The organism is Haloleucobacter albus (assembly GCF_052492075.1).
Genome location: NZ_JBQWAS010000026.1, coordinates 1 through 56,937, shown reverse-complemented (window position 1 = coordinate 56,937; position 56,937 = coordinate 1). Strand labels below are relative to the sequence as shown.

At 61.1% G+C, this 56,937-nt stretch carries 50 protein-coding genes, 3 tRNA genes, 1 other RNA gene and 2 pseudogenes (1 of these 56 only partly in view); 22 read left to right on the top strand and 34 right to left on the bottom strand.

What is annotated here, in order from left to right; genetic code table 11:
- The 5 genes from ACT6QH_RS08595 to ACT6QH_RS08575 form a co-directional block, all read left to right on the top strand.
- Nucleotides 1–265 carry the 3' portion of a 3-hydroxyacyl-CoA dehydrogenase/enoyl-CoA hydratase family protein gene (locus tag ACT6QH_RS08595; protein ID WP_444974406.1) on the top strand. 2,054 nt of this gene lie to the left of the window's left edge, so 265 of the gene's 2,319 nt are visible here — the last part of the coding sequence; the start codon falls outside the window, past its left edge; it ends in the stop codon at nt 263–265.
- A 3-nt stretch (nt 266–268) separates the two neighbouring features.
- Complete coding sequence (locus ACT6QH_RS08590) at nt 269–2,065, top strand: acyl-CoA dehydrogenase C-terminal domain-containing protein (protein WP_444974405.1); 1,797 nt, start codon at nt 269–271, stop codon at nt 2,063–2,065.
- A 28-nt stretch (nt 2,066–2,093) separates the two neighbouring features.
- Nucleotides 2,094–2,402 (top strand): SCP2 sterol-binding domain-containing protein, encoded by a 309-nt coding sequence (locus ACT6QH_RS08585; protein ID WP_444974404.1) that lies wholly within the window; start codon nt 2,094–2,096, stop codon nt 2,400–2,402.
- Between the two features lie 188 nt (nt 2,403–2,590).
- On the top strand, nt 2,591–3,895 hold the full coding sequence (locus ACT6QH_RS08580; RefSeq protein ID WP_444974403.1) for an OmpP1/FadL family transporter: 1,305 nt from the start codon (nt 2,591–2,593) through the stop codon (nt 3,893–3,895).
- A 3-nt stretch (nt 3,896–3,898) separates the two neighbouring features.
- On the top strand, nt 3,899–4,336 hold the full coding sequence (locus ACT6QH_RS08575) for a DUF2147 domain-containing protein (protein ID WP_444974402.1): 438 nt from the start codon (nt 3,899–3,901) through the stop codon (nt 4,334–4,336).
- A gap of 69 nt (nt 4,337–4,405) precedes the next feature.
- Here ACT6QH_RS08575 and ACT6QH_RS08570 read toward each other — a convergent pair whose 3' ends face one another.
- On the bottom strand, nt 4,406–5,107 hold the full coding sequence (locus tag ACT6QH_RS08570) for a VIT1/CCC1 transporter family protein (protein ID WP_444974401.1): 702 nt from the start codon (nt 5,105–5,107) through the stop codon (nt 4,406–4,408).
- An 85-nt stretch (nt 5,108–5,192) separates the two neighbouring features.
- The gene (locus ACT6QH_RS08565) at nt 5,193–6,164 is read right to left on the bottom strand and encodes a glutathione S-transferase family protein (protein ID WP_444974400.1); all 972 of its coding nucleotides are present in this window, start codon (nt 6,162–6,164) and stop codon (nt 5,193–5,195) included.
- A gap of 477 nt (nt 6,165–6,641) precedes the next feature.
- On the opposite strand from ACT6QH_RS08565, the gene ACT6QH_RS08560 reads away from it, so the two are divergent.
- Nucleotides 6,642–10,085: a pyruvate carboxylase gene (locus tag ACT6QH_RS08560; RefSeq protein ID WP_444974399.1), complete on the top strand. Its 3,444-nt coding sequence runs from the start codon at nt 6,642–6,644 to the stop codon at nt 10,083–10,085.
- Between the two features lie 81 nt (nt 10,086–10,166).
- Here the strand turns inward: ACT6QH_RS08560 and ACT6QH_RS08555 are convergent, their stop codons facing one another.
- From ACT6QH_RS08555 to ACT6QH_RS08545, 3 genes are all read right to left on the bottom strand, one after another.
- Complete coding sequence (locus ACT6QH_RS08555) at nt 10,167–10,589, bottom strand: PACE efflux transporter (RefSeq protein ID WP_444974398.1); 423 nt, start codon at nt 10,587–10,589, stop codon at nt 10,167–10,169.
- 89 nt (nt 10,590–10,678) lie between these two features.
- Nucleotides 10,679–11,266 carry a TetR/AcrR family transcriptional regulator gene (locus ACT6QH_RS08550; protein ID WP_444974397.1) on the bottom strand — a complete coding sequence of 196 codons (588 nt, stop codon included), beginning with the start codon at nt 11,264–11,266 and terminating at the stop codon, nt 10,679–10,681.
- 13 nt (nt 11,267–11,279) lie between these two features.
- Complete coding sequence (locus tag ACT6QH_RS08545) at nt 11,280–11,783, bottom strand: nuclear transport factor 2 family protein (protein ID WP_444974396.1); 504 nt, start codon at nt 11,781–11,783, stop codon at nt 11,280–11,282.
- A 492-nt stretch (nt 11,784–12,275) separates the two neighbouring features.
- Between ACT6QH_RS08545 and ACT6QH_RS08540 the strand changes: the two genes are divergently transcribed.
- Nucleotides 12,276–12,788 carry a GNAT family N-acetyltransferase gene (locus ACT6QH_RS08540; protein ID WP_444974395.1) on the top strand — a complete coding sequence of 171 codons (513 nt, stop codon included), beginning with the start codon at nt 12,276–12,278 and terminating at the stop codon, nt 12,786–12,788.
- Between the two features lie 316 nt (nt 12,789–13,104).
- Here ACT6QH_RS08540 and ACT6QH_RS08535 read toward each other — a convergent pair whose 3' ends face one another.
- Nucleotides 13,105–14,541 (bottom strand): class II 3-deoxy-7-phosphoheptulonate synthase, encoded by a 1,437-nt coding sequence (locus ACT6QH_RS08535; RefSeq protein WP_444974394.1) that lies wholly within the window; start codon nt 14,539–14,541, stop codon nt 13,105–13,107.
- A 322-nt stretch (nt 14,542–14,863) separates the two neighbouring features.
- Between ACT6QH_RS08535 and ACT6QH_RS08530 the strand changes: the two genes are divergently transcribed.
- Entirely contained in the window at nt 14,864–16,105 is a 1,242-nt protein-coding gene (locus ACT6QH_RS08530) for a multidrug effflux MFS transporter (protein WP_444974393.1), read from the top strand.
- 82 nt (nt 16,106–16,187) lie between these two features.
- Here the strand turns inward: ACT6QH_RS08530 and gor are convergent, their stop codons facing one another.
- On the bottom strand, nt 16,188–17,561 hold the full coding sequence (gor, locus tag ACT6QH_RS08525; protein WP_444974392.1) for a glutathione-disulfide reductase: 1,374 nt from the start codon (nt 17,559–17,561) through the stop codon (nt 16,188–16,190).
- 216 nt (nt 17,562–17,777) lie between these two features.
- Between gor and ACT6QH_RS08520 the strand changes: the two genes are divergently transcribed.
- A complete protein-coding gene (locus ACT6QH_RS08520) occupies nt 17,778–19,931 on the top strand; it encodes a glycosyltransferase family 2 protein (protein WP_444974391.1) in 2,154 nt (717 codons plus the stop codon).
- Nucleotides 19,932–20,020: 89 nt separating this feature from the next.
- Here ACT6QH_RS08520 and ACT6QH_RS08515 read toward each other — a convergent pair whose 3' ends face one another.
- From ACT6QH_RS08515 to ACT6QH_RS08505, 3 genes are all read right to left on the bottom strand, one after another.
- Complete coding sequence (locus ACT6QH_RS08515) at nt 20,021–20,566, bottom strand: DUF2059 domain-containing protein (protein WP_444974390.1); 546 nt, start codon at nt 20,564–20,566, stop codon at nt 20,021–20,023.
- Between the two features lie 23 nt (nt 20,567–20,589).
- Complete coding sequence (gene rpiA / locus ACT6QH_RS08510) at nt 20,590–21,294, bottom strand: ribose-5-phosphate isomerase RpiA (RefSeq protein WP_444974389.1); 705 nt, start codon at nt 21,292–21,294, stop codon at nt 20,590–20,592.
- Nucleotides 21,295–21,557: 263 nt separating this feature from the next.
- Entirely contained in the window at nt 21,558–22,058 is a 501-nt protein-coding gene (locus tag ACT6QH_RS08505) for a hypothetical protein (protein ID WP_444974388.1), read from the bottom strand.
- 134 nt (nt 22,059–22,192) lie between these two features.
- On the opposite strand from ACT6QH_RS08505, the gene gph reads away from it, so the two are divergent.
- Nucleotides 22,193–22,885 (top strand): phosphoglycolate phosphatase, encoded by a 693-nt coding sequence (gene gph, locus ACT6QH_RS08500; RefSeq protein WP_444974387.1) that lies wholly within the window; start codon nt 22,193–22,195, stop codon nt 22,883–22,885.
- Nucleotides 22,886–23,049: 164 nt separating this feature from the next.
- Nucleotides 23,050–23,124: transfer RNA gene (locus tag ACT6QH_RS08495), tRNA-Val, on the top strand.
- A 233-nt stretch (nt 23,125–23,357) separates the two neighbouring features.
- Here ACT6QH_RS08495 and ACT6QH_RS08490 read toward each other — a convergent pair.
- Entirely contained in the window at nt 23,358–24,527 is a 1,170-nt protein-coding gene (locus ACT6QH_RS08490) for a GGDEF domain-containing protein (protein WP_444974386.1), read from the bottom strand.
- Between the two features lie 685 nt (nt 24,528–25,212).
- Between ACT6QH_RS08490 and ACT6QH_RS08485 the strand changes: the two are divergent.
- A pseudogene (locus tag ACT6QH_RS08485) lies at nt 25,213–25,860 on the top strand (YceI family protein); the annotation flags it as partial.
- Nucleotides 25,861–25,991: 131 nt separating this feature from the next.
- On the opposite strand, the gene ACT6QH_RS08480 reads toward ACT6QH_RS08485, so the two are convergent.
- Nucleotides 25,992–26,537 carry a glutathione peroxidase gene (locus tag ACT6QH_RS08480; protein ID WP_444974385.1) on the bottom strand — a complete coding sequence of 182 codons (546 nt, stop codon included), beginning with the start codon at nt 26,535–26,537 and terminating at the stop codon, nt 25,992–25,994.
- 237 nt (nt 26,538–26,774) lie between these two features.
- Between ACT6QH_RS08480 and ACT6QH_RS08475 the strand changes: the two genes are divergently transcribed.
- A complete protein-coding gene (locus ACT6QH_RS08475; protein WP_444974384.1) occupies nt 26,775–28,127 on the top strand; it encodes a ferredoxin reductase family protein in 1,353 nt (450 codons plus the stop codon).
- A gap of 21 nt (nt 28,128–28,148) precedes the next feature.
- Here the strand turns inward: ACT6QH_RS08475 and ACT6QH_RS08470 are convergent, their stop codons facing one another.
- The 11 genes from ACT6QH_RS08470 to ffs all read right to left on the bottom strand — a co-directional run bounded on the left by ACT6QH_RS08470 (nt 28,149) and on the right by ffs (nt 39,333).
- Nucleotides 28,149–29,471 (bottom strand): sigma-54-dependent transcriptional regulator, encoded by a 1,323-nt coding sequence (locus ACT6QH_RS08470; protein WP_444974383.1) that lies wholly within the window; start codon nt 29,469–29,471, stop codon nt 28,149–28,151.
- A gap of 335 nt (nt 29,472–29,806) precedes the next feature.
- Complete coding sequence (locus tag ACT6QH_RS08465) at nt 29,807–30,796, bottom strand: LysR family transcriptional regulator (protein WP_444974382.1); 990 nt, start codon at nt 30,794–30,796, stop codon at nt 29,807–29,809.
- Between the two features lie 110 nt (nt 30,797–30,906).
- On the bottom strand, nt 30,907–32,220 hold the full coding sequence (locus ACT6QH_RS08460) for an MFS transporter (RefSeq protein WP_444974381.1): 1,314 nt from the start codon (nt 32,218–32,220) through the stop codon (nt 30,907–30,909).
- Nucleotides 32,221–32,456: 236 nt separating this feature from the next.
- Nucleotides 32,457–33,959, bottom strand: a complete 1,503-nt coding sequence (locus ACT6QH_RS08455) for an alpha/beta hydrolase (RefSeq protein WP_444974380.1) — start codon at nt 33,957–33,959, stop codon at nt 32,457–32,459.
- Between the two features lie 88 nt (nt 33,960–34,047).
- A complete protein-coding gene (proC, locus tag ACT6QH_RS08450) occupies nt 34,048–34,890 on the bottom strand; it encodes a pyrroline-5-carboxylate reductase (RefSeq protein WP_444974379.1) in 843 nt (280 codons plus the stop codon).
- Nucleotides 34,891–35,206: 316 nt separating this feature from the next.
- Nucleotides 35,207–35,707, bottom strand: coding sequence for a type III secretion system chaperone family protein (locus ACT6QH_RS08445; protein ID WP_444974378.1), 501 nt, complete (start codon nt 35,705–35,707; stop codon nt 35,207–35,209).
- A 276-nt stretch (nt 35,708–35,983) separates the two neighbouring features.
- Entirely contained in the window at nt 35,984–36,289 is a 306-nt protein-coding gene (locus ACT6QH_RS08440) for an accessory factor UbiK family protein (protein WP_444974377.1), read from the bottom strand.
- Nucleotides 36,290–36,471: 182 nt separating this feature from the next.
- Nucleotides 36,472–36,795, bottom strand: coding sequence for a YbaB/EbfC family nucleoid-associated protein (locus ACT6QH_RS08435; RefSeq protein ID WP_444974376.1), 324 nt, complete (start codon nt 36,793–36,795; stop codon nt 36,472–36,474).
- A 54-nt stretch (nt 36,796–36,849) separates the two neighbouring features.
- A complete protein-coding gene (locus tag ACT6QH_RS08430) occupies nt 36,850–38,835 on the bottom strand; it encodes a DNA polymerase III subunit gamma/tau (RefSeq protein ID WP_444974375.1) in 1,986 nt (661 codons plus the stop codon).
- Between the two features lie 89 nt (nt 38,836–38,924).
- Nucleotides 38,925–39,146: a hypothetical protein gene (locus tag ACT6QH_RS08425; RefSeq protein ID WP_444974374.1), complete on the bottom strand. Its 222-nt coding sequence runs from the start codon at nt 39,144–39,146 to the stop codon at nt 38,925–38,927.
- A gap of 89 nt (nt 39,147–39,235) precedes the next feature.
- An RNA gene (gene ffs / locus ACT6QH_RS08420) (signal recognition particle sRNA small type) lies at nt 39,236–39,333 on the bottom strand.
- Between the two features lie 193 nt (nt 39,334–39,526).
- Between ffs and ACT6QH_RS08415 the strand changes: the two genes are divergently transcribed.
- Entirely contained in the window at nt 39,527–41,896 is a 2,370-nt protein-coding gene (locus ACT6QH_RS08415) for a Tex family protein (protein WP_444974373.1), read from the top strand.
- A 247-nt stretch (nt 41,897–42,143) separates the two neighbouring features.
- Complete coding sequence (gene sugE, locus ACT6QH_RS08410; RefSeq protein ID WP_444974372.1) at nt 42,144–42,461, top strand: quaternary ammonium compound efflux SMR transporter SugE; 318 nt, start codon at nt 42,144–42,146, stop codon at nt 42,459–42,461.
- 120 nt (nt 42,462–42,581) lie between these two features.
- Here the strand turns inward: sugE and ACT6QH_RS08405 are convergent, their stop codons facing one another.
- Nucleotides 42,582–42,887: a hypothetical protein gene (locus tag ACT6QH_RS08405; protein ID WP_444974371.1), complete on the bottom strand. Its 306-nt coding sequence runs from the start codon at nt 42,885–42,887 to the stop codon at nt 42,582–42,584.
- A gap of 270 nt (nt 42,888–43,157) precedes the next feature.
- Here ACT6QH_RS08405 and ACT6QH_RS08400 point away from each other — a divergent pair, with 270 nt between their 5' ends.
- From ACT6QH_RS08400 to ACT6QH_RS08385, 4 genes are all read left to right on the top strand, one after another.
- Entirely contained in the window at nt 43,158–43,736 is a 579-nt protein-coding gene (locus tag ACT6QH_RS08400) for a cob(I)yrinic acid a,c-diamide adenosyltransferase (protein ID WP_444974370.1), read from the top strand.
- 610 nt (nt 43,737–44,346) lie between these two features.
- Nucleotides 44,347–45,096 (top strand): electron transfer flavoprotein subunit beta/FixA family protein, encoded by a 750-nt coding sequence (locus ACT6QH_RS08395; RefSeq protein ID WP_444974369.1) that lies wholly within the window; start codon nt 44,347–44,349, stop codon nt 45,094–45,096.
- Nucleotides 45,096–46,040 carry an electron transfer flavoprotein subunit alpha/FixB family protein gene (locus ACT6QH_RS08390; RefSeq protein WP_444974368.1) on the top strand — a complete coding sequence of 315 codons (945 nt, stop codon included), beginning with the start codon at nt 45,096–45,098 and terminating at the stop codon, nt 46,038–46,040. Before ACT6QH_RS08395 ends, ACT6QH_RS08390 begins: the two co-directional genes overlap by 1 nt.
- An 85-nt stretch (nt 46,041–46,125) precedes the next feature.
- A complete protein-coding gene (locus tag ACT6QH_RS08385; protein WP_444974367.1) occupies nt 46,126–47,007 on the top strand; it encodes a 3-hydroxybutyryl-CoA dehydrogenase in 882 nt (293 codons plus the stop codon).
- Between the two features lie 173 nt (nt 47,008–47,180).
- Here the strand turns inward: ACT6QH_RS08385 and scpC are convergent, their stop codons facing one another.
- The 9 genes and pseudogenes from scpC to ACT6QH_RS08340 form a co-directional block, all read right to left on the bottom strand.
- Nucleotides 47,181–48,695 (bottom strand): succinyl-CoA:acetate CoA-transferase ScpC, encoded by a 1,515-nt coding sequence (gene scpC / locus ACT6QH_RS08380; RefSeq protein ID WP_444974366.1) that lies wholly within the window; start codon nt 48,693–48,695, stop codon nt 47,181–47,183.
- Between the two features lie 87 nt (nt 48,696–48,782).
- On the bottom strand, nt 48,783–49,268 hold the full coding sequence (locus tag ACT6QH_RS08375) for a DUF429 domain-containing protein (RefSeq protein ID WP_444974365.1): 486 nt from the start codon (nt 49,266–49,268) through the stop codon (nt 48,783–48,785).
- Between the two features lie 74 nt (nt 49,269–49,342).
- Nucleotides 49,343–49,570 (bottom strand): annotated as a pseudogene (locus ACT6QH_RS08370) (DUF429 domain-containing protein); the annotation flags it as partial.
- Between the two features lie 71 nt (nt 49,571–49,641).
- The gene (locus ACT6QH_RS08365; protein ID WP_444974364.1) at nt 49,642–50,700 is read right to left on the bottom strand and encodes an extensin-like domain-containing protein; all 1,059 of its coding nucleotides are present in this window, start codon (nt 50,698–50,700) and stop codon (nt 49,642–49,644) included.
- Between the two features lie 116 nt (nt 50,701–50,816).
- Entirely contained in the window at nt 50,817–51,086 is a 270-nt protein-coding gene (locus tag ACT6QH_RS08360; protein ID WP_444974363.1) for a hypothetical protein, read from the bottom strand.
- A 302-nt stretch (nt 51,087–51,388) separates the two neighbouring features.
- Nucleotides 51,389–51,949: a hypothetical protein gene (locus ACT6QH_RS08355; RefSeq protein ID WP_444974362.1), complete on the bottom strand. Its 561-nt coding sequence runs from the start codon at nt 51,947–51,949 to the stop codon at nt 51,389–51,391.
- 387 nt (nt 51,950–52,336) lie between these two features.
- Nucleotides 52,337–52,609 (bottom strand): YMGG-like glycine zipper-containing protein, encoded by a 273-nt coding sequence (locus ACT6QH_RS08350; RefSeq protein WP_444974361.1) that lies wholly within the window; start codon nt 52,607–52,609, stop codon nt 52,337–52,339.
- Between the two features lie 351 nt (nt 52,610–52,960).
- Nucleotides 52,961–54,076 carry a GGDEF domain-containing protein gene (locus tag ACT6QH_RS08345; protein WP_444974360.1) on the bottom strand — a complete coding sequence of 372 codons (1,116 nt, stop codon included), beginning with the start codon at nt 54,074–54,076 and terminating at the stop codon, nt 52,961–52,963.
- A 188-nt stretch (nt 54,077–54,264) separates the two neighbouring features.
- Nucleotides 54,265–54,339 (bottom strand) — tRNA-Glu (locus ACT6QH_RS08340).
- Between the two features lie 250 nt (nt 54,340–54,589).
- Between ACT6QH_RS08340 and ACT6QH_RS08335 the strand changes: the two genes are divergently transcribed.
- The 3 genes from ACT6QH_RS08335 to ACT6QH_RS08325 all read left to right on the top strand — a co-directional run bounded on the left by ACT6QH_RS08335 (nt 54,590) and on the right by ACT6QH_RS08325 (nt 55,922).
- A complete protein-coding gene (locus tag ACT6QH_RS08335; protein ID WP_444974359.1) occupies nt 54,590–55,168 on the top strand; it encodes a cold-shock protein in 579 nt (192 codons plus the stop codon).
- Between the two features lie 31 nt (nt 55,169–55,199).
- Complete coding sequence (locus ACT6QH_RS08330) at nt 55,200–55,763, top strand: DUF192 domain-containing protein (RefSeq protein WP_444974358.1); 564 nt, start codon at nt 55,200–55,202, stop codon at nt 55,761–55,763.
- Between the two features lie 82 nt (nt 55,764–55,845).
- A tRNA-Pro gene (locus tag ACT6QH_RS08325) sits at nt 55,846–55,922 on the top strand.
- Between the two features lie 859 nt (nt 55,923–56,781).
- On the opposite strand, the gene ACT6QH_RS08320 is transcribed toward ACT6QH_RS08325, so the two are convergent.
- The coding region (locus ACT6QH_RS08320) for a 4-hydroxy-2-oxovalerate aldolase family protein (RefSeq protein WP_507237480.1) at nt 56,782–56,937 on the bottom strand (156 nt) is incomplete at its 5' end.

Below are 56,937 nucleotides of genomic sequence, written 5' to 3'. Positions count from 1 at the left end.
TTTGCCCGGCAGCAGCGGCCGCATCGCCATGCAGATGGCGGCGGAAGGCTTCGCCCGGCGCGGCATCGCCACCCCGCATGATCTGGTGGTGGCCGGCGAACTCGCCACCGTACTTTCGGGCGGCGACACCGACATCATCGACACCATCAGCGAAGACCAGATTCTGGAGCTGGAACAGGAGAGCTTCATGCGTCTGGTGCACACTACGGCAACCCTCGACCGTTTCGAGAGCGTGCTCGAAACCGGCAAGCCGGTGAGGAACTGAGCCATGCAGGTTTATCAGGCGCCCCTGCGCGATATGCGCTTCATTCTCAACGATGTCATCAACGCAGCCGAATACACCTCCATGCCCGGCTTCGAGGATGTGACGCCGGATCTGACCGACGCCATTCTGGAGGAGGCTGCCCGGTTCGTGACCGAGCGCCTGCTACCCCTCAATGCCAGTGGCGATGAGGAAGGCTGCGTGCTGGAAAATGGCCAGGTCCGCACACCTAAAGGCTTCAAGGAGGCCTATGCCGCCTTTGCCGAAGGCGGGTGGACCGCAATGGGCAGCGACCCCAATTATGGCGGACAGGGCCTGCCGGCGGTGCTGGGCAAATATGTGGAAGAGATGATCTGTTCCACCAACCTGTCTTTCGGGCTCTATCCCGGCCTCAGCCATGGCGCCTATCAGGCCATTATCGGCCATGCCAGTGATGAGCTGAAGGAACGCTATCTGCCACGCCTGATCGACGGCACATGGTCTGGCACCATGTGCCTCACCGAGGCGCATTGCGGAACCGATCTGGGCCTGCTGCGCACCCGCGCCGTGCCGCAGGAAGATGGTTCCTACAAGATCTCCGGCTCGAAGATCTTCATCTCCGCCGGGGAGCATGATCTGACGGAGAACATCATCCATCTGGTGCTGGCGCGCCTGCCGGATGCACCGAAGGGCGTGAAGGGCATCAGCCTGTTTCTGGTGCCCAAATTCCTGCCGCAGGAAGATGGCACGCCGGGCGAGCGCAATGGCGTGGTGTGCAGCGCACTTGAGCACAAGATGGGCATCAAGGCCTCCGCCACCTGCCAGCTCTCCTTCGATGACGCCACCGGCTGGCTGGTGGGTGAGCCCCACAAGGGCATGCGCGCCATGTTCACCATGATGAACAGCGAGCGTCTCTCGGTGGGCATTCAGGGGCTGGGCGCGGGCGAGGCAGCCTATCAGGCGGCCGTGGCTTATGCGCGTGAGCGTCTTCAGGGGCGCTCCCTCTCCGGCGTCAAGGCGCCGGATCTGCCGGCCGACCCCATCATCGTGCATCCCGATGTGCGCCGCATGCTGATGACCATGCGAGCCTACAATGAAGGTTGCCGGGCGCTGGGCTCATGGGTGGCCAAGACGCTGGATGTCTCCAAGCACCACCCTGACCCGGAAGAGCGCAAGAAGGCGGAAGATTTCACCGCCCTCATGACCCCCATCGTGAAAGCCCTGTTTACGGATCTGGGCTTTGAAAACGCCAATCTGTGCGTGCAGACCTATGGCGGGCATGGCTTCATCCGCGATCATGGCGTGGAACAGTATGTGCGCGACAGCCGCATCGCCATGATTTACGAAGGCACCAATGGCGTGCAGGCGCTGGATCTGGTGGGCCGCAAGATGCCGGCGCATGTGGGCCGTTATCTGCGTGCATTCTTCCACCCGGCCCTGGCCGAGATTGATGCCGCACTGGATAGCGATGATGACCTGATCGTGGATCTGGCCCAGCCGCTCTCCAAGGCGTTTGGCGGCCTGCAACTTTCCACCGCCACCATTGCGCAGAAGGGCCTGAAGGACCCCGAGGAGGCCGGCGCGGCCGCCACGGAATATCTGCGCCTGTTCGGCCTGGTGGCGCTGGGGGTGATGTGGCTGAAAATGGCGCGCATCGCCGGCGAGAAACTGGAAGCCGGCACGGATGATGCCGCTTTCTATGAAGCCAAGCGCGTCACCGCCCGCTTCTATATGGAACGCATTCTGCCGCAGGCCGCCGGCCTGTTCGCCGCCATCCGCTCTGGCAAGGGCGCAATGATGGCGCTGGAAGACATGCAGTTCTGACCCCTTATCCCCGGTTCGGAGGAAATCCATGGCCACTCTCGAAAGCCTTGTCGAAGCCATTGAAGAGCGCAGCGCAGCCTTGGGCACGCTGGGCTACAAGGTGCGCTTTGATATTGCGGAAGGCGGCAGCATTCTGGTGGATGCCACTGGCCCGCAGGCCGTCATCACCACCGATGGCGGTGAGGCCGATACGGTTCTCAAGATGAAATCCGACAATCTGAAGAAATTGATCGAAGGGCGCTTGAACCCGATGATCGCTTTTTCCACCGGCCGTCTGAAGGTGCAGGGCTCGCAGGGCGTGGCGCTGAAGCTTGCAGGCTTGCTGGACAAAAACTGAACCCGGCCTTCGAGCCACCGGCCTGCACGGTGGCACGCATGAGGCCACAGACAAGAACAGCCCCCCGCAGGCCCTGCGCCTGCGGGGGGTGAAAAGCTGAAACAACAGTGCACGCACAGAACGGCACCAATGCCGCACGCGGAACCACAACGCAAACAACGATGTATTTCAGGGACATGACGGAGGAAATGATGCGGAAGGGCGTGAAAACCACGGCACTCATATTGACCGCAGCAGGTGCAAGCCTCATCGCCACAGCCGGGGCGCAGGCTGGCTCCTTCGCCTTGCGCGAGCAGAGCACCAAGGGCCTGGGGCTGGCGAACGCCGGTGTCACGGCCGGTTCTGGCGGGGTCGGCTCCATGTACTGGAACCCGGCGACGATGACACAGTTTTCCGGGCTACAGGCCCAGCTGAATGTCGCCGGCATCTTCCCCAGCGCAGATGTCACCCCCACCACCGGCACCAGCCCCATTCTGCTGATGCTGGGTGGCGCGGGAAACACCGGAGACATCGCCGCCGATGCCGCCCTGCCCTCCACCTATGTCAGCTATCAGCTGAACGAAAAGGTGTGGCTGGGTCTGGCCATCAATACGCCGTTCGGCCTTTCCACAGAGCTGCCCTATAATTATGCGGGGCAGATTTATGCTCGCAAATCCAAGGTGTTCAGCATTGATGTGAACCCCACCGTCGCCTACAAGGTGAATGACTGGCTCTCGCTGGGTGTGGGTTTGCAGGTGATGTATTTCCACACCAAGCTCTCTCAGGCCACCTCCCCCTTTCCCCTGGCCCCCTCCGCGGAACTGAAGGGCGACAGCTGGGGTGTGGGTGCAACGGCCGGCCTGACATTCACCCCGTTTGAAGGTACGCAAATCGGCGTTGGCTATCGCTCTGCTGTCCAGCAAAGCCTGAATGGCGAGCTGACTCTGGGGGCTCCCGTCAACCGCCTGCCGGTGGGCATCCATGGCGTGAACGCCAATCTGATCCTTCCAGAACAGGTTTCCATCGGCCTGCAACAGGTTCTGACGGATCAGATCACCCTGAACGCCAATTTTGAATGGACCAACTGGAGCCGGCTGGGCCATGTCGCCGTCACGGGCCGGTCCGGTCTCACCAACGGCATTCCGCTGACAGAACTGCCGTTTGAATATAATGACGGCTACTATCTCGCTCTGGGTGCCGAATACCGGATGAACGACCAGTTCACCTTCCGGGGTGGCTTTGGCTATGAGTGGTCGCCCATTGATATCTATAATCGCGATTTGCGCGTGCCGGATGCCAACCGCATCACCCTGGCTGCGGGCATGAGCTACCAGTGGAACGAGAATCTCAGCTTCGATCTGGCCTACGCCTATCTCTTCACCACCGGCAATGGCGATGTGTCTCTCACGCCCGGCAACCCGCATTATGTCACTGGCCTGCCGTTTGTGGGTTCGGTCTCTTCCGATGTGCAGCTGGTTTCTGCTGGCCTCACCTACAAGTTTGACGGATTCTGAGCCATGCGGAACAGAACCTCTCTTCACAAGACGGGCCTGGCCGGTCTGGCTCTAGCCGTCGCGCTGCTCGCCAATGGCGGAGCCGCCCGTGCAGACAGCACGCTCTCCGGCCTGTGGTATACGCAGAGCGGTGAAACCCAGGTGCGCTTCGCCCCCTGCGGCAAGGCGGTGTGCGGCACCATTGCCTGGCTGAAAACGCCGCGCAACGACACCAACAACCCGGATGCCGCCAAGCGCAACCGTTCTCTGGTGGGCCAAAGGCTTGTCTATGGGCTCACCTCCTCCGGCACGGGGCGCTGGAGCGGCAAGCTCTACAATTTCGAGAATGGGAAAACCTATTCCGGCACCCTTCAAATGAAAGGCCAGAACAAGCTGGAGCTTTCCGGCTGTGTGATGGGCGGCCTTCTGTGCCGCAGCCAGACATGGAGCCGGGCGCGCTGATAACGCCCGGTTCCTGCATGCTTGCAACAGGCAGCCGCCCCCACCGGGCGGCTGTTTTGCTCCCAGCAGCTAAACGGCGACGCCAACCAGAGCGCCAATGCCGGCCGTCACGCCCATGGCCACAGCGCCCCAGAAAACCACGCGCACAACAGGCTTCAGCATGGCCGCACCACCGGCCACGGCCCCCAGCGCCCCCAGAACACCCAGAAGCACAAGCGTGACGACCACAATCGTCACGGCCTGAATATCATGCGGCGCGAAAGCCGCCGTCAGCACCGGCACAATGGCGCCCACCGTGAAAGACAAAGCCGAGGCGACACTGGCCTGAATGGGGCGCGCCATCACTTCTGGAGAAATGCCCAGCTCATCACGGGCATGGGCGCCCAGTGCATCCTTCTCCATCAACTGCCGGGCCACCTGATGCGCCAGATCGGGCGAGAGGCCGCGCGACACATAAATTTCTGTCAGCTCACGGGTTTCATGATCCGGGTCTTGCGCCAGCTCGGCCTTTTCGCGCTCCAGATCCGCCCGCTCAGTATCCGCCTGGGAGCTGACGGAAACAAACTCGCCCGCAGCCATCGACATGGCGCCAGCCACCAGGCCGGCAAAACCGGCCACCAGAACCTGATCCGCCGAATCTGCTGCCGAAGCCACACCAACCATCAGGGAGGCCGTAGAAATGATGCCATCATTGGCCCCAAGGACTGCGGCCCGAAGCCAGCCAATCCGCTCAACCATATGCTGTTCTGAATGCCCGCGTGTATGTGCCATATCCGCCTCCACTCCTTCAGTCGCCCCTGTTTAATTAGAAGAACTGAAGGGTAAATGACGCATTGCACACCATTTTCCGTTCTGCTCAGCCGGGGCCGAAACGCCCCCTGTCATGCGGCGCGTCCAGATCCTGCACCGGGCCCAGCGGCACAATGCCTGTGGGGTTGATGGTGGTGTGGCTCTCATAATAATGGCGCTTGATGTGGCTGAAACTCACCGTCCTCTTCACGCCTTCCATCTGATAAATGGCGCGCAAATAATTGGATAGGTTGGGATAATCCGCTATCCGGCGCAGATTGCATTTGAAGTGCCCGACATAGACCGCATCAAACCGCACCAGCGTGGTGAACAGGCGGATATCGGCTTCCGTGAAGACGGAGCCGGCCAGCCATGCCTGACGGGCCAGCAGCCTTTCCAGCTCATCCAGCCGGTTGAAGAGGGCGCGCACAGCCTCCTCATACACCGGCTGGGCGGTGGCGAAACCGGCCTTGTAAACACCATTGTTCACATCATCATAAACAAGGGCGTTGATGTGATCGACATCCTCCCGCACATCCGGCGGGTAGAAATCCGTCGTCACGGAGGTGAAGGCGGAAAAGGCTGAATTCAGCATTCTCAGGATTTCAGCCGATTCATTGTTCACGATGGTGCCGCGCACCTTGTCCCACAACACTGGCACGGTCACTCGCCCGCTATAGGCCGGATCTGCCGCCAGATAGATTTCATACAGGCGGCGCTTGCCCATCAGCGGCTCCGGCGTGGCGAACACCCAGCCCTCATGCGCCATGAGCGGGTCCACCACGGTGGTGGAGATGACCCCTTCAAGGCGCTTCAGCGCCCGCATCACCAGTACGCGATGCGCCCAGGGGCAGGCCAGAGACACATAAAGATGATACCGCCCGGCCTCAGCCGCAAAGCCGCCCTCACCCATGGGGCCCGGCCGGCCATCCGTCGTGATGAAATTGCGAAAGCGCGAGGCCTGACGCTGAAAACGGCCGCCCGTGGCGACCGTATCATACCAGCGATCCTGCCATATTCCATCAACGAGCAATCCCATGTCTCTCCCCCGCCGTTCCTCCTTCAACATGCCCCAGGATGAGATGTGAGACCACTGGCATGGAGGCAAACAGCATTTGCACCCATGCAGCCACGACCCCATGCCGTCATGAGAAGAGTTGATGCTCACCAGCAGCACATAATTTAGACAAAAGTCGTATAATTTTGCCATTTAGAGGCACCTATATACCTCCCGCCACTTTTCCCTTCTGATGCGAAGGTATAGATTGCCGGCCATTCTGCGCATCCTGCGGGTGCCATACGCCCTTTCACCCTCCCTGAAGACCTGTCCGTTTCGGCCTCGTTCAAAGGGGGTTGCCTCTTTGTGTGCGACAGTTGAAATTATCGAGATTCGCTGATTTATCGAAATTTACTCAAGGTTCTTCGCATTTTCACCCATTCCCCCGCCCGGCAACGCTGGTGAATAGTCCGCCCCCAACCCGCGAGCCCCACCCTTCCAACGGAAACGCAATCAGTTATGACACAACAGATCAAGCGCCTCATGGTCGCCAACCGTTCGGAAATCGCCATTCGCGTGTTTCGTGCGGCAACAGAACTGGGCATCGAAACCGTCGCCATCTATGCCGAGGAGGATCGCCTCTCCCTGCATCGCTTCAAGGCCGATCAGGCTTTTGTGGTCGGGGCCGGCAAGGGGCCCCTTCAGGCTTATCTCTCCATTCCCGATATCATCGCCACGGCGGTCGAGGCCGGTGTGGACGCGATTCATCCCGGCTATGGCTTCCTTTCAGAAAACCCGGAATTTGCCGAAGCCTGCGCGGCTGCCGGCATCCGCTTCATCGGCCCCTCCCCCGATACAATGCGCCAGCTCGGCTCCAAGGTGGAGGCCCGCAATCTGGCCATTTCGGTGGGCGTGCCGGTGATGCCCGCCACCGATCCGCTGCCCGATGACCCGGAGGAGATCCGCCGCCTGGCCGCGAAGATCGGCTATCCGGTGATGCTGAAGGCCAGTTGGGGTGGCGGCGGGCGCGGCATGCGCCCCATCACCGGCGAGGAGCAGCTTCTCGATGCCGTTTCCGCAGCCCGGCGCGAGGCCGGTGCGGCCTTCGGCAAGGATGAGGTCTATCTCGAAAAGCTGGTGCAGCGCGCCCGCCATGTGGAAGTGCAGATTCTGGGCGACATGCACGGCAATCTCGTCCATCTGTTCGAGCGGGACTGCACCATCCAGCGCCGCCATCAGAAGGTGGTGGAACGCGCCCCCGCCCCCTATCTGGATGATGCCGCCCGCGCCCGCCTTGCAGAAGCCGCGCTGCGCATCGGCAAGGCCACCCATTATGTCGGGGCTGGCACCGTGGAATTCCTCATGGATTCCGACACAGGCGATTTCTACTTCATTGAGGTAAACCCGCGCATTCAGGTGGAGCACACCGTGACCGAGGAGGTGACGGGGCTCGATATTGTGAAGGCGCAAATCCGCATCGCTGAAGGCGGCCATATCGGCGATGTGGCCGAAACCGGCATTCCCCCGCAAGAGGATATTCACCTTCAGGGCCATGCCCTGCAATGCCGCATCACGACGGAAGACCCAGAGCGCGGCTTTGCGCCGGATTATGGCCGCCTCACCGCCTATCGCGGGGCTACGGGTTTCGGTATCCGGGTGGATGGCGGCACGGCCTATTCAGGCGCGGTCGTCACCCCCTTCTATGACGCCATGCTGGAAAAGGTGACAGCCTGGGCGGCCACACCGGAAGAGGCCATCGCCCGCATGGATCGCGCCCTGCGCGAATATCGCATCCGCGGCGTCACCACCAATTTGCCCTTCCTTGAAGCGGTGTTGAGCCATCCCGGCTTCCGCGCCATGAGCTACACTACCCGCTTCATCGACGAAACGCCCGAGCTGTTCGATCTGCCCCGGCGCAGGGACAGGGCGACCCGGCTGCTCACCTCCATTTCCGAAGTCACCATCAATGGGCACCCGGAAATGAAGGGCCGCATGGCGGTGCCCACCCTCCCCCACATGCCCAGGGCCCCGCGCTTTGCGGATGCTCCCGCAGACGGCACCCGGCAGCTTCTCGACAGGCTGGGGCCAGCCGGTTTCGCCCGCTGGGTGCGCGAGCAGAAGCAGATCCTCATCACCGACACCACGCTGCGCGACGCCCACCAGTCACTTCTCGCCACCCGCATGCGCAGTGCGGATCTGGTACCGGCTGCCGCCGCCTATGCCAGCGGCCTGCCGCAGCTTCTCTCGCTGGAATGCTGGGGCGGGGCCACATTCGATGTGGCCATGCGCTTCCTGAATGAAGACCCGTGGGAGCGCCTCGCCGCATTCCGCCAGAGCGCGCCGAACATTCTGCTGCAAATGCTGCTGCGCGGCGCCAATGGCGTAGGCTACACCAATTATCCCGACAATGTGGTGCGCTTCTTCATCGCCCGCGCGGCCGAGGCCGGGGTGGACCTGTTCCGCATTTTCGATTGCCTCAACTGGGTGGAAAACACCCGCGTGGCCATTGATGCCGTTTGCGAAGCCGGCAAAATCGCCGAAGGGGCCATCTGCTATACCGGCGATATCAATGACCCCGACCGGGCGAAATATTCGCTGAACTATTATACCGGCCTTGCGCGCGAGCTGGAGGCTGCCGGCTGCCACATGCTGGCCATCAAGGACATGGCCGGCCTGCTGCGCCCGCCAGCCGCCCGCGCGCTGGTAAAGGCCCTGCGGGATGTGACGGATCTGCCCATTCATCTGCACATGCACGACACTTCCGGCATTGGCGGGGCGACGCTGATCGCCGCCATCGAGGCCGGTGTGGATGCGGTTGATGCGGCCACCGACGCCATGTCCGGCACCACCTCCCAGCCTTGCCTCGGCTCCATTGTGGAGGCCCTGCGCCATACCGATCGCGACAGCGGGCTGAATGCGGAGGCCATCCGCCAGATCAGCTTCTACTGGGAAGGTGTGCGCGCGCTCTATGCCCCGTTTGAAAGTGATCTGCGCGCGGGTGCCTCGGAGGTCTATCTGCATGAGATGCCGGGCGGGCAGTTCACCAATCTGAAGGAACAGGCCCGCGCCTTGGGGCTAGATGAGCGCTGGCATGAAGTCGCCCGTGCCTACCGGCAGGCCAATGACCTGTTCGGCGATATCGTCAAGGTCACGCCCTCGTCCAAGGTGGTGGGTGATATGGCGCTGATGATGGTGGCGCAGAACCTGACCCCAGCCGATGTGATGAACCCGGACCATGACATCGCCTTCCCCGCCTCGGTTGTGGAGATGTTGCGGGGCGATCTGGGCCAGCCTGCCGGTGGCTGGCCGCAGGCGCTGAGCCGCCGGGTGCTGAAGGATGAAACACCCAGCACCGCCCGCCCCGGCGCCCTGCTGGGGGAGGCGGATCTGGCCGCCGCCCGCAAGCAGGCCGAGCAGGATGCCGGCCGAGAGATCAGCGACAATGAGCTGGCCTCCTGGCTGATGTATCCCAAGGTGTTCGCCACCTTCGCGCGTACAGTGGAAGAAAGCGGTCCCGTCACCGCCCTGCCCACCGCAGCCTTCTTCAACGGCATGAAGCCGGGGGAGGAAATCGTGGTGGAGCTGGAGCCGGGCAAGGCGCTCATCATCCGCCTTCAGGCGATCAGCGAGCCGGATGGGCAAGGGCAGGTCAAGCTGTTCTTCGAACTGAACGGCCAGCCCCGCGTCATCCGCATCGCCGACAAGAGCCGTGCTGTCGCCGGGGCCCGTCGCAAGGCGGAAGATGGCAATACCAGCCACATCGCCGCGCCCATGGCCGGGGCCATCTCGTCCATCGCCCTGCGCACCGGACAGAAGGTGACCGCCGGCGAGCCCCTGCTGACCATGGAAGCCATGAAGATGGAAACCACGCTCAACGCGCCGCGGGCTGGCGTGGTGCGCGAAATCCTCGTGAAGGTGCGCGACAATGTGGAGGCGAAGGATCTGCTGATCGTTCTTGAATGAGGCTTCGCCCGACCTTGCAGATAACAGAAAAGGCCGGTTCCCCGAACCGGCCTTTTTCATATCCACACGCATGCGGAAGGTTCAGGGCCGTGCGGAGGCCGGCAGCCCGAAAACAGCATCAAAGCCCCAATTGAAGAAGAAGGTATAAGCCAGAAAGAACAGGGTGAGGCCGAAATCATAAATCAGCGCATCCAGCAGCGAAATTTCCAGCCACCACGCAAACAGCGGCACCAGCATCACCACCAGCCCGGCCTCGAACAGGCCGGCATGGGCCATACGCCGCTTCACGCTGCGTCCGCGCACACTCTGGCGCGCCTCCCATGCCTCGAACAGCGTATTGAAAATGAAATTCCACGCCACGGCGACCAGCGAACTGGCCATGGCGATGACACCCGTATGCCCGGCAGACTGGCCTGTAACCCCGGCCAGCGCCAGGCTGACGAACAGGATGGCCAGCGCCTCATAAATGATAAGATAGACCACCCGGCGCGTGATGGCAGACATGGTTTTCCCTTCAGGATGGCTCACCCCGGACACGCGCCACCATGAGCCTGATTTTCACGGCTTTTTCCAGCCCCTGAGACAAAACAGCCTCAATCCGCCTGCGACAAGGCTGCTTCCAGTTGCCGTTGCAGATGCGCCACCATGCGCATGAACAATGCCGTTTCACCTCGCGCCCGCGCCAGAACAAGCGCCCCCTGGATGCCGGAGACCGTCACCTCTGCCAGCTCTTGCGCCAGCCTGTTTGCCACACCGGCACGCATCAGGACACTGGCGAGCGTCTCTATCCAGCGGGTGAAATAGCCATTAATGGCAACGGAAAACCTGTCTCGCGTTTCATCCAGCGCGAACACGCCCACAAGGCACACCCGTCCGCCATCCTGAAAATAGGCGCAGACCTGCCGCCACATGGTTTCAAGCGCCGGGCCGGGCAGCTCCTGCTCCAACGGCGTGAAGATGTGTGTTTCAAACCAGCCATGAATATGGTCCAGAACGGCCGCCGCCATCTCCTCCTTCCCCTTGGGAAAGAAATTATAGAGGCTGCCCTTGGAGAGCCCCGTGCGCGCCGTGATACGACTGAAGCTGGCCCCCTCATAACCCAGTTCGCGAAACACTTCCGCGATGAGGGGAACGGTGTCGGCCTTCTCATAAATCGTGCGCACGCGGGGCCCTGCCTTCATTCAGAAATATCGTTCACAGGCCAAGATCCGAAAGGCCGGGGTGGTTATCCGGCCTCCGGCCCAGCGGCCAGTGGAATTTGCGCTCTGCCTCCGTGATCGGCAGATCATTGATGGAGGCAAAGCGGCGCTGCATCAGCCCTGCACCTGAGAATTCCCAATTCTCATTGCCATAGGAGCGGAACCACTGGCCTGCCGCATCGCGCCACTCATAGGCAAAGCGCACGGCGATGCGATTGTCGCGGAAGGCCCACAATTCCTTGATGAGGCGATACTCCTGCTCCTTCTGCCATTTGCGGGTGAGAAATTCCACAATCTGCGCCCGCCCGACAGGAAAGTCCGCACGGTTTCGCCAGCGGCTGTCCGGCGTGTAGGCCAAGGAAACGCGCTCAGGCTCCCGGCTGTTCCAGGCATCCTCGGCCGCCCGGACCTTGGCTATGGCGGTTTCTTCGGTGAAAGGCGGAACCAGGGAGGGGGCCACAGAAGGGGTCACGGAAGGCTCTTGTGAGGGCGTGGGCATGTCTGTCTCCATATATAGACCGATCAGTTTTTATTAAACCGATCAGTTTATTCTGACAACAGCCATTTGCAATCATGCGGCTTTTCACCGCTGACAAGCACTGATCCAGGTTTGGACATACAGGCTGCATCATCCTCCACGCCCGCCCTCTGCCACCAACATGCTGGACCCGCCTGTGTCGCCATGCTATCGCCCGGAGGAAGTGGAGAAATTCAGCCATGGCCATGCTGTTGCAGCGACGACGACAGAAGGCATCGCGCACCGCATCGCCAGATGCCATGCCTGATGTCAGGCGCCCCCTCGTGCGCGCCTGAACCTGCCGGAAGAAGAGGTCAGGCGCACGCACCATCTCCCTCCTGCGGGGCGCATCGGCACCGGCCATTGCAACGGTGCCACCTCACTACGCTTTCCGTTCCCATCCTTTTCCGGTCCTCATCCCGCCATGCCACGCCATGGGGAATATCCGACCGGCCTACCCTTGACTGTATGTCCATGACTGACCTGCCTCTCTCCATCAGCACAGAACATCCCGATGATGATCCGGCTATTGAGCGCCTGCATGCGCGCACCTTCGGCCCCGGACGTTATTCGCGCACGGCCTTCCGTATTCGCGAGAACACGCCGCATGAGCGCAGCCTCTCCTTCAAGGCGCGGGTGGGCACCATGCTGGTGGGCTCGGTGCGGCTCACACGCGTACGCATTGGCAATGTTCCGGCCCTGCTGCTGGGCCCGCTGACGGTAGAGCCGCCCTTCCAGTCTGTCGGTATTGGCGCACAACTCATGGAAACCGCGCTGGATGCCGCACGCGGTGCGGGTCATCAGCTGGTGGTTCTGGTGGGCGATGAGCCTTTCTATGGTCGCTTTGGCTTCAGGCAGGTGCCCTTCGGACGCATCACCCTACCCGGCCCGGTCGATCCGGCGCGCATTCTTGTGGCGGAACTGATGCCCGGTGCAATGGAGAATATTTCCGGCATGGTGCTTGGCGAAGGCGATATTCGCGATTGATGCCAACCAGGGCGCAAGGCTGAGCCCGCACCGGAGCCCACCTCCATGGGCTCAATCCCGGAAGGCGGCATAAAGCGCGCCTCATGGTGGCGTCTTCTTTTCCGGCAGCCCTCTCGCGCTCCAACCCTCGCGCATTCCCCGCGGCCGGATATGGTGGCCCGCAAGGCGAAATGTCTGAAACCGCCAGCCGCATGGCCTGCGACACCCCATAGCTGCAAACCCTCACGCCCTGCGCGCACCTCCGCCCCGGTACGAAATAAAAAACGCCCCCGGCTTTCACCGGAGGCGTTCTGTTTTTCAGGCGTTCAAGCGCAGATCACTCGGCAGCTACCGGCTGGGCCCGCACGCGCGACTGACGCTCCCGCTTGAGCAACTCGGCCACCAGAAAGGCGGTTTCGATGGACTGCTCGGCATTCAGGCGCGGGTCACACTGGGTGTGGTACCGGTCCCGCAGGCCCTCATCCGTGATGGCACGTGCGCCGCCGGTGCATTCCGTCACATCCTTGCCGGTCATCTCCAGATGCACACCGCCGGGGATGGTGCCCTCAGCCGCATGGACATCGAAGAAGGCCCGGATTTCCTTCTGCACCTGATCGAAGGGACGGGTCTTGTAGCCGGAAGCCGCCTTGATGGTGTTGCCATGCATGGGATCGCAGGACCACACCACGGTACGCCCTTCCTTCTGCACCGCCCGCACCAGCGCCGGCAGATGCTCACCCACCTTGTCAGCGCCGAAACGCGCAATCAGGGTGATGCGCCCGGCCTCATTGTCCGGCTGGAGAATATCCAGCAGACGGATCAGGCCATCGGGCGAGAGCGAGGGGCCGCACTTAATGCCGATGGGGTTATGAATGCCGCGGAAGAATTCCACATGGGCATGGTCGGGCTGGCGGGTACGATCCCCGATCCACAGCATGTGGCCGGAAGTGTCGTACCAGTCACCCGATGTGGAATCCACCCGCGTCAGGGCCTGCTCATAACCCAGCAGCAGCGCTTCATGGCTGGTGAAGAAATCCGTAGAGCTGAGATCGGGGTTGCTCTTCGGATCAATTCCGCAAGCACGCATGAAGTCCAGCGCCTCGGTGATGCGGTTCGCCAGTTCCTGATACCGGGAAGACTGGGGCGAATCCTTCACGAAGCCCAGCATCCAGCTATGCGCCTTGCCGAGATTGGCATAGCCGCCAGTTGCGAAGGCGCGCAGCAGGTTCAGCGTGGCGGCGGACTGGCGATAAGCCTCAATCTGCCGGCGCGGATCAGGCACGCGGGCGGCATCGGTGAAGCCGATATCATTGACAATATCACCACGATAGCTGGGCAGCGTCACGCCATCCATCGTCTCCGTATCAGACGAACGGGGCTTGGCGAACTGGCCAGCAATGCGGCCCACCTTCACCACCGGCGAGCCACCGGCAAAGGTGAGCACAACCGACATCTGAAGAAAGACGCGGAAGAAATCGCGGATATTGTCTGCGGAGTGCTCGTCAAAGCTCTCGGCGCAATCACCGCCCTGCAACAGGAAGGCCTCGCCACGGGCCACGCGGGCCAGCTCCGCTTTCAGCTTGCGGGCTTCGCCTGCAAACACGAGCGGGGGGTAGGAGGCCAGCTTGGCCTCAACATCCGCGAGCAGGGCCTTGTCTGGATAATCTGGCATCTGGAGGCCGGGATACGACCGCCAGCTCTCCGGACGCCAGCCTTCGGCGCGGCGGGAAACCGGGGCGCCAGAAACAGGTGCGGAGTGAGGGCGGGTCACCATTTGACTCTCCATAATCATCTGACCGGGACAGCTTAATCTGCCTCGGGCCGGCATTGGCGTTCCTCTTGTGTTCATCCAGCCAGCGACGGGCTTATACACGAACAAGATGGCATTCCAAAGGAAGAAGCGACCAACTTGTGCCGCAAATGCGTGAAAGCCTTGCCTGCCCGCCCTTTGTGGCTACATTTTTCCCTGTCTTTCCTTCGTCAACACCTTCGCCTATGTCAGCCCTTCAGGTGGCGTGGCGGGCTCCTCTCCCGCGATCGCGCCCCCTCTCCCTCTCGTGTCTGTTGCGGGACACACCTGCCCTTACGAGTCCCACATGGCAAAACCAAAGGTTGCAACATCCCAAAGGGATGGAGCCTTTCTCCCCTTCCCGGAATTCGTGGCGCTCATCGCCCTGATGATGGGCCTGACGGCCTTCTCCATTGACAATCTGCTGCCGGCCTTTCCGCAAATGCGAGATCATTTCGGGCTGGAAAACGCGAATGACGTTCAAATCACCATCTACGCCTATCTGATCGGCTTTGGCGCGGCGCAGATCATCTATGGCCCACTTTCAGATGTGTATGGCCGCCGCCCCCTGCTGGCTGCGGGCCTGGCCATTTATGTGGCGGGCGGGCTTCTGGCCCTGTTCACCGATGATTTCTTCTGGCTCATCGTGGCCCGTGTCGTGCAAGGTATCGGCTCGGCTTCCCCGCGCGTGCTCTCCGTCGCCATTGTGCGGGATCGGTTTGCGGGGCGGGATATGGCGCGCATCATGTCCTTTGCGATGATGGTGTTTCTCACCGTGCCCATCATTGCCCCGGCTCTGGGCAGCCTGGCGCTGGCTTTCGGGCCCTGGCACCTTATCTTCATCTTCATGCTGGTGCTGGCGCTTGTATTGTGGGCCTGGTTTGGCCTGCGCATGCCGGAAACACTACATCCAGAGTATCGTCAGCCCCTGTCGGCCCGCGCCATTCTGGAGGGGATTCGCCTCACGCTCAGCAACCGGCGGGCGGCAGGATATTCCACGGCCATTGGCTTCATGGTGGCCTGTCTGATGACGTATGTGGGCACTTCCGCGCAATTGTTCGAGGATGTGTACCATCTCGGCCACTGGTTTCCCGCAGTGTTTGCGCTGGTGGCCGGGGTGATGGCAGTGGCCTCCTTCACCAATGCCATGCTGGTACGGCGCATCGGCATGCGCCGGCTCTCTCATGGCGGGCTGGTGGGCTTCATCTTCATGGCGGCGCTCATGGCCCTTGTCGCCCTGATCTGGGAAGGACGCCCGCCCCTGCTGCTGTTTGTGGGCCTTGTGGCGCTGACACAATTTCTGTTCTCGCTCACCGCGCCCAATTTCAACTCCATGGCCATGGAGCCGCTGGGGACGATTGCAGGCACGGCCTCCTCTTTTATCGGCTGCTACACCACGCTCATGTCTGCCGTCCTCGCCCTGTTTGCAGGACAGGCATTTGATGGCACGGTTCTGCCCCTGAGCCTGTCTTATCTGGTGATGGGGCTGGCCGCGCTGCTGGCCGCCCTGTGGGCTGAAAACTGGCGACTGTTCGGCCATCAGGACTGAAGAGCCCGGCGCAGAAACAAGGGCGGGTGGCACAATGCCATCCGCCCTTTTTCATGCTCTGAACACAGCGCCTCAGGCGGCTTCAGCCCGCCTTGGTCCGCATGGTCACCAGTTCCTCGGCGGCGGTAGGATGCACCGCAATCGTGCGGTCGAAATCCGCCTTGGTCGCGCCCATACCCAATGCAATGGCGGCAAGCTGGATCATCTCGCCCGCGGCCTCGCCGATAATGTGGCAGCCCAGCACCCGGTTCGTCTCGGCATCCACCACCAGCTTCATGAACATGCGGGTCTGGCTGCCGGAAAGCGTGGCTTTGAGCGGGCGGAAAGCGGATTTGTAGATATCCAGCTTGTGGCCCTTCCTGCGCGCCTCTTCTTCCGTCAGGCCCACCGTGCCCACCTCCGGCTCGGTGAAGACAGCAGTGGCGATCAGGCTGTGATCGACCACCCAGGGGGCGTTGCCAAACACCGTATCGGCAAAGGCATGGCCTTCGCGAATGGCGACAGGTGTCAGATTCACCCGGTTGGTGGCATCCCCCACCGCATAGATGGAGGGCACGGAAGAGCGGGAATTTTCATCCACCACCACAGCGCCCACCTTGTCGAGCGCAACGCCGGCTTCTTCCAGCCCCAGATCCTGCGTATTGGGCGTGCGGCCAATGGCGAGCAGCACCTCATCCACCTCGATCACATGGCCATCGGTGAAGGTGACGCGCTTGCTGCCGGATGCCTCCCCCGAAACGGCCTCGATGCTGCTCAGGCCCTTTTCCTTCACCATCTGGATGCCCGAGGCTTCCACTGCTTCCAGAATGTGGGTGCGCACCTCTTCATCAAAGCCGCGCAGCACATGCCCGCTGCGCGAAACCAGATGAACCTCCGCCCCCAAGGCCCGCAGCATGAAGGCGAATTCCAGCCCAATATAGCCTGTGCCCTGAATGAGAATACGCTTCGGGAAATCCGGCAGATCAAAAATCTCGTTGGAGGTGATGGCCAGTTCCCGGCCGGGAATGTCCGCCCCCAGCGACGGCCGCCCCCCCGTGGCGATGAGGATATATTTGGCCGAGATTTCCTCACCCGTGGACACGATGCGCACGCTGTTGGGGCCTGTCACCACCGCACGGGAAGCCACCTGCTCCACCCCCGCCGCTCCGGCATTGCGCTTGTAGATGCCTTCGAGGCGGGTGATTTCCTTATCCTTCGCGGCCACCAGAGCCGACCAGTCAAAGGCGGCCTCGCCCACACGCCAGCCAAAGCCGGCCATCTCCTCCAGCTCATGCGCATAGCGGGCGGCATAGACGAACAGCTTCTTGGGCACGCAGCCCCGAATGACACAGGTGCCACCTGTGCGGAACTCTTCCGCCATCATCACCCGCGCGCCATGCTGCGCCGCAATGCGCGCGGCGCGCACGCCCCCCGAACCGGCTCCGATGACGAACAGATCCACTTCCTTGCGCGACATCTGCCACTCCTTCCAGCTTTTGCAGCCGGCCCACCATCGTGATGCCCGGCCCGACCATGCCCATCCCTGCCGTGGTGATTGAAGGAGGGGCTGCACGACGTCAAGCCGCCATGGCCTGTGCGCACCTTCTGCCTGTCTTGCGCCACTCTGCCTTTCAGTGCTTCAAGGAAAGGCTATGATGAGGGAGGAACAATTGTTGAGAATGGCCCTTCTGCCATGATGGACACGGAAATCCCCCCCCACTGGCTGGGCGCAATGCCGCTGAATGACGGCACATGGCGCTTTGCCCTGCCGCCCATGCTGCGGGCGCGTATTCCGCGCAAAGGGCAGGTGTGCATCCTTGTTGTGGAAGATGCCGGCCCGGCGCCCCGGCTCACGCTGGAAGGACGCGGTGGGCGGGAGCTGGGCTATTGCGCCCTTTCCGGCGACGGGCCGTGCGCCGTGCTGCTGCCCAGCGGCACCAGACGAATCATCCTGTCGCCATCATCCGCGAAGACCGGCCCGGCGCCAAAGCTGGGCCATTACCCGCTGGACAAGGTGGGGCTGAAGCTACACGCCTTCCTGCATGGCAGTTTTGGCGAGCCTTCCGTGACACAGCGCTGGAAAGCAGCCGGAGCGGCGGCCCGGACCCTGCGCGGCGCGCTGATGGCGCTGGTGGAAGAGCGCAACCGCACCAGCCCTCAGGCCACAGCGGCCTATCAGCACTATCGTGATCGCTATGTGGAAGATTTTCTGCCGGTGCCGCCGGCGGATGCGGCGCCGCGCCTTTCCTTCTTCAGCGCGGCCGGAGATCTGCCTGTTGAAACGCTCGTGCTGTGCGCACAGGCTCTCAGCCGGCAGACGGACTGTTCCTTCGAGTGGGTTCTGGCCCTGCCGGCCCATCGCACAGGAGAACAGGAAAAAATCCGCACCCGACTTGGAACCGGGCTGGAGGCCCGGCTGGTCTGCGCGACGGCGTCTTCGCACACCAGCCAGCTACAGGCGGCTCTGGATGCGACACAAGGCGGGGTGGTGTGCCCCTTGAACCCGGCCGGCACCCCCACGCGCGATGCCGTGGCGATGCTGCGGGATGTCTTCGCCCGTCACCCGGAATGTGCTCTTGCCTATACGGATGAAGAGCTGCGCGATGCCGATGGCGCGCCGCTGCGCGGCCGTTTCAAGCCAGCCTTCAACCGCCATTTGCTGCATGCAACGGGCTATATTGGCGCGCTCACCGCTCTGTCGCGGGCAGACGCCCAGCACCTTGGCCTTGATGAGCAGATGGAAGACGCCAGCCTGTTCGATATGCTGCTGCGCCACACCCAGGCGCTGGACAGCGCACGGATCCGCCATGTGCCGCGCATTGCCTTCAGCGCGCCGGCAGGTGAAAACGCGGCACCCGGTTTTTCCCCACAACAGGGAGCCCATGCCGCCAGAGCGCTGGAGCAGGCGCTAGGCGTGCCGGTGGAACACAGCACGGATGGGCGCTTTCTGCGCCCGCTCTATCCGGTGCCGCAAGAGGCCCCGCTCGTCTCCATCGTGGTGCCCACGCGGGACAGGGCTGATCTGCTGGGCATGGCCCTGCGCACGCTGATCGACAAGACCATCTATCGACGGTTCGAGATCATCATCGTCGATAATGGCTCTGTGGAACCGGAAACCTTCGCCCTGTTTGACGCCATCTGCGCCGCATGGCCGCAAACGCAGGTGGTGCGCGATGATGGCGATTTCAACTATCCGCGCATCTGCAATGCTGGCGTTGCCGAGGCGAAGGGCGAGCTCATCTTACTGCTGAACAACGATATTGAGGTGATCGACGGCAACTGGCTCTCGGAAATGGTGGCGCTGGCCGCCCTGCCCCGCACCGGCGTGGTGGGCGCGAAGCTGCTTTATCCTGACCATAGCGTGCAGCATGCAGGCGTGATTGTGGGGCTGTTCCGCTATGCCGGCCACTGGTTCGCCCACAGCCCCGAACAGGCCGAAGGTTATGAAGGCCGGCTGCTGGTGCGGCAGAATCTCTCCGCCGTCACCGGGGCCTGCCTGCTCATCCGCCGGGATGTGTGGGAGAAGACCGGCCCGCTGGATGCCGAACGCTTCGCCGAGGATTGCAACGATATTGATCTGTGCCTGCGCGCCCGCCGGGCCGGCTTCGATGTGGTGTTCACCCCCCATACCGGGCTGCTCCACCATGAATCCGTCTCACGCGGGAAAAAACGTTCCAAAGCGCACCGTGAGCGCCTGAAGGCCCAGCGTGCCCGCATGGAAGAGGCCTGGGGCACCTCCACCTTCGTAGACCCGCACTACAACCCCAACCTTGCCCGCAAGAGCCTGTTCGCCACACTGGCGGAACAGCCCGAAGGCCCGCGCGATCCGCGCACGGACGCCATATAGCAGCCTTTCGGCCCCCATGAAAAAAGCCGCTCTTCCACGAGAAAGAGCGGCTTTTTCTTACATACGCCCAGCCTGTGCTGGATCAGGCTTCAGATATCGAAGCCTTTTTTCTTCATTTCCGCGCGCACACGTTCCACGGCTTCAACATTCATGGTCGCGCCCCAGATCTGAATGGACCGGATCGCGTCCTGCACGATAGCCGGGCGATCCGCCACCATCTTCATGCCCACGGGCGAGTTGTAGAAATCCAGTGCTTCCTGCAACTCGGCTTCCGTGAAGCGCGCGGCATAGATCTTGGCCAGCAGCTCAAGCAGCTCGCTCTTGCGCTCCTCGAATTCCGGGCGCACGGCAACCGCCGCATCGCGCAGCTGCTGGGCCAGATCCGGGTTGGTCTGAAGGAAGGACAGCGCCGCGCCATCCACGATATTGCCAATCACGCCATCAAAGGCGCGTGCCTCACCATTGGCAATGACGATATCCTTGGCCAGAGCCAGTTGCTTTGCGGTAGGTTCCGCTGCGGCCTGCTGCGCCTGAGCCAGCGTCGTCCCCAGCGGGCTGCCCCCCAGCAGAGCCACGGACAGCAGCGCGGCAGAAAAGAGACCGGAAGCCCGGCGCACGCGATGGAATGAGGGCATCCTATCCTCCAGAAAACTGTTGTTCACTTGTCGCCTTCCAGAACCACCACCCCGGAGGGGCCGGCCAGAATGGCGCGCCGGGCCATGCCGATGAACAGGCCGTGCTCGACCACGCCGGGCACCTCGGCCACAGCCGTCGCCAACCGGGCCGGATCGGGAATGGCCCCCAGATGGGCATCCAGAATGAGATGCTGCTGATCGGTGACGAAAGGATGGCCATCCGCATCACGGCGCATGGTCAACTCGCCAGCACAGCCCGCAGCAGCAATGGCCTGCTTCAGATTATGAGCGATGCTCTTCACGCCAAAATCCACCACCTCGATGGGCAGGGGGAAACACCCCAGCACGTCCACCTTCTTGGTATCATCGGCGATGACGATCATTTCCTTCGCGGCGCGCGCCACAATCTTCTCGCGCAGCAGCGCACCGCCACCGCCCTTCACCAGTGCAAGGCCGGGGCCGATCTCATCTGCGCCATCCACGCACAGATCCAGCTCGCCCAGCTCATCCAGCGTGGCGATTGGCACGCCCAGCTCAACGGCCTGCGCCAAAGTCTGCTCGGAGGTGGGCACACCCACCACATTGAGGCCGCCATGCACCTTCTCGGCCAGCAGATCCACAAAATGCCGGGCGGTGGAGCCGGTGCCGAGGCCGAGGCGCATGCCATCTTTCACATATTCGAGAGCACGGGCGGCGGCGAGGCGCTTGAAGTCTTCGGCTGGGGCCATTAGCTGTTTCCATCTGTCGGCGGCGGCAGGGTATGGCGGACCAATCTGGCCCATCGCCGCCCTGACGGCGCAATGCGCAACGAAAACCTGCTCCCCATGGTGCAGGCCCGCCCCCGCTCTCAAGAGCAGCGGCTCTGGCCTGCTCTAGCGCTGATCCCGCCAGCCGACAAGCAGAACACGCGCTCTTGTTCAGAACTGTTCCGGATTAAAGCCAGCTCACCAGCTCCATATGAGGCGTTCGGTCGGGCGCGCAGGGCGGCTTTTCAGCGAGCCTGCGGCGTGCATTGCAGACGCGATTCCACATCTCCCGACGCGTTCAGAAAATCGTGCACATAACAAATGCTCATCTCGCCGGAGCTGTGGTTCACACGGAAGATGCCGGTTTCCCCGCCATAATTGGTGGCGACCAGCCCATAATCCCCCGGCTTTTGCGCCCCCGCGCCTTCGCCCAGCGGGAAACAGCGCGTCACCCCCAGATCACTGCCCTGAGGACGCTCAAACTGGCAGGCCGACATTTCTCCCGTCAGACGGTTTACGCCATAGACACGATTCGCATCCGTGGAAGGCGGTGTCGCAAACAGGAAGCCCGCCTGCTGCCCTTGTGCCTGCGCCGGAGATGCGATGGAAACGCCAAGGCAGACCAGCCCCATGCTGAGGACCCCACCCATGGCGATGGCGCGCCCGCACCCTCTTCCACATCCACGCCCGGCGGGCCATTTCCCGCCCACCTGAAAACGGCAGGTTTTGGCAATCAGATGGCGCATGATCATCTCCACACCTCATCCGGGCCGGGCGCAACGCTGATGCGGCTCACCCGTCCGCGATGCTGGCCACTTTCTGCCCAAGCCTTTATGCCATTGCATGACAATCGCCGCCAGAGTCACCGAGGAGCGCATTCATGACTACAACCCCGCCGCCTGTCATTGCCTTCGATCTTGATGGCACACTGGTGGATACGGCCCCGGACCTGCTCAATGCGCTGGATGCCGTGCTTGAGCCGCTGGGCATCGCGCCTTCAGACCGGGCCGTGGCGCGCAGCTATATTGGCGGCGGTGCACGCCTGATGATTGAACGCGCCCTGACCAGCGCTGGCCATACCCCGGAAGACAGCCAGCTCCGCGAACTGAACCAGCATTTCCTGGAACATTATGCCGCCCATATCGCCGTTGGGTCTCGCCCCTATCCCGGCACGGTGGCAACATTGGAAAGCCTCGCGGCACAGGGCGCGCAACTGGCCGTGTGCACCAACAAGAAAGAACATCTCGCGCGCACCTTGCTCGACCAGTTGGACCTCACCCGCCATTTCCGTGTCATCACCGGGGGCGACACCTATGCGCAACCCAAGCCGGACCCGCTGCCCCTCACCCGCTCCGTGGAACTGGCCGGCGGCACCCTGCAACGCGCCGTGATGGTGGGAGACAGCCGCACCGACATCGCCGTGGCGCGGGCCTGCGCTGTTCCCGTCATTGCCGTTTCTTTCGGCTATACGGAGATTCCGCCGGAAGAATTGGGCGCCGACCATCTGATTCATCACTATGAAGAGCTGGAAAACGCACTGAGCGCCCTGCTGCCAAGCTTGCAGGACGCTTGAGCGAAAAAGCCGCAACATATTGTGGCGGAAGGGCTTTTTCAGCTTCCGCCACAGCAGGCCAAAAGTGAGGCTGTGGATATCTCCCCAGAATGACACAAGCAGACAACAGCTGCTTGACATCCAGAGCCCCCCATCTTAAACAGCAGACCTCGCCGACGGCGCGAGGGCGATTAGCTCAGCGGGAGAGCACTCCCTTCACACGGGAGGGGTCACTGGTTCAATCCCAGTATCGCCCACCATTTCCAAAGTTGGAAATGGTTCAATTTATTTATCACTTCTAATTTCAGACAAATCCTCACTCCGGCTTCCGAAGTGGGATATTATTGTCCATCTCTGGAAGAACCGGGGATACCCTCTGATATGCGTTACTCGCAATCAGAATGCGCGAACTATCGCCACCCTTCGAGCCTGCACCCAAAGCCGCACTCACCCTAGCGGCGCTTGAAGATCTGCCCTACCGCCCCATCTACCCTCAAACCATCATTTCCACACGGTTTCGGCCCCTGGCCTTCGCAAGATAGAGCCCATTGTCGGCCCGGCGCAGAATATCATCAAAATCCGCATCTTCCGGGCGGTACATGGACAGGCCGGCAGAAATGGTCAGCGACAGAATATTCGCCCCATCCTGATATGGCTCGCTCTCAACAGCCTTGCGCAAGCGCTCGATAAAAGACATCGCGCCTTGCCTGTTCACACCTCTTAGCAACACCACAAACTCTTCACCACCACAACGGGCGATCATGTCCCTGCGGCGCGCCTCGCCGCTGAACAACTGCGCCAGATGGGTGAGCGCCTTATCGCCCACATCATGACCGTAGCTGTCATTGATAACCTTGAAGTGGTCCACATCCAGAATGGCCACACCCAAGCCGCCCCCATCTCCACGCGCTTCCCGAAAGGCCGCATTACCACTTTCCACCAACGCCCGGCGATTGGGCAGGCTGGTAAGATAATCCGTCGTGGCCGCCCTTTCGAGCTGGCGACGCAGATCATCCGTACACATCAGCACAAAAGCTGTCGTGCCTGTCACCGGCAGAAGAGAGAGAACAAAGGGTGTCAGAAGATTCAGAAAATCCGCATGGGTTTCGATGGCGATTTGTTCTGAAAAATAGGTAGTAACATAATAAAAACAACGCAGCGTTCCATATGTAGCTGCCATAAACAGCAACACCAGAAGCATCTTCCTGCTGTTTGATGAGTCTTTCTGACCATTCCGCACAAGAACCAAAAGACACAAAACAATAATAGAGAACTTCACAAACCAGGCCAGGAGCATCCGCATACCAAAATGCGGATAAAGCTCAGAAAAGCAGAAAATGGCCAAGACGCCCAACACAGCCGGCAGAAACTGGCTTCGGAGGCATGGGCGATTATAGAAACGCTGCAAGGCACAGAGATAAAAAGTCAGCCCAAACATCATGAAGCCATTGGCAGACATCAGCATCAATGTGCGGGGCATATATCCACTTGTGATATAAGAGGCGCAGCCTATGGCCAGCATCACGGTGCCAATTTGCCAGTCGCGCACCGCAGCACGCAGACGACCGGACAAATCTCCATAGATCACGCTCAGAACCGCGCCATTTGCGAGGATTAGAAACGTTACCGCCGCAAATAATGTGCGCGGATCTATCCAGACCATTGCCCCTCCCCGCTCCGCCTTGCTCTGCCCGCATCTGGCAACCGGACACATGCCAGCCTGAAACAAACCTCGTCCCCGGAGCCCTCAAGGGCTCCTGCCGTCTGATGACACGATGTCAAAAAGATAGTCGGCTCAAGAAAATCCATCTACCGCGTACGACATCCAAAGACACGGTAAGCTCTGGGTGAAGAAGGCCAGTCCCCATTCTTCCTGCCCGAAAACCTACTGCGCATTCATCTGGATTTATTGTGCTTTCACGTCACAATCCAGTTCTGAATGCCCTCGCCCACCTTGTTTTTCAAAGGCATTTCACTCCCGGCCCTCTTTTTTGCCTTCATGTCATGCAGATGCCCAACAGATAGCCTTCCCTTGGGGAATACCCGATGCCAGATGTAGCAGAATGTGAAAAAGGACGGATACAAAAAACAGATACAAAAGAGAAAAGACACTATCCCACACGGGCGGTGGAGCAGGCAGAAACGCACCGCCACATTTCTCATCCGCAGCGCTCATGTGCTTTCATGCGGCATGGCACAGGCCCGTGCCTCTCCAGCCAACCCGCAGATAATTATATTGAAAAAGTATTTTTGCATGTAAAATATTACAAGACATACTCTTCGCCAACGCGCCTGACATCTCGTAATATTCACGCCAGACGAAAGGACTGAAAGCGAGATATGTCATCATGAAGGGGCGCTCTCTTTTCGCTATCATGGCCGCTGGAACCACGCTGGCTTTTGGCATGCCCTCCCCCGCGAACACTGCTCCGGTGCGGGCCGAGACAGGAATTGTGGCGGCGAAGATCCCCGCCGGCATCTATGAGCTGGACCCAACCCACGCTGCCCTGCTCTGGTCCTATCGCCATAACAGAATTTCCAACTATATCGGCCGTTTTGAAAACATATCCGGCACGCTGAAGCTGGACCCCCACCATATTTCACGGTCGTCCATCACCTTCACGGCAGATCCGTCTTCTGTTCAGGTGGCTTATCCGACAGATTATAAAAAGGCCCATCCAGGCAGCCCCTATGCCAGCTGGCAGGAAGAATTGGCGCGCAGCCCGCAGTTTCTGAACAGCGACACATTTCCGAAGATCACCTTCACCTCAACCGAGGTTTCAACAACCAGCCCGACCACGGCCCGGATTATTGGCGACCTGACCTTTCTGGGGGTTACCAAGCCCATCACCCTGAATGCCACCTTTGAAGGCGCGCTTGAAAGCCACCCCTTCATGAAAGGCCCGGCTGTCGGCTTCTCGGCCATCGGCACCTTCAGGCGCAGCGATTTCGGGCTGAGTATCGACCTTGTCGGCGATGAGGTGACCATCCATTTTGATGGCGAATTCGTGCAACATCCAGACAATGCGCCGGAAGGCAAATACGCCCCCCCCCCAGCCCTGCAACCTGCAACAAAAAACCCCGGCGTCACGCCGGGGTTTTCCGTTTCAGCGCATGATGCGGCAGATCAGCCCGCCAGGGCCTTGTTCAGAATCTCGTTCAGGCGCTCACTGTCGGGCGCCAGATCGGGAGAAAGACGGGCAATGACATTACCTTCGCGATCCAGCACAAACTTCTCGAAGTTCCACAGCACATCCGTGTCATTGGCCGAATGAATATCGAACCCGGCCAGACGCTCACGCATGGCCGTGGTGTTTTCGGCCTTGGGCTGAGCAGCGATCAGCGCATCATAGAGCGCATGACGGTCTTCCCCCACCACCGAGATTTTCGAGAACATGGGGAAGGTGACCCCATAATTGGTGGAGCAGAAGCTGGAAATCTCCGCTTCACTGCCTGGCTCCTGACCTTTGAAATTATTGGCCGGAAAGCCCAGAATCTCCAAGCCTTCACCGTGCCTGGCTTCATAAAGCTTCTGTAGCCCTTCATATTGGGGCGTGAGGCCGCACTTGGAAGCCACGTTCACGATCAGCAGCACCTTGCCGCGATAATCGCCAAGGGTGGCCGGTGTACCATCAATGCGCGTGAGGGGAATATCATACAGGGAATTCGCCACGGTTCTGCCTCCTCGGGGCCGATTCAGTCCGCGCCTTCTGCGGGCGGCCCATCCTGCACTGATGCTGTTTCAGTCGCCAGCCTTGCAAGGCGCTCTCACGCGCCCCACGCTTGTTTTTGAACAGATGCCGAAGCGCACCACAAAGAAACAAGCTGCCATGCGGGAGACGATCTGGTTTTAGCCCGGATCACAGTTTAGAAGTCCTCTAATCTTTTCCATTCAAACGGTGCCGCTGCCATGCGCAAAATCAAGCTGGCCCTGTGGGGTTTTCTGCTGCTTCTCTCCCTGTTGTGGTTGTGGGCAGACCCTGCCGTGCTTGAGGCTTCCGGCTATTTTCCCCTGCGCGGATTTGCCGTCCAATATACCGGCATCCTCGCCATTGGGGCGATGAGTCTGGGTATGATGCTGGCTCTGCGCCCACTCTGGCCCGAGCGCCGGCTGGGCGGGCTGGACAAGATGTATCGCCTGCATAAATGGCTGGGCATCACCGCTCTGGTAGCCGCCATCATTCACTGGATATGGGCACAGGGCACCAAATGGGCTGTGGGCTGGGGCTGGCTGGTGCGCCCGCCACGCGGGGCCCGTCCGCCGATCGAGAACCCGGTGGAAGCTGCCCTTTCCACATGGCGCGGCACAGCGGAAAGCTGGGGTGAGTGGACATTTTATGCCGTGCTGGTGCTGCTCACCCTCGCACTGGTAAAATGGTTCCCCTACCGCCTGTTCTACAAAACCCACCGTCTGCTGGCTGCGGCGTATCTGGTGCTGGTGTTCCACACTGTGGTGCTGATGAAATTCGCCTACTGGACCACGCCTATCGGCTGGGTCATGGCGCTGCTGATGGCGGGGGGCACATATGCGGCTGTCATCACCCTGTTGCGGCGGGTTGGAAGCAACCGGCAGGTGGAAGGCAAGATTGTTTCGCTCACGCCCTTTCCGGGCGTGAAGGCACTGGAGAGCGTGGTTCATCTCCCGGAAGGATGGCCGGGGCACAAGCCGGGGCAATTCGCCTTCGCCCTTTCAGACAGTAGCGAGGGTGCACACCCCTACACCATCGCCTCAAGCTGGAATAATGCCGAGCGTTGCATCACCTTCATTACCAAGGGGCTTGGCGATCACACCGACCGCCTGCCTGAAAAGCTGCATGTGGGGCAGAAGGTGCGGATAGAAGGCCCGTATGGCTGCTTCACCTTTGATGATAACCGCCCACGACAGATCTGGATTGGCGCGGGCATCGGCATCACACCCTTCATCGCCCGCATGAAGCATATGGCCATGCAGGCCCATGCACCGGACTGGCCCGCCGGACAGCAGATTGACCTGTTCCACACCACCAGCGATGTGGATGAAGCTGGCCTGAAACGGCTGGAGGAAGATGCGCGCAAGGCCAATGTGCGGCTGCACCTTCTTATCAGCAGTCGGGATGGGCGTTTGAACGGAGAGAAAATCCGCGCCCAAGTGCCGCAGTGGCAGGAAGCCAGCCTGTGGTTCTGCGGGCCTGCGGGCTTCGGCGCCACCCTGCGGCAGGATTTCGCCGCCCATGGCCTGCCGGTGGAACAGCGTTTTCATCAGGAATTGTTCGAGATGCGCTGAAAGCACTCCCGATCTTTTCGCCTATCTTTTGCGCCAGTCGATGGAAAGCCTCTGCATTTTGCGCCGCAAGGCAGAGCCTTCCATCTGAATGGCGCGGGCCATCTGGGCCAGATTGCCATTGCTGCGCCGGAGCTGCGCGATGAGATATTCACGCTCGAACCGCTCCCGCGCCTCCCGCAGTGAAAGCATGAGAAGCTGCCCATCTGGCCGGGCTGAACCGGCGGCAGGCTCCGGGGAGAGCATATCCGCGCGGATGATGCTCTCCCCCGCCGCAGCGGCCGAAATCAGCATCTGTTCCACCATATTGCGCAACTGTCGCACATCACCCGGCCATGCTCGCGCCTGAAGCGCCTCGATTGTGCCCGGCATGATATGGCAGGCAGGAAGGCCGCTGCTGCGTGTGAGGCTCTTCATGAAGCCCGCCACAAGATCGGGAATATCCTCCCGCCGTTCATCCAGAGCCGGCAAACGCAGCAAATGTGGAGGCAGTCCGCGAAAGAGAAGGCTCTCTTTTGCCTTCTCTTTCGCACTGCTGGCCATCAGGCGCAGGGGCGCAGCTTCAGCCCGCCCGGAACCGGAGCACGGAAATGCCCCGGATTTCAGGACCTCCAGCACGCGCGTTTCTAGATGAGGAGACAACTCCGCAATATCATCCAGAAACAGGGTGCCGCCCTGCGCCCTGTCCAGCGCGCCAGAGAGTTTTCGCCCCTGCGCTGCATCTCTGCCGAAAAGCGCCTTCTCCTGCTGCTCACCATCCAGTTGCGCCAGCCTGCATGTGATGAAAGGGCCCGGCTGTCGATACGATGCCGCGTGCACCAGCCGTGCCACCAGTTCCCGCCCGGCCCCTTCAGGGCCATGCAGAAGCAGGGGCTCCCCATGGGCTGACGCCCGCCTCATCTGCACCCGCAGGGCCTGCATGGCCGAAGACTGCCCGACAAGCTGGGGCGCATGCGGTGCAAAGCGCTGCAAATGCTCCACGTCCCGTCGCAGATGCAAAGCCTCTTCAGCGCGCTCCACCATCAGTTGCAGATGCGCCGTATTGAAGGGCCGGCACATCACATCATATGCCCCCTGCCGCATGAAGCGTCGCGCCATCTGCGGATGGATGCACAAGGCCACCACTGGCGCGCGAGGCTGGACGGCAAGAATATGCGCGAGCAACGCTTCCTGCCCCTCCGCCCCATGCGGTTGCCCCAGAAACACCAGAGCAGGAGGCGCAGAAGCCAGCGTATGAAGCGCCTTTTGCGCATCAGGCATCACCCGCACAGGACGGCCCGCCTTCACCAGCAGGGCCGCCAGCAAATCCGCTTGATGAGCGTCTTCTTCCAGAATGAAAATATCCATATCGGCACATACAAAAGGCACTCAAACAGCATCGGCCCGCTGCCGTGCCAGCAGAAGAATGAACGGGCTATGCCACATCAATATTTGAAAAAATCGGCCACTCAGGCCCGGCAGATCTCAACCGCAGCCTGAAAGCACCTCCCCACGCCGGGGACAGACGGGGGGTTCATCTGGCAAGGCATCATGTTTCTCAAATGAAGGCATGGGGCATCCACATCTGCTGTATTTGCAAATGTTGATAATATTGAATGTAACATTCAATACTGAATTTCATTCAGCCCCTTCTGAACCCGCATCATAAGGGGAACAACTTCAGTTTTCTTCAAAACAAGACATCAGACATCGGAGAGCTGCATCTGTTCCGCCGGCATCACAGCCGCCAATTCCCGTAGCAGCCATTGCAGGCCGGCATCCTGCTCACCCTTGCGGTGCCAGATGGCGTCCACCGGGGCCACAAGAGGAGCGTAGGGCAGATCCAGCACCACCACCTCACCCCGTGCTTCCATCAGCCTGGCCAACCGCTCAGGCACGGTTGCCATCATGTCAGTCACGGCGAGAAGATGCGGCACAGCGGAATAATGCGGCAGGGACACCGCCACATGGCTCACCCCGCCATCATTCCCGCCCCCATTGCGCTCAATCACCAGACGGTCGATCCACACGCGCCGCCACACGCCGCGCTCATCCAGAAAACCATCCATGGCCGGCTCACCACTGCCGCTGAACTCCACCACCACGAAGGAGAAACCGAACAGGCAATCACGCGTCAGATTATCACGCAGGGTCAGCGGATGGCCGGGACGCACCACCACCGCCTCCCGATCCTGGAGAATGGGGGTGCGGCGCACATGCTCCGGCACATCGCTGAACCAGCCCAGAACCAGATCCAGCCGGCCCTCATCCAGATGGCGGATCACATCCGTACGGTTATAGGGAAACACCCGCAATTCAAGCTGGGGCGCAACGCGCACAAGGTGTTGAAGAAGCCGGGGCAGAATGATGGTGGTGCTGTAATCCGTCGCGGAAAGCCGGAAGGTGCGTGCAGTTTGCGAAGGTTCGAAAGCCGGGCTTTTCAGCGCCTCATCAATCCGCCCCAGCCCATCGCGAATGGCCGGAGCCAGTTCCAGCGCGCGCGGGGTGGGTGCCATGCCCTCATCGCCATAAACAAACAGCTCATCCCCCACCGCCTGCCGCAAACGAGACAGTGCATGGCTGATGGCAGAAGGCGTGACGCCAAATTCGCGCGCAACAGCGCTGACGCTGCCATATTGCAGAACCGCCTCAAAAACCCGGAACAGGTTCAGGTCCACCCGCTGTATCGACATCCACCCGTCCTGCGAAGCTGGTCTTGTGCAGGCCCATCATAGGGCAAAAGACACGCGCAAGTCCGCAACACTCTACGCGGACCGTTCAGCATGCAGACACCTTCATGGCGTCAACCCAGTGCAGCGCTGCGGGTTTCCACCCGAATGGCCCACGCCCCAATGGCGGCCACCGCCAGCAGCCCGGCGAACAGGGCCACGGCCATCGCCGTGCTCTGCACGAACAGATAGACCAAAAGCGAGGGCGCCAGCAGCCCCCCCAGCCGGGCCACCGCACCGGCCGCCCCCATGCCCGTGGCGCGCAGGGCTGTGGGGTAAAGCTCTGGCGTGAAGGCATAAAGCGCGCCCCAACTGCCCAGCAGGGCAAAACTCATCAGCAGCAGGGCCACGGCCACAAGCATCGGCGTGGCGGCGATGACGAACAGCAGACAGCCCAGCGCACTCAGCCACAAAAAGCCTGTGAGCGTGGCCCGCCGCCCCCATTTTTCCACCCCATAGGCAGCCAGCGCATAGCCCGGCAATTGAGCCAGCGCCACCAGAACAAGGAAGCCATAGCCCCGCACAAAGCCGAACCCTTCTGTCGCCAGCTTGGCCGGCATCCACACAAACACGCCGTAATAAGACATGGACACAAGAAACCAGATGCCCAGCATGAGCAGCGTGCGCCCGCGCAAGGCCGGTGAAAACAGGCTCTGCCCTTCGGCTGATGGCAGAGCTTCAAGCTGCACGCCCTCCAGCGCCGGCTTGCCATTCACCGTCAGCACCTTGTCAATGATGGCGCGGGCTTCCGGTTCACGCCCCCGTCGCAACAGATACATGGGGGATTCTGGAAGCATCAGGCGCAGAAACACCCCCACCACAGCTGGCAGCGCCGTGACGAAGAAGATGATACGCCATGTCTCGCTGAAACCAGCCGCACCGGCCGCCCAGGCCGTCAGCGCCACGACCACAGTGCCAATGGCCCAGAAGCCTTCCAGCATCACCAGCCAGCGCCCGCGACGGCTGGGGGGCAGAAATTCCGCCATCATGGCATAATCCACCGGCAGTGTACCGCCCACAGCCAGCCCGGTGAGGAAGCGCAGCACCATCAGACTCTGAAAATCCGGCGCGAAAGCGGAGGCCAGACCAAACACCGCATCCATCGCCACAGTGATGAGCAGGATGCGCCGACGGCCATAGCGATCCGCCAGCCGCCCGAACAGGGCTGCACCAATCAGCATACCCAGAAAAAACAGCGTGCCCGTCTGCAATGCTTGCGGCAAGGAGAGCGCGAAGGTGGCGGCGATTGAAGCCGCAGAAAAGCCCACAGCCAGAACCTGCATGGCATCGGCTGTCCACACCAGACCGAAAATGCCCAGCAAGCGCCGCTGGAAGGGGCCCGTACCCCCGGCCTCCAACGCGGCATCAAGAGTGGTTGTCCGTGACATAGCTGCTCTCGCCCCCTGCCCCATATCCCCTTTTGCGGTAGGGGCAAATGCGGCATTTGTCGAGCGATTCCAGCCCTTGCGCGAGGACATTTGAACGTCTCGAACATCCGCGCAGACACAACCCCGCGACACCTCCGCCTTCAACACATCTCATCGCAAAGCCGGAGATGTTTCAGACGAAAGCTGTCACCTGAACACGCCCTCCCAAGATCCCGGAAAATTCGACCTCCCGCACATCAGCGAGCAGGCGCGCCCTCAAGCGAAGGCTGTACCGAAGCTGTATTGGGTCGCGGAGGCAATATGCTCTCCAGCCTTTCCCTCACATAAGGAAAGAAGGGGTTGGAAGACATGCGCACCAGCATATCCGTATTCACCACAAGCGCCCCATATTCCCCACGGGCGGCCATATTGCCCAGCCGCACGCCGAAATCATCATCAGGGTCCGGCTCCAGCCCGTACAGGCCATCGCTCAGCGGAAAGGGCAGCGCCACATGGGAGAGCGAGTACACATCCCGCGGATAGACCAGCCCCAGCGCCTGCGGCTCTTCCTGCGCGCTGCCGGCAGGGGTGATGCGCACCTCGGTCTTGTAGCTCTGCGGATCAATATTCGTCACCACCGCTGTGCGAAACGGGCGCGGCGCGGGCGGCAGCAGGCGGGCGACGGCGGTCTCCGCCCGCGCATTCAGCAATTGCTCGAACTGGGTGTTACGGTTGATATCGAACAGCACCAGCTCACTGCCATTGTCGTCCAGATGAGTATGGAGCGCCTCAATCACCGCCCGCGTGCTCACCGTGTGATCCAGCACCGACTGAAAGGTGAGAACAGGCGCCAGCCCGGCCAGACGCCCGGCCCGCAAATGGCGCTGGATATTGCCCTGAAGCGCCTGAGTGAGCAAATAGGACTGGCGCGCCGCATTCACCGGAAACGAATTATATTTGAAGGGGTTAAACTCCGGCAGAATATTCAGCCATGCCGATTTGGCAAAGGCCGGAAAAATGGCCGGCCAACCAGCAATGCCGGAAAAGCGGGCAAAGCGCGTGATGCCCACCATGGGCGAAAGCAACACAATCTTGCTGGGGGCCACCAGCGCCGGGGCATCCAGTGCATCCAGCGCATGCATCAGCGCCAGCGCCCCACCATTGGAATAGCCGACAATGTGAACCGGCTTGTCTGGCCCCGCAATCCGCCGCGCCTCGCGCATGGCCAGCCGGGTGGCCGCGCGCCAGTCGTCAAATACCGCCGCTGTCAGCCCGCCCGGCACGGTGCCATGGCCTGGCAGGCGCAGGGCAATGGCGTGGAAGCCATGTTCTGCATAAAGGTGCGCCAGATGACGAAGGCTGTAGGGTGAATCCGTCAGCCCATGCAGAAACACAGCAGCGCCCTGCACTTCACCCTGTGGCACGACCTCAAAGGTACGGTTGAAATCCTGCGCAAAATGGCCGGGATAGACCGGGCTTTGCGCAGAGTAACGGTCATATCCGGCGCGATCGCGAGCGGGCAGCTTGTCCGTCACATTGCGGCGGATATCAACGAACAGACGATCTTCAGCGGCGCGATAGGCGGCAAGGTCCGCCTTGTCCATCTCCGCGGGGCTCATCTCCTGTGGCACAAATGTGTGCCAGGGCTGAAGAGGAGCCCCCCGCCAGGCGTCCACCGCGCGCACGCCCACAATGGTGAACAGCACGATGCACAGCCCCACAACCACACGGCGCACCCAACGCCACAGCCAGCCGATCATCCCCTCGCCCCCAAACCCGACGCCCTGAAAGGCGGAAAAAGGCTGCGCCTTCGATGAGACACAGCCTTCAGGATACGGCCCTTGACGCTCAGCCGGCCAGTTCGCGGCCACGGCGGGCCGCTGCGGCGATGGCTTCCGTCAGCAATGGGCCGAAGCCCTTTTTCTCATCCATCAGCACGGCCAGGGCAGCGGCCGTCGTGCCGCCCGGAGAGGTGACATTCTTGCGCAATGTGGCTGCATCCAGATCGGATTCATCCAGAAGTGCGCCCGAGCCAGACACCGTTGCCCGCGCAATACGGGCGGAAAGATCCGCCGGCAGGCCAGCCGCCACACCGGCTGCCGCCATCGCCTCTGCCAGCAGGAAGATATAGGCCGGGCCAGAGCCGGAAACGCCGGTCACGGCGTCGATCAGCCCTTCATCCTCCAGCCATTCGGCAGTACCCACTGCACCCAGCAGAACCGTGGTGAGACTGCGCAATTCCGGCGAAACCGCGCCATTCGGCACAGCCACGCTCACCCCCCGCCCAATGGCTGCCGGGGTATTTGGCATCACCCGCACAATGGCGGTACCGGGTGCGAAATGGGCTTCCAGAAAGGCCAGAGAACGACCAGCCATGACAGACACTACCAGCGTGCCCGCCTGCGCCAGCCCGGCCACTGGGGGCAGAGCCTCGGGCGCGACTTGGGGCTTCACGGCAATAATCAGCACGGCCGGCGTTTCAATGCTCTCCTGCGGCGGGTTCACCCGCACGCCACGGGCAGCAAAAGCCTTCGCCCCCTCTTCCGGCAAATGCGGGTCCAACACAACCGCCTTGTCTGCGGGTAGGCCCAGCTTCAGCCAGCCATCCAGCATGGCTCCGCCCATCTTGCCTGCGCCCAGCAGCACCACCGGCCCGGAAAGCGTGTTCAGCGCCGTGTCATTCATCATCATTCACCTGGGTTCCGAGGAAGCTGTGCCGGCAGGAACGGACATTTCAGGAAGGGCCCAAAAGCCTCGGGACAGGAGCCTCGGGAGAAGAGCTCACGGCAGGGGCGCGCCAGAGATGTGGCATCCCCTTTCCCGAAACAGCCAACCTGAATGCTTCAGTCCTTCGGGCCACCGCCAGACATGACCGGACCACCCAAGACCGCACAGCAAAAATGTGACGGCGGCGCAGCGACAGGCTGCTCCCTCCGCCACGCGAAGCAAAGATGAACCCGGCCGGAACCCGCAACATGGCCAAGCCCTGCTGACACAAGTGGGGAGATCAGGCTTCACCCACCGTATCAAAAGCGGCGACTTCCATCGCCTCACGGGCGCTCTTGCCCGCCCACACCACAAACTGGAAAGCTGGATAGTAGCGTTCCACCGCATCCAGCGCCGCTTCCAGAATGGCATCGCACTGCGCACCGGAGGCCGTGGCCCCACCGGTCAGCACCAGCGCATGGCGGAACATGATAACGCCTTCCTGCGCCCACATGTCGAAATGGCCCAGCCACATCTGCTCATTGATGAGCGCCAGCAGCTTCAGCACCTCGCCTTGCCGGTTTTCCGGCACCTTGAAATCGAAGGCGCTGGCCAGATGCAGTGCTTCCAGCTCATCCATCCACTGGAAGGAGACGTGGCAATCCGTCCAGCGGGTGGCGAGGGAAAGCGTGATTTCATCTTCGCCGGACCGCTCGAACGACCAGTCCCGCACGGCGGCGAGATATTCGACGAGATCAACCGGGTTCGCCGGTGCTTCGACTTCGATGTCGATGTGAGACATGGCCTCGACCTCGCGGTTTGAGGAACCGAAATAAGGGCCGACACGCAGCCACGCCAAGGAGCCAGACAAGCGGGGCAGCCCTGATGCGCTACCTGTGGAAGACCCAAAAGCCCGACAGGCAACACCTGTCTGGCGAGGCTTCGCCCCGTCATATGCCGCATATGACGAACCGGCTCCGAATCGCCACCTGAAACAAATTATACCGGCAAACCGGCTTCTCCGGGTGACGCCCTGCTGACAGCCCACATGACAGTGGCTGCCAAGCCACACCCGACCTCAGACTTCCGGTGTCTGAGGGGCGGAAGGCGCATCCGCGCCCTCGTCAGCGCCGGCGACGCCCAGCTTGGCCTCAAGCACGGCGAGGCGGGCGGCGAGGCGCTCATTCTCCTCGCGCGCAGCGGCGGCCATGTCCTTCACGGCATCAAATTCCTCGCGCTTCACCAGATCCATATCGCGCAACAGGCGCTCAACCTGTGTGCGCATCACGGTTTCCGCCTCACGGCGCACACCCTGCGCCACACCGGCCGCATCATTCATGAGACGCGCCATTTCATCAAAAAGACGACCTGAAGTCTGGGTCATGGTCCACTCCATCGGCGCTCTGGGGTTTCGGCTACGAAACAGCGCCCTGTTCAAGAAGGCCGGCTCCGGCCCGGCGCGCGCATGCCCGCGCCATTCGGCTGCAAGATGGCGAGCCCGCGCACGGGATGCAAGCCAAGATGCTCAAGAGGCCGTGCACGGATCGCCGCATCCGGCCCCAGACATCAGAACAACTTGCCCAGACCCGGCGGCAGGGAAAGGCCGCCCGTGACAGACTGCATCTTCTCCTGCATCACCCGGTCGGATTTGGCGCGGGCGTCAGAAATGGCGGCGACAAGAAGATCTTCCAGAATTTCCACCTCATCCGGCTTCATCAGAGAGGGGTCAATCTTCACGGCCTTGCATTCGCCCTTGGCGGTCAGGCGCACCTGCACAAGCCCGGCACCGGAAGACCCGTCAACTTCGGTATTCTCCAGTTCCGCCTGCATCTGCTGCATGCGCTCCTGAAGCTCCTTCGCCTGCTTCATCATGCCCATCAGATCGCGCATGGCCTTAATGCTCCTTCATCTGTTCCGGTCGTGCCTCATCCATATCGGCATGGATCAGAAATCCGGTTCGTCATCCACGCCGCTGTCCATATAGGTATCGTCCTCGGCGGGTGCGAGGGCTGCGGCAGCGACTTCATCATCATGGGTGCGCACATCCACAACCTGCGCACCAGGAAAGCGCTCCAGAACGGCAGCGACCAAAGGATGAGCCTTGATACCCTCCTCACGCTCGGCCTGCCGGGCGGCTTTTTCCTCGGCCAGAGTCGCCCCACCCTTCTCGGAAGAGAGCGAAACCAGCCAACGTCGGCTCGTCCATTCCAGCAGCTTGCGGGCCAGATCCTGCACCACTTGTGCGCTGGCCCCTTCCAGAAGCGCCACCTCAATGCGCCCATCCTCGAAACTGACGGGCCGCAGATTATGTTCCACGGCATGCTTGAGGGCGAGATCGCGCTTGGCAGAGGCCAGCGTCACCACGTCTGCAAGGCAGGTCAGGCGCGGGCCGGCTTCCGCAGCAACCGCGACGGGCCGCATCATCGCATCAGGGCGCTCCATCCGGGCCGGGTGCTCCATGCCCCCACCAGCCGCCAGAGCCAGACGTGCCCCACCGCCGGAAACCGCACTGGGCGCACCCGCTGCTGAAGGCGCACCACCAGAACCGCCGCCCCCACCAGAACCGCTACCAAGCGGACCACCCTGCGGACCGCTTGGCGGATTATTCTTCAACTGGCGCAGGGCTTCATCCGGTGTCGGCAGATCCGCCGCATAGGCCAAGCGCACCAACACCATCTCCGCCGCCTGCACGGGCTTGGGTGCCTGCTGCACCTCGCCGATGCCCTTCATCAGCATCTGCCAGGCCCGCGCCAGCACGCGCATGGCAAGACCTTCCGCCATTTGCAGGCCGCGTGTGCGTTCGGCCTCCACCAGAGCTGCGTCATTCGCTGTTTCCGGCACAATCTTCAGGCGCGTGACGAGATGGGTAAAATCCGCCAGATCGGTGAGGATCACCGCCGGGTCGGCCCCGGCGTCATACTGATCCCTGAAACAGGAAAGGGCGCGGGGCATATCGCCCTTCATCAGCGCCTCGAACAGGTCGATCACCCGCCCCTTGTCGGCCAACCCCAGAAGATGACGCACCTCTTCCGCACTGACATGGCCGCCACCATGGGCGATGGCCTGATCCAGCAGGGAGAGGGAGTCGCGCACCGAGCCTTCCGCCGCGCGGGAGATGACGGACAGCGCCTCGTCCTCAACCTCCACCTGCTCTTTCCGGCAGATATTGGCAAGATGAGCCGCCAGCTCTCCGGCCTCCACGCGGCGCAGGTCAAACCGCTGGCAGCGCGAGAGCACGGTAACGGGCACCTTGCGGATTTCGGTGGTGGCGAAGATGAATTTCACATGCTCCGGCGGCTCTTCCAGCGTCTTCAGCAGCCCATTGAAGGCGGCCGTGGAGAGCATGTGCACTTCGTCGATGATATAAACCTTGTAGCGCGCCAGAACCGGGCGATAGCGCGCGCTCTCGATGATTTCGCGAATATCGTTGATGGAGGTGTTGGACGCGGCGTCCATCTCCATCACATCCACATGGCGCGATTCGATGATGTCGCGGCAGTGCTTGCCGGGTACGGAAAGATCCAGGCTCGGCCCGGAGACGCCCCCCTCCGCGCCGTCCATCGGCTCATAATTCAGCGCTCGGGCGAGAATGCGGGCGGTTGTCGTCTTGCCCACGCCGCGCACGCCAGTGAGGATATAGGCTTGCGCGATACGCCCGGAGGCGAAGGCATTGGACAGGGTGCGCACCATCGCTTCCTGCCCGATGAGATCATCAAAATTCTGCGGACGATATTTACGCGCCAGCACGCGATAGGCACTGGGCGAGGCCTGCGCCACTGCGCGCGCGCCCGCCCGAACGACTGCCCCGACCGATTCAGCCGCAGGCAAACCCAGTTCCAGCCCGGCATGTTCCGCCGGGCCTTCCGCAAGCGCCCCTTCCGCAAGAGCAGGGGATGGGCCGTTCTCATTCTCGCGCGTGTCTTCGCTCATGGGCCTTACATAGCATCCGCAGATGACGAGTCGAGCGATCGTCTCGCCACCATGCACCGAAGAGACAGGCGAAGGTGATCTGCGCCCGCCTATTTCGCCTTCAGCAGCGTTTCCAGCCCGCCAACCCGCACACAGACATAACGACGATAACCATTCTCATATTCAGCCTTCGCCCGTGCATCCAGTTTGGCCGGCACATGGGCGGCGATGGAAGCCTTGCAGGCGGCTTCATCCTTGTAAGCCATATCCTGCACAACCGGCGTTTCCGGCCCGGACAGGGCATTGAGAAGAACGACAACGACAACCCACATGGTGCACTCCTGATGATCGCAAAGCTTCAGGCAGGGCGCACGCTGCGCCGCTGCGCATGCATCATGCCAGAGATGTGGGGAAGAGATAAGGTGGGAGGCTGGACAGAGACCCGACCCGGGCTCGTTGGGGCTGCTTCCTTCCGGACCTGACCCGGTTGGCGAGTGGTTCGTCCACCGCCAACCTCCCGCCTGCTATATGGCAGGCCATGCGGCCGAACACAAGAGCTGCGCCGGCAAGAGTGTGCGACAATCACTGTCATCGGGGTTTCATCCACACCCCTCCCCCGTGGGCTCCCTTCTTTCGCCCTTGCCGGCGCACCTGCCGTGACAGCGCCCCAAGGCTGGGTTATGGGCTGTGCCCTCAAAAGGAAGGAACAGCCATGGCCGCCCCTGCGAAAGGTGATACGGAAACCATCGCCCGCCTCATTGCCAGCGAGATCAGCGCCCGCCCGGCGCAGGTGAGCGCCGCCGTGGGGCTGCTGGATGAAGGTGCGACCGTTCCCTTCATTGCCCGCTACCGCAAGGAAGTCACCGGCGGGCTGGATGACACCCAGTTGCGCACACTGGAAGAGCGCCTCTCCTATCTGCGCGAGCTGGAAGCGCGCCGCACCGCCGTGCTCTCTTCCATCGAGGGACAGGGCAAGCTCACCGATGAGCTGCGCGGGAAGATCGCCACCGTCACCACCAAGGCGGAACTGGAAGATCTGTACCTGCCTTACAAGCCCAAGCGCCGCACCAAGGCGCAGATTGCGCGCGAGCGCGGTCTGGCTCCGCTGGCGGAGACCATTCTGGCAGATCGCTCTGTGGTGCCGGCAGATCTCGCCAGGCAATATCTCACGGAAGAGGTGGCTGACACCAAGGCTGCGCTGGATGGCGCACGCGATATTCTGGCCGAAACCTTCTCTGAAAATGCCGATCTTCTGGCCCGCCTGCGCAGCTATATGAAGGGCAATGCGGTGCTCCATGCCCGTGTGGTGGAAGGCAAGGCAGAGGCCGGCGAGAAATTCCGCGATTATTTCGACCATGCGGAAGCCTGGTCCAAGGCCCCGAGCCACCGCGTGCTGGCCATGCTGCGCGGGCGCAATGAGGATGTGCTCACCCTCGATCTGGAACTCGACACCGAGGCCACCACCCCGCTGAAGCCTGCCGAACGCATGGTGGCGGAAACTTATGACATCGCCCTCACCAATCCGCGCCCTGCCGATGCCTTTCTGGCTGATGTGGCGCGCTGGGCATGGCGGGTGAAGCTCTCGCTGCATCTTTCCGTGGAGCTGATGGGCGAAGTGCGCGAGCGAGCCGAGGAAGAGGCTATCCATGTCTTCGCCCGTAATCTGAAGGATCTTCTGCTGGCCGCCCCCGCCGGCGCGCGCGCCACCATGGGGCTGGATCCGGGCATCCGCACCGGCGTGAAGGTGGCGATTGTGGATGGCACCGGCAAGCTGCTGGAAACAGCCACCGTCTACCCCTTCCAGCCACGCAATGATGTAGCCGGCACCAATGCCGTGCTGGCGAACCTCATCCGCAAGCACAATGTGGAACTCATCGCCATCGGCAATGGCACCGCCAGCCGCGAGACAGACAGGCTGACAGCGGATCTGCTGGCCGTTCTGCCCCCTGCCGCAAATGGCAAAAAGCCGATCAAGGTGGTGGTGAGCGAGGCGGGTGCATCCGTCTATTCCGCTTCTGCGGTCGCCGCCGCCGAGATGCCGGATATTGATGTCTCCTTGCGCGGGGCCGTTTCCATCGCCCGCCGCCTGCAAGACCCGCTGGCGGAACTGGTGAAGATCGAGCCAAAATCCATCGGCGTCGGTCAGTATCAGCATGATGTGGACCAGCCCCGCCTCGCCAAGGCGCTGGATGCGGTGGTGGAAGATGCGGTGAACGCCGTGGGCGTGGACCTCAACACCGCTTCCGCCTCGCTGCTGGCGCGGGTCTCTGGCCTTGGTACTTCTCTCGCCGAGGCCATTGTGGCGCATCGCGACAATGTGGGCCCGTTCAAGACCCGCAAGGAATTGCTGAAAGTCTCCCGCCTTGGCCCACGCACTTTTGAGCTGGCCGCCGGCTTTCTGCGCATTCCCGATGGCAAGGAGCCGCTGGATGCCTCCGCCGTTCACCCGGAAGCCTATGATCTCGCCAAGAAGATCGTCTCTGCCTGTGGGCGTGATGTGCGCGCGCTGATGGGTGACACCGCCGCCCTGAAGGCGCTGGACCCGCGTGTGTTCGTGGATGAGCGCTTCGGCCTGCCCACCGTGCGCGACATTCTCTCGGAGCTGGAAAAGCCCGGCCGCGATCCCCGCCCCGAATTCAAGACCGCCAGTTTCGCCGAGGGTGTGAACGAAATTTCAGATCTCAAACCCGGCATGGTGCTGGAAGGCACGGTGACGAATGTCGCCGCCTTCGGGGCCTTCGTTGATATTGGTGTGCATCAGGATGGTCTGGTGCATGTCTCCGCATTGGCGGATCGCTTCGTGAAAGACCCGCATGAGGTGGTGAAGGCCGGTGATGTGGTGAAGGTGCGCGTGGTGGATGTGGATGCCAAGCGCAAGCGCATCGCCCTTTCCATGCGCAAGGATGATGCGGAGAGCCGGTCCGGTGCCCGCTCTTCTGGTGCAGCCGGCAAGCCCCCGCAGCAAGGCCATCGCAACCCACCCCCCAATAAGGGCAAAGGTGGACGCGGACGGGACAGCGACGCCGGGCAAGGTGCTTTTGGCGCTGCGCTGCTGGAAGCCATGAAACGTAAAGGTCAATAGGCAGGCCCTTCCCTCCCAGCCCAGAAAAACCGCCACGCACACCAGAAGGGCGGCTTCACGATGGCTCATCACATGAGCCATACGCAAAAGATGCATAGAAAAGGCGCTGAATGCCCATGAATTGGCGCCTTTTCATACTTCACGCCCTTCGCAATACATCCTAGCATCCCGAGCAGGAGGCCACGTCCTCCCCCTTCTTCAGGGTTCAGGTCCGGGACGGCCCGGCGATCGGAGAATGGAGTATCCTGTGGCGTGGATCATCTTGACCATTGCCGGGCTGCTGGAAGTGGTCTGGGCTTATGCCATGAAGCAGTCTGAAGGCTTTACCCGCCTCACCCCCTCAGCCATCACCCTCATCACCATGGTCGCCAGCTTTGCGCTACTCTCCATGGCCATGCGCAGCCTGCCCCTGGGCACTGCCTATATGGTATGGACAGGCATTGGCGCGGTGGGCGCATTCATTGTCGGCGCGGTGTTTCTGGGAGAAGCGGCAAACCCCATGCGCATTTTCGCGGCCGTGCTGATTGTCAGCGGGCTCGCCGTCATGAAACTCTCGGAAGGGTAAGGCATAAAGGGCGCGGCACAGGCTGCGCCTCACATGGCGGCCATGGCATGAGGCCAACCATGAAAAAGGCCGGCTCCACATCTCATGCGGGCCGGCCTCATCATTCTGCATCGGCTCAATTCAGCGCCGGCTATTGGCCTCAACCTTCACGGGGCGCAACACCAGATTGCGCAGGCGCGCCTTGTGGCCACCCTTGGTGCTCGCGCCGCCATTCATCAGCATCACGGCAAAGCCCATCTGCACGCTGCCAAAGGTGATGCCCAGACCGCCAACCAGCAGGGCCGCAGCCAGATAACCATCCTGATGCGTGCGCACCAGCGTACCAAGATTGGCGACATCAAACGCCACCAGCGCACCCACAAAGACTACGGCGAGAGAAACGCCAATCACCGCATGGGTTACCAGAAATTTCACGAGAGTCGGCATGGCCCGTTCTCCTCTCTGCCTGCGCGGCTCTCCGGCGTTGCGATATGAACCGTCAGGATTATCAGTCTTGTTGATAATCGCATGGGGCCCACCCCCGCGCAAGGCGAAGATTCTGCCACGTCCGCCGGAAACCATGATGCTGAAACCGCCAGCCCCACCTGTGGCACCCCCCGCAGAAGGATGCGATAAGCTCAGGCAGGACAGGCGCGCAACATACCTATTACAAGGCATGTTGCGCGCCTACAGGATTGGCAGGCGAGGGCACAGGGCATGGTCAAGCTGAACAAGATCTACACCCGCACCGGAGACAATGGCACCACGGGTCTGGGCACCGGCGCACGGGTGAAAAAATATGACCTGCGCGTGGCCGCCTATGGCACGGTGGATGAAGCCAATGCCGCCCTCGGCATCGCCCGCCTGCATCTGGCCGATGAGCCCGCTCTCGATGCCATGATGATGCGCGTGCAGAATGATCTTTTCGACCTGGGCGCGGATCTGTGCACCCCGCCCACGGCGGATGAGGCCCCCGGCAATGCCCTGCGTATCGTGCCGGAGCAGGTGAGCCGTCTGGAGCAGGATATCGACATGTTGAATGCCGAACTTTCTCCCCTCACCTCTTTCATCCTGCCTGCGGGCACCCCGGCAGCGGCGCATCTGCATCTGGCCCGCACCATCTGCCGTCGCGCCGAACGCGAAATGGTCGAACTCTCCCACACGGAAGACGAATCCGTGGGCGCTCCGGCCATCCATTATGTGAACCGCCTGTCGGACCTGCTGTTCGTCGCCGCCCGCTATGTGAATGCCCGAGGCACGGCAGATGTGCTGTGGGTGCCCGGCGCCAGCCGTTAAGTTGCACCGCCGCCCACAGGCGAAAAACAAGATCTGCCAATGGCCTGGAGACGCAGGACACCATGCCGCGCCTCCAGCATACCTTCCGTTCGCGGAACCCCCCTTCCCTTTGCGTCACGAATCGGCAGTATGTGCGCGCCATGAGTTCAGGGTCGGCTGGCGTTTTGCGCCTTTCGGCCTGCGGACAGGCAGCGCCGGGGCCGGTCAGGGCCTGCCCCGGCCGCCGACCTATCCCGCCTCGACACATTGAAGATTTTCAGGGTGCCCGCACCCTGTCATCAGGGTTGCATCTGTGCCTGGCCATAATCCGGATGGTTTGCGCGGCAGGTGCCCTGGCTGCCCTGGCAAGGGAACAGTGCGCTGCGGCCCTGCTCGCAGATGCGCTGTAGAATTTGCTGGTGCAGCAACGTGTCTTCCGGCCTGAGCTCATGGCAGGGCCCGCAGCTTCCTGCTGCTGAAAAAGGCAAGCGTTGACACGATTTGTGGCCGCTCCTACGGTGGCCGCGGTCTCGGTTTGCTGCGTTGCAGGTAAACGGGCGGGAAACACATAATCTCGGCGCACGAATCACGCTGCCGGAGGCGGATTCGGAAGACGGGGAGCATGCCTTAGATGAAGATTTTGGTGCCCGTGAAGCGGGTGGTTGACTACAACGTCAAGGTGCGGGTGAAATCGGACGGGTCAGGCGTTGAACTGGCCAATATCAAGATGTCCATGAACCCCTTCGACGAAATCGCGGTTGAAGAAGCGCTGCGCCTCAAGGAAGCCGGCAAGGCGAGCGAAGTCGTCGCCGTTTCCATCGGTCCGGCCCAGGCCACAGAGACCCTGCGCACCGCCCTCGCCATGGGTGCGGACCGGGCCATTCTCGTGAAGACCGACACCGTGGTGGAACCTCTCGCCGTGGCGAAGATTCTCAAGGGTGTGGTGGCCGAAGAAGCCCCCGGCCTGGTCATTCTGGGCAAGCAGGCCATCGACGATGACTGCAACCAGACCGGCCAGATGCTCGCCGCCCTTCTGGGCTGGGCTCAGGGCACCTTCGCCTCCAAGGTCGAGGTTGAAGACGGTGCTGTGCTGGTGACCCGTGAAATCGACGGCGGCCTTCAGACCGTGAAGCTGAACACTCCGGCCATCGTGACCACCGATCTGCGTCTCAATGAGCCGCGCTATGCCTCTTTGCCCAACATCATGAAGGCGAAGAAGAAGCCGCTCGCGGAGAAGGCTCCCGGCGATTACGGGGTGGATGTTGCCCCGCGCCTCGAGGTGCTGAAAACCGCAGAACCGGCTGGCCGCAAGGCTGGCGTGAAGGTGGGCTCGGTCGCCGAGCTCGTGGCGAAGCTCAAGGATGAGGCGGGAGTGATCTGATGGCCACTTTGCTGCTTGCTGAACACGATAACGCCGCTCTTAACGGCGTGACCGCAAAGGCTCTCACCGCCGCTGCGGCGCTGGGTGCCCCCGTGCATGTGCTGGTGGCCGGCGAAAACGCCAAGGCCGTAGCCGATGCAGCCGCCAAGCTGGCCGGTGTGGAAAAGGTGCTGCTGGCCGACAATGCGCTCTATGCGCATCATCTGGCCGAGCCCATGGCCGACCTGCTGGTGAAGCTGGCCCCCGGTTATGACGCCATCGTTGCGCCCTCCACCTCGGTGGGCAAGAATGTGCTGCCCCGCGTGGCCGCCCTTCTCGACGTGATGCAGATTTCCGACATCATCAAGGTGGAAAGCCCGGATACGTTCGAGCGCCCCATCTATGCCGGAAACGCCATCCAGACTGTGAAATCTTCTGACGCTAAGAAGATCATCACCGTGCGTACCGCCTCGTTCGCAGCTGCGGGCGAAGGTGGCTCCGCCGCTGTCGAGGCCGTGGACACCGCCGCTGATCCGGCCATCTCCAGCTTCGTGAGCGAAGACATCGCCGCGTCTGACCGCCCGGAACTGACGGCCGCCCGCGTGATCGTCTCCGGTGGCCGCGCCGTCGGCTCCCGCGAGAAGTTCGCCGAGCTGATCGAGCCGCTGGCGGATGAGCTGGGTGCGGCCGTTGGCGCCTCCCGCGCTGCGGTGGATGCAGGCTACGCCCCCAATGACTGGCAGGTGGGCCAGACCGGCAAGGTCGTCGCCCCCGAGCTGTATATTGCGCTCGGCATCTCCGGCGCCATCCAGCATCTCGCCGGCATGAAGGATTCCAAGATCATCGTTGCCGTCAACAAGGACGAAGAAGCTCCCATCTTCCAGGTGGCGGATTACGGCCTTGTCGGCGACATCAATGTTGTGATCCCCGAGCTGAAGGCGGAAGTCGCCAAGGCAAAGGGCTGAGACAACCCGGCCGGGGGGGTTTGTTCCCCCGGCCTCGTCCGCATACATGGGTGCCATTCTGGGCCCGATGGGAAATGAGAGAAACATGCCGCTCGAGATCAAGAAGGTCGGGGTGATCGGCGCTGGGCAGATGGGCAACGGCATTGCCCATGTGTGCGCCCTCGCCGGTTATGATGTAGCCCTCAATGATATCGATCCCGAACGCATCCGCGCCGGCATCGCGACCATTGACAAGAACATGACACGCCAGGTGTCCAAGGGTTCCGTCACCGAAGATGCGCGGCAGACGGCGATCAAGCGCATTGGCCCGGCCAACGCTATCGAAGATCTCGGCGATTGCGATCTCGTGATCGAATCCGCAACCGAGCGTGAAGAACTGAAGCAGAAGATCTTCGCATCACTCTGCCCGGTGCTCCGCCCGGACACGCTGCTGGCTTCCAACACCTCTTCCATTTCCATCACCCGTCTGGCCGCCGGCACCGACCGGCCGGAGCGTTTCATCGGCGTTCACTTCATGAACCCGGTGCCGATCATGGAGCTGGTGGAACTGGTGCGCGGCATCGCCACCGATGACGCCACGTTCGATCTGGCGAAGACCTTCGTGGCCAGCCTCGGCAAGACCTATGCCGTGGCCGAAGATTTCCCGGCCTTCATCGTCAATCGCATCCTGCTGCCGATGGTGAACGAAGCCATCTATACGCTGTATGAAGGCGTGGGCTCGGTGGATTCCATCGACAAGGCGATGCGCCTGGGCGCCAACCACCCCATGGGCCCGTTGCAGCTCGCCGACTTTATCGGCCTGGATACCTGCCTGGCCATCATGCAGGTGCTGCATGAAGGGCTGGCGGATTCCAAATACCGCCCCTGCCCGCTGCTGGTGAAATATGTGGAAGCCGGCTGGCTCGGTCGCAAGACCAAGCGCGGCTTCTATGATTACCGTGGCGAAACCCCGGTGCCCACGCGCTGAGGCATCGCACGAAAGCCACATGGGGCTTTCGGCAGGGCAAGAATTTCAAGGGGCCGGTTTCCGGCCCCTTTTCTTTTGCCAAAAGACTGAGGCACCCAAGCCCCTATATGGCAGGCAAAGAAAAAGGCGCCGGCACGAAGCCGACGCCTATCGTTCTTTCCTGCCGGTCGAGATCAGGCGCTTTCAAGCACCTTTTCGGCATGGTGCATCGTGCCCGTCTCACGCGCCCGGACATGCCAGGACAACGCCTCTTCCAGAACATGCGGCGTGTGCCCCCCACGGGCCGCCGCACGATCATAATAATCCTGCATCTCATCGCGGAAGGTGGGATGCACGCAGTTCGCAATCACCACCTTGGCCCGCTCACGCGGAGCCAGCTCACGCAGATCCGCAAGGCCCACTTCCGTCACCAGAATGTCCACATCATGCTCAGTGTGGTCCACATGGCTCACCATCGGCACCACCGAAGAAATCGCACCATGCTTGGCGGTGGATTTGGTCACGAAAACGGACAGGAAGGCATTGCGGGCGAAATCACCCGAGCCGCCAATACCATTCATCATGTGCGTACCGCTCACATGAGTGGAGTTCACATTGCCATAAATGTCAAACTCCAGCGCCGTATTGATGCCGATCAGACCCAGACGGCGGATAATTTCCGGATGGTTGGAAATCTCCTGAGGGCGCAGCACCAGCCGGGATTTATATTCGCTGATCTTCGGCATCACCTCATCATATTTCCCCTTGGAGAGGGTGATGGAAGACCCCGAAGCAAAATTCAGCTTGCCGGCATCAAACAGATCGAAGGTGGAATCCTGCAACACCTCCGAATACATGGTCAGATCATGGAAGGGGCTTTCAATGAAGCCGTGCATCACCGCATTGGCAATGGTGCCTATACCAGCCTGAAGCGGCTGGAGGCGCTCCGTCAGGCGACCCTTCTTCACCTCATGCTGCAAAAACTCCATGAGATGGGCAGCGATGGCGGCTGTCTCATGGTCTGGCGGCAGAACGGTGGAGGCTGAATCCAGCTTCTCCGTCACCACAATGGCGGCGATCTTTTCCGGGGGCACCGGAATAAAGGGCAAGCCCACACGGCTTTCGGCCGTCACCACCGGAATCGGCTCGCGGAAGGGGCGGCGCGTGGGGATATAGATATCGTGCAACCCTTCCAGCTCCGCCGGCTGGGTGAGGTTGATCTCCACAATCACCTTCTCGGCGAGAATGGCGAAAGTCGCCGAATTGCCGACAGAGGTGGTGGGCACAATGCCACCAGATGCCGTGATGCCCACGGCCTCGATCACCGCCACATCAATGGGGCCAAGCTGGTGTGTGCGCAGATGCTCCACCGTCTCGGACAGGTGCTGATCCACAAACATGACTTCGCCGGCATTGATAGCCTTGCGCAGCGCGGGATCCGCCTGGAAAGGAATGCGACGGGAGAGCAGATGGGCTTCCGCCATCTGCTTGTCGAGATCATTGCCGAGGGATGCGCCGGTGATGAGGGTGATCTTCATCGGCTCATGCTGGGCACGTTCTGCCAGGGCCATGGGCACGGCCTTCGCCTCACCCGCACGGGTGAAGCCGCTCATGCCCACAATCATGCCATCCCGGATCAGGCTTGCGGCTTCCTCAGCCGAGACGATCTTGTCGCGCAGGGAGGCAAGGCGAATACGGTCAGAAGGCATGGCGAACTCCGGGCTCCTCGAAAGACTTTACATGAGGCCATAGTGCCCAGAAATGCAGCCCGGAATAAGACTTAAGACAAGATGTAGCTATGCATGGATACAAATGCGCAGACCGAACGCATCTGTCTCCGGCGGGTCTGGAAAGCGCAAGGTATTGTCATCAGCGACTCTTTTCGCCGTCCACGCCCCCGCGCAGGCATCTATGAGGTCATCCAGTTCTGCGCCCAGCGCAAGGGCGTTGTGCGCGTGAAGCGCATCCACAGGCAAGCCAGCAGCTTCCAGAAGCCCGATGCGAAAGGATAAGCCCGCCGGATTGGGGGAATTTTTCACCTTCTTCGCAAAAGGCAGAGATTCTTTTCCATTCATGACCCAGAAACTCACTTCCGGGTGGCACTCATGCAGCTTCTGCCGCAAATCCGGTTGGCTGCGTAACAAGCTGTCCACCTCCGCAATTTTGGGGAAGAGATGGAAGCATTGCTTGCTGACTTTCCGGGGTGGTGTGGAATGGGCCTGAGCATAAGCGCAGGCAGCCCGGTAGCGACGGGTTTCATCCCCCTGCCCCAACCCCGCCATGACAGCACCGCCATGACAGCCCCGCGCGGCGGCACGGAAAATACGCTGGATTGCCTCCCACCCAGCAAGGGCCGCACCAGCTTTTCGGCTGTTCGCCCTTTTGCGCCAATGGCTTCCGGTAGCCCGATGGGAATATCAATCGCCGCCATAGTCAGCTTTGGCAGACGGGTAAACAGCGCACCAATATGGGGCAAACGCAAAAACTCAAGCTGCTGCGCCCCATCCCACAAGGCGCAGACCCAGCCCCCACGACAGCCATCAATGCCTGCATAGAGAGGAGCAGCAGCAAGGTATTGTTGCATCTGCCCCTCCCAACGGCGGAAAGCTCCTCAACGCCTCAACACATCTCGCGCATCTGGCCTTCTGGCTCTCTTCAATCCTCGCCCGGCCGGGCAACGGGCAACGGAATGGTGGAAGGCTGAGGCACCGGCGCAAGATAGTGCTTGCGTGGCACCGCCAATGTGCCATCCGCCGCAAAGGGGCCATGAGCCCCGCCTCCCCGCGCATCAGCCCGGCCCGCCCCTGCATAGGACATGGGCCCCGCCGTGGGGTAACCATCCGGCCCCACAAGCCAGCCCGGCGGCAAGCCATTGGGGGCATTGCTTTCCGGCTGGCGAGCCATGGGGGCCTGAGGCGCCTTGACTGGCGGAGGATCATAAACAGGTGGATTATAGGGCGGCAAAACCGACGGCGCAGCCTTCACCGGCAATGGCGCGGGCCGTGCGGCATCCGGTGCGGCTGCGGGGCGCGGCGCTGCATATTGCTGCAGATTGGGGCGGCAATAGCTGCGCCCCTTCACATGTCGTTTCAGATCAAAATGGATGTGATCGTAGTGATAGATGTTCGATCCGGGCGCGAGCACTGTGGTGAAACGCTCACATGCCCCCATATGCACCTGCCGCAAAAAGCCCTTTTCTTCAGGCGTACCGCCCTTCCAGTTTTTTTTCACGGTGATCCAGCGCCCATCCGCCGTGCGGAAGGCGCCAATATCCAGCGCATTACCAAAGGCATGCTCAGAAATCTTGGCACCGGCCTGCCCATTCATGGTGCGGCATGAATAGGACGACATCTGCCGCACTGCCACGATAGGCTGCCCCAGCCAAGCCTGCGCTGCCGGCTGCACCACCTCGCGAAACCAGTTATCAGTTTCGCGAATGGCGGGGCACGCCATGCGGGCAGCAGGCTCCACCGTGACATTGCCATCATTAAAGGCATGAACGCGGAAGGGATATTCCATGCCGCAAGCCCCCTTGCCCTCAATGGCCGGCAAAGGCTCCATGAAGGCGGAGGGCATGACGCCCTTTTCCGCAATACATTGCTCTTCCGCCTCTGTGCGCCAGGCCGCACGGCCATTATCGCCGAAGCGACAGCCGGCAAGCAGGCCCGCCATGAGGACCGGGGCAAGAAGATAGAAAGAGGCACGGTGCTTCATGGAAGCACACTGGCGCAACCTCTCTTGCGAAGCCGTTAAAATCTCATGGCAAATTTGCGGCGAACAGCCTGCCTCCGGGCCAAAACCACGCCCGGCCGGTGCCTGTCAGGCTTCTTTCAGAATGCGGACTTGCGACGTGCGACCTCATCCTCACGCGCATTTGCGCTGGCGCCCCTCTCTGCCGGCCTCTCCCCCTCCGGGGTTTCACCCGAGAAAGCCTGCTCAAGCTGCTCTGCCAGGCGCAACAGTTCATCGGGCACCGCTTCTTGCGTGTAGCCCTCGAACAACTGCCTCAATTCCCGGCCCAGAAGATCCTGACGCGCCGAAATATCGCGTCGATGAAGCTGGCCCGCTTCGGGGCGCGCGCGAAAGGAAGGTGTGCTCATGGCAGATTCAGACAGCTCGGAAAAACAATGACCAGAAAAGCAGAAAATGCGACAAGCTCATGCTTCATCCTCCACCCCTCCCGATGTGGGTGATCCGATTTCCAGTTCACCAACATTCGTGCACCAACATTCATGGGCACACAGGGCGCACACAAACAAGCCGCGCGTCGAAGACACGCGTCCATGCCGCACTTTCTTCTTGCGAAACAGGCCTTACGCTCTGCCCCTTCCGCAAACAAGCCTGCCTGCGGAAAATACAAGAGCGCCCGGCGCAGAGGCGATATTCCAAACCTTACGCCCCCTTAATCCCGGTACAGACGGGAAAGTCCGCTTTGCGGCTCTTTCTCATCCTGCCAGGGCTGATTATCCATAATCCCGCATTCACGAGGCCCTTCTTCTTCCAAAGCTGCGTAAGCGTCCAGCAAATGACGCCGCGCAGGCCCGGAAACAGTGGACAGGCGCACGGCACGTTCATGCACGCGACCATCCTCTTTCTCACCCTTTTCCAAACGATATGTGATCTGGAGATCCACACGCCCATCCGGCAGGGCGAATATGCCGTGAGAGGCCGCCGGCCAGGTGCGTCCATACACCCAGCGCACAAAGGCCATATCCGCCCGACAACTGGGCAGGCCAGACCTGTTATAATCCGTCGCCACTGCCACCATGGCGGCCTCGGCTGCCACAGATTGTGGCATGATGGGCTGGCTTATAGGCTGGCTCATGGGCTGCCCGGCCCCGCTACTCTGCAAATGGACCTGCGGGCAATCTGAATCCAGATGCAGCGCAGCAGCCATCGCCGTTTCACGGCTGCCCTCACCCCACATCCGAGTTTCAGCCTGTCTGGCTGTGCAGATGCTCATGGAACCATCCTCCATCCTGCCATCTGCGTCCTCAACGCCGCACGAGCGCTTCTGGTTCCATCACGCAGGAGCGGCGTATTCTTCTACATGGAGCAGCGGCTTTTCCATCCATAGGGAAGCAATGGGAAGCATATATGGACAAGTGCAGGAACAGCAGAGGCTCATCTCAAGCACAGCTCGTGAATCAGCCCTGCATTCAGTGTGGTTCTGAATAGAAAAAAGGCAGGACAGCCCAGCTGCCCTGCCTATAAAGTCATACTTGGAGATGCGTGGATATGAACTGATTTAGGTAACCAAATGGTTCATGAAAATATTTTCTGACCCCGATCCGGTCCTGCATCCTCTTTCATCCACAGCCCTCTGGCTTCTCCAGAAGGGTTTGCAGGCTCAGGGGCACTGCACGCGGTAGGAATTGCCGTAGCGGTCACGCGCCCAGCAATTCTTGGGGGTGGTTTCGGCACCCACGATCGCGCCCGTGCCAGCGCCGATCAGGCCACCAACCAGCGCGCCCGTGGCGGAATTGCCGGCCACCGCAGCACCCAGAGCAGCGCCACCAGCGCCACCAATCAGCGCACCGCCAACCGCACGGTCGCTACGGGATGTTTCGCTGCACCCGGCCAGGGCGAGCGCGAGAGCACCCAGGATCACAGCCGTCTTCATGTTCATCTCCCTTGCCCGTTTCACCCGGCTCAGAACCGGAGAACGCCAAAAAATCAGCGAATTCCCCAAGCATGGCCAATGGCAATCCGCACATCAAATTCATGACCGGCGTGCACAGCACTCCGTCATTCCGACATATAGCATGGGATTCTTCCTCTCGCCCACAGCCAAGAGGGGCACCGCCCACAGCCCATGAAATGCTTTGCCGGGCAACGCCTCACGGGGCGCACTCATGACGGGAAATTTGGCTTCAGAGCATATTGGAAGTTGCCGAACACCCAGCATTTGGGCCAGACATGCAAAGCCGTCGACAAAGCCTGACCCGATACTCGAAAAGAAAAGAGATTGGCTTCAGCCCGCAACAGCCCCGGAAGACGGCGCAACCGGCCCAGGAGACCGCATGCGCCCCTGAACCACCCTGTTTCGTCCCTCTCCCTTGGCCTGATACAGATAATTATCAGCCTGATGCAGAGCCTCATCGAGATCTGGGTAGTGAGAACTCCACAATGCGCCAACACTGATGGTCACGCGAATATTCTGCGGGGTCTGGCTCAGGCTTTCGACAGCGCGACGAATGCGCTCGGCCACGCGCTTCATCGCCTTCTCGTCCATATTCGGCAGAATCGCGACAAACTCCTCACCCCCTGCCCGCGCAACAATATCGCCCTCCCGCACCGTGTCGCGGAACACATCAGAGACAAGTTGCAGCACCACATCTCCCGTGGCATGGCCGTAGGTGTCGTTCACATCCTTGAAATGGTCGATATCCAGAACAAGGAACCCGACACCCCGCACAGCCTGCTCGCCCGGCAAGCCTTCATAAGCTTCCACAAGGCTGCGACGGTTTAGCAGCCCTGTCAGGGAATCCACGCTGGCCTCATGCTTCAACCGCTGCTCACGGAAAGCCAGAAGCTGCTCTCGCTGAAGGAAAAGGCCGAAAACCACTGAAAATACGAGATTGAAAACAATGAGAACCGCCCCCACCGTTTCCCAGAAGCGCATCAGAAGATCCGCAGGCAGCAGGCAGGTGCCGATCAGGCCCGCAGACATCAGGCCCCCCAGCAGCAAATGCGCCATGACCGGCCGGTTGACCCGCCCCTGAAACAGAGACCACCAGACCAGCCCGACACCCCCTGTCAATATGATGGTCACCACACCCGACAACTGACCCACGCCGCCCAGAGACAAGCGCGCACCACTGGCCATCAACACAGTTACGGCCGCCCCTATAGGCCCCGAATAAGCAGCGCCAAACCCAATAAAGAGACTGCGCATATCGGCAACCACGCCGGGGGCGATCTGAATCGGCGACAGAATCGACAAAATCGCACCTGTGCCGAAACACAGCCCGCCCATCACATCAATGGCCGCCCGCGGCATGCGCCAACGGATCAACCCGCCATAAATCATGGCCACAAGAGCCATGATGCCCACGCTATGCGCAAAATTGACGAGAGTGCCAACCATCTCTCTCTCCTTCACTCTGCGCCAGATCTATATGCGCGTCAGCAAGCCCCCAGACTCGCAAACAGCCGCGAGATGCGGATAGAGCATAGCCTGAATATAGAGAGAGAAAAGAGCCCCGCCAGCAGGTAAAACCTGCCGAACACTGCGATCAACTTCATACATCGAGCAGCATTATTTCAGGGAAGAACTGGCGCGCTCTAGGGGAATCGAACCCCTCTCTCCACCGTGAAAGGGTGGCGTCCTGACCGATAGACGAAGAGCGCTTCAGGTGAGGCTTCTTATAGGGGCACACTTTTCCGGCTGCAAGCACCCATTTGAAGTTATCCAAAGGCTGTGATGTTTTTTTTTGCAGTCCGGTCTTTTCACCCCACCCCGTCCAGCATGGCCAGAGGAATGCCCACCCTCAAAACTGTTGCATTCTGACTTGTGGAGGGTGTGCGGAGCATATGGCTCTTGCTATCATTCCTGAAGTTCAAACCACGTGCGTGTGTGCGCTAAGGAAACTGATCACCCATGGGGGCTGACACGCTGAGGCCAGGTCCACACTTCAATGACCTGCCGAATGAGAGTAAAGACGCTGTATCGCCGCTGGAGGAACTCTCCGGCACCATCAAATGGTTTGACGCCTCCAAGGGCTATGGCTTCGCCAGCGCGGATGATGGCGGCTCCGATATCCTTATTCATGTCACCTGCCTGCGTCGGGACGGGTATGATACCGCGCTGGAAGGCGCCCGCATCATATGCGAAGCCACGCAACGCATCAGGGGCAGACAAGCCTTCCGCATTCTCTCTCTGGATTTGAGCACAGCCATCCATCCGGGTGCCAGGCCCTGCCGCACCCATGTGCAGGTGGAGCCCACCAGCGGGCTCGAAAAGGCCACGGTCAAATGGTTCAACCGCTTGCGCGGCTTCGGCTTCCTCACCCAAGGTGACGATTCGCCGGATATTTTCGTGCATATGGAAACCATGCGGCGCTTTGGCCTCACAGAGCTTCGCCCCGGACAATGCGTGCAAGTACGCTATGGCGATAGTGAAAAGGGACGCATGGCCTCCGAAGTGCGCGCCATGCCCACCCCAGAAGAGAACAACTGAAACAGCTTTCCCAAGCGGATATTCCGGCATCATGCGCCCTTCTTTCTCCCGTCTTCCACCCATGCAACGCTGTCTGAAACAGGCGCGCCTGTTGATGGTCTCGGGCAGCCTGCTCACGGCCCTGGCAGGCTTCGGCCTCTCCCTCCCGCCTCTCCTCGCCCCGCTGCCTGCCCATGCCGAAGCGCCCGCGAAGCATGAGAGCCAGATGCTGACGCCTCTGGAGCCGGCGGAAGTTGTCACCCGCAAGGGCGTGGTCATGCTGGAAATGGAGGTGGCGCGCACGGATGAAGAGCGGACGCGCGGGCTGATGTATCGCAAATCCCTGCCCGAACGGCATGGCATGATGTTCGATTTCGGCTACGATCAACCCATCTATATGTGGATGAAGAACACCTATATTCCGCTGGATATGCTCTTCATCCGCTCGGATGGCACCATTGCCCGCATTGAAGAGATGACAACGCCATTCTCAACCCGCACCATTTCTTCCGGCGCACCGGCTCGGGTGGTGATTGAGCTGGCAGGCGGCTCTTCCCGCCGCCTCGGTATCGCTGCGGGAGACAAGGTTGCGCATCCCGTCTTCCGCAAACCCTGAGCACTCTTCCACAGACAGATGAAGAATGGCAGGCACGCACATATTGCCAAGCCCCTTCTGCTCCCATACATTGGCGCACCGTCGGAGCATAGCGCAGCCTGGTAGCGCATCTGCTTTGGGAGCAGAGGGTCGCAGGTTCAAATCCTGCTGCTCCGACCAATAGTTAGTTGATTCCTGACCTTCTGCTTTGGGCAAATTCCGGGAAAACTCCGGGTTTTTATCGCGCTCTCATTTTTCGCTGGCACCAGCAGAGCCGCCTCCATCACGCGCGCAGGTCATCATCATCCGAATGAGCATGTTTTGGGTTGCTCCCGCCCTTGCAGCGACCACAAAAGGCGATGCAACGCCGCCGCAAAAGGAATGGCAGCACCCTTCCATGAATGGTGACGGTTCGCTCCCCCCTCCATATGCCCCGGCGTAAAACAACATCCTCTGCCATTCGGCACCCGGACAGCATCATAAAGCTGAGAATAGGACGTTCGTCAGCCCCAGGAGGGTCACGAACAGACTGCCCTTTGCACCATGTACGCCTTTATATGCAGAGGGTAGCACTCACATGACTTCAGATCTTATCTAGACGCAAAAACGTTGATTCTGAAAATCATCGCACAGAAATATAAAACTGCCTTATTTAAGTTTATTTGATATAAACCCTATAAATTATCAGATTTAATCACAACCTCATGTGAGACCAATCACTACCATCATTATATCCGATAAATTAGGGGCAGAGCGGCGGAAAATCCCAACAAATTCCTCATAAAAATTGCCGATATTTCCAGCCCGCCCAGAAGCAAAATTTTATACTACTTCATACTTCAAGATTGAATTATCCCATAGGCCGGCATCCATACTGTACGCCATGCCCGGCGCACATGAATAAGCCCAGACAGCACACAAGCAGCCCCGGCCCGGCCCGGCCCGGCCCGGCCCGATCATGCCCCTTGCACAACAAATGGGGCCAGCCTTCTCAGGCCAGCCCCATGCTTTTCATACCCGTATCATCCACCCGTGGCGGTCACGCCGCGCCGCTCTTGTCCTTGAGCATATCGAGGGCGACATCGACGATCATGTCTTCCTGGCCGCCAACCATGCGACGTTTGCCCAGTTCGATGAGAATGTCGCGCGTGTCCACGCCATAGGCGCCGGAAGCGTTTTCGGCATGGCGCAGGAA

Excerpts from the sequence above, each read along its gene's own strand:
- ACT6QH_RS08590 (WP_444974405.1), top strand. The coding sequence starts at position 269 with ATGCAGGTTTATCAGGCGCCCCTGCGCGATATGCGCTTCATTCTCAAC.
- ACT6QH_RS08585 (WP_444974404.1), top strand. The coding sequence starts at position 2,094 with ATGGCCACTCTCGAAAGCCTTGTCGAAGCCATTGAAGAGCGCAGCGCA.
- ACT6QH_RS08580 (WP_444974403.1), top strand. The coding sequence starts at position 2,591 with ATGATGCGGAAGGGCGTGAAAACCACGGCACTCATATTGACCGCAGCA.
- ACT6QH_RS08575 (WP_444974402.1), top strand. The coding sequence starts at position 3,899 with ATGCGGAACAGAACCTCTCTTCACAAGACGGGCCTGGCCGGTCTGGCT.
- ACT6QH_RS08570 (WP_444974401.1), bottom strand. The coding sequence starts at position 5,107 with ATGGCACATACACGCGGGCATTCAGAACAGCATATGGTTGAGCGGATT.
- ACT6QH_RS08565 (WP_444974400.1), bottom strand. The coding sequence starts at position 6,164 with ATGGGATTGCTCGTTGATGGAATATGGCAGGATCGCTGGTATGATACG.
- ACT6QH_RS08560 (WP_444974399.1), top strand. The coding sequence starts at position 6,642 with ATGACACAACAGATCAAGCGCCTCATGGTCGCCAACCGTTCGGAAATC.
- ACT6QH_RS08555 (WP_444974398.1), bottom strand. The coding sequence starts at position 10,589 with ATGTCTGCCATCACGCGCCGGGTGGTCTATCTTATCATTTATGAGGCG.
- ACT6QH_RS08550 (WP_444974397.1), bottom strand. The coding sequence starts at position 11,266 with ATGAAGGCAGGGCCCCGCGTGCGCACGATTTATGAGAAGGCCGACACC.
- ACT6QH_RS08545 (WP_444974396.1), bottom strand. The coding sequence starts at position 11,783 with ATGCCCACGCCCTCACAAGAGCCTTCCGTGACCCCTTCTGTGGCCCCC.
- ACT6QH_RS08540 (WP_444974395.1), top strand. The coding sequence starts at position 12,276 with ATGACTGACCTGCCTCTCTCCATCAGCACAGAACATCCCGATGATGAT.
- ACT6QH_RS08535 (WP_444974394.1), bottom strand. The coding sequence starts at position 14,541 with ATGGTGACCCGCCCTCACTCCGCACCTGTTTCTGGCGCCCCGGTTTCC.
- ACT6QH_RS08530 (WP_444974393.1), top strand. The coding sequence starts at position 14,864 with ATGGCAAAACCAAAGGTTGCAACATCCCAAAGGGATGGAGCCTTTCTC.
- gor (WP_444974392.1), bottom strand. The coding sequence starts at position 17,561 with ATGTCGCGCAAGGAAGTGGATCTGTTCGTCATCGGAGCCGGTTCGGGG.
- ACT6QH_RS08520 (WP_444974391.1), top strand. The coding sequence starts at position 17,778 with ATGATGGACACGGAAATCCCCCCCCACTGGCTGGGCGCAATGCCGCTG.
- ACT6QH_RS08515 (WP_444974390.1), bottom strand. The coding sequence starts at position 20,566 with ATGCCCTCATTCCATCGCGTGCGCCGGGCTTCCGGTCTCTTTTCTGCC.
- rpiA (WP_444974389.1), bottom strand. The coding sequence starts at position 21,294 with ATGGCCCCAGCCGAAGACTTCAAGCGCCTCGCCGCCGCCCGTGCTCTC.
- ACT6QH_RS08505 (WP_444974388.1), bottom strand. The coding sequence starts at position 22,058 with ATGCGCCATCTGATTGCCAAAACCTGCCGTTTTCAGGTGGGCGGGAAA.
- gph (WP_444974387.1), top strand. The coding sequence starts at position 22,193 with ATGACTACAACCCCGCCGCCTGTCATTGCCTTCGATCTTGATGGCACA.
- ACT6QH_RS08490 (WP_444974386.1), bottom strand. The coding sequence starts at position 24,527 with ATGGTCTGGATAGATCCGCGCACATTATTTGCGGCGGTAACGTTTCTA.
- ACT6QH_RS08475 (WP_444974384.1), top strand. The coding sequence starts at position 26,775 with ATGCGCAAAATCAAGCTGGCCCTGTGGGGTTTTCTGCTGCTTCTCTCC.
- ACT6QH_RS08470 (WP_444974383.1), bottom strand. The coding sequence starts at position 29,471 with ATGGATATTTTCATTCTGGAAGAAGACGCTCATCAAGCGGATTTGCTG.
- ACT6QH_RS08465 (WP_444974382.1), bottom strand. The coding sequence starts at position 30,796 with ATGTCGATACAGCGGGTGGACCTGAACCTGTTCCGGGTTTTTGAGGCG.
- ACT6QH_RS08460 (WP_444974381.1), bottom strand. The coding sequence starts at position 32,220 with ATGTCACGGACAACCACTCTTGATGCCGCGTTGGAGGCCGGGGGTACG.
- ACT6QH_RS08455 (WP_444974380.1), bottom strand. The coding sequence starts at position 33,959 with ATGATCGGCTGGCTGTGGCGTTGGGTGCGCCGTGTGGTTGTGGGGCTG.
- proC (WP_444974379.1), bottom strand. The coding sequence starts at position 34,890 with ATGATGATGAATGACACGGCGCTGAACACGCTTTCCGGGCCGGTGGTG.
- ACT6QH_RS08445 (WP_444974378.1), bottom strand. The coding sequence starts at position 35,707 with ATGTCTCACATCGACATCGAAGTCGAAGCACCGGCGAACCCGGTTGAT.
- ACT6QH_RS08440 (WP_444974377.1), bottom strand. The coding sequence starts at position 36,289 with ATGACCCAGACTTCAGGTCGTCTTTTTGATGAAATGGCGCGTCTCATG.
- ACT6QH_RS08435 (WP_444974376.1), bottom strand. The coding sequence starts at position 36,795 with ATGCGCGATCTGATGGGCATGATGAAGCAGGCGAAGGAGCTTCAGGAG.
- ACT6QH_RS08430 (WP_444974375.1), bottom strand. The coding sequence starts at position 38,835 with ATGAGCGAAGACACGCGCGAGAATGAGAACGGCCCATCCCCTGCTCTT.
- ACT6QH_RS08425 (WP_444974374.1), bottom strand. The coding sequence starts at position 39,146 with ATGTGGGTTGTCGTTGTCGTTCTTCTCAATGCCCTGTCCGGGCCGGAA.
- ACT6QH_RS08415 (WP_444974373.1), top strand. The coding sequence starts at position 39,527 with ATGGCCGCCCCTGCGAAAGGTGATACGGAAACCATCGCCCGCCTCATT.
- ACT6QH_RS08405 (WP_444974371.1), bottom strand. The coding sequence starts at position 42,887 with ATGCCGACTCTCGTGAAATTTCTGGTAACCCATGCGGTGATTGGCGTT.
- ACT6QH_RS08400 (WP_444974370.1), top strand. The coding sequence starts at position 43,158 with ATGGTCAAGCTGAACAAGATCTACACCCGCACCGGAGACAATGGCACC.
- ACT6QH_RS08395 (WP_444974369.1), top strand. The coding sequence starts at position 44,347 with ATGAAGATTTTGGTGCCCGTGAAGCGGGTGGTTGACTACAACGTCAAG.
- ACT6QH_RS08390 (WP_444974368.1), top strand. The coding sequence starts at position 45,096 with ATGGCCACTTTGCTGCTTGCTGAACACGATAACGCCGCTCTTAACGGC.
- ACT6QH_RS08385 (WP_444974367.1), top strand. The coding sequence starts at position 46,126 with ATGCCGCTCGAGATCAAGAAGGTCGGGGTGATCGGCGCTGGGCAGATG.
- scpC (WP_444974366.1), bottom strand. The coding sequence starts at position 48,695 with ATGCCTTCTGACCGTATTCGCCTTGCCTCCCTGCGCGACAAGATCGTC.
- ACT6QH_RS08375 (WP_444974365.1), bottom strand. The coding sequence starts at position 49,268 with ATGGCGGGGTTGGGGCAGGGGGATGAAACCCGTCGCTACCGGGCTGCC.
- ACT6QH_RS08365 (WP_444974364.1), bottom strand. The coding sequence starts at position 50,700 with ATGAAGCACCGTGCCTCTTTCTATCTTCTTGCCCCGGTCCTCATGGCG.
- ACT6QH_RS08360 (WP_444974363.1), bottom strand. The coding sequence starts at position 51,086 with ATGAGCACACCTTCCTTTCGCGCGCGCCCCGAAGCGGGCCAGCTTCAT.
- ACT6QH_RS08355 (WP_444974362.1), bottom strand. The coding sequence starts at position 51,949 with ATGAGCATCTGCACAGCCAGACAGGCTGAAACTCGGATGTGGGGTGAG.
- ACT6QH_RS08350 (WP_444974361.1), bottom strand. The coding sequence starts at position 52,609 with ATGAAGACGGCTGTGATCCTGGGTGCTCTCGCGCTCGCCCTGGCCGGG.
- ACT6QH_RS08345 (WP_444974360.1), bottom strand. The coding sequence starts at position 54,076 with ATGGTTGGCACTCTCGTCAATTTTGCGCATAGCGTGGGCATCATGGCT.
- ACT6QH_RS08335 (WP_444974359.1), top strand. The coding sequence starts at position 54,590 with ATGGGGGCTGACACGCTGAGGCCAGGTCCACACTTCAATGACCTGCCG.
- ACT6QH_RS08330 (WP_444974358.1), top strand. The coding sequence starts at position 55,200 with ATGCGCCCTTCTTTCTCCCGTCTTCCACCCATGCAACGCTGTCTGAAA.